Raw genomic sequence first — 56,195 nt, forward strand, 5'->3', positions numbered from 1 at the left:
CAGTGGCTGCTCTTCCTGGGCGCTGTCGGCGGGGGTCTGTGGTGGGCATGGCTCGCCTCCCAGGGCACGCTCGAAGGCGCGCCGGAGGTGGCCGGCTTCGTGCTGCCGCCGGTCGTGCTGGTCGGCGGGCTGGTGCTCGGACTGCTGCTGTGGCTATGCGTCCGCCCGCTCGTGGGCGGCACGGCGCGCTCCCGGAGGGAGGCCGCCGACCAGGGGTTGCGCGACGTCGTCGCCGACGTGCTGGCCGACCAGGTCGTCGCCCCCACCAACGAGGTGCTGGCGTCGTACTCCGCCTTCCGCTCAGGCATCCAACACGCCCAGCAGTAGAATTTGCCCGAGCGCGTCGCAGATCGTCCGGCTCGCCCGGGCCATCGCTCCGCTCGGCCCAGGGTCGCCGAACGATGCGGCTGCGCCGCCGTGCGCCGCGCTGCCGGGCCGCAGTTGACGCGGTCATGGGTTGCGGCAGCTTGGCGGCTCGCTGCCGCCGGTCAGGCTGCCCGAGCGCGTCGCACGATCGTCCGGCTCGCCGCACCTGAGCCACCAACCGTCCACAGGCCGCTCGCCACGGCGTCTCTCTCCACAGCCGTGGTGCCGGCGCCGGTCGTCCGTCGGCGGCCCCGCGTGGACTCCGTCGTGGCCGGTCGCGAGTGCGGCCGGGGATATCGGAGGCATGACATGACGAACGACACGATGGTCACGGTCCAGGGCTGGCTGGGCAACGAGCCCCAGCTGCGCCAGGTCGCCGGCACGAGCGTGGCCAACTTCCGCCTGGGCTGCACGCCACGCCGTTTCCATCGCGGCCGTCAGGAGTGGGTCGACGGTCCGACCCAGTGGTACAGCGTCAGTGCCTGGCGGCTGCTCGGCGAGCACAGCAAGCGGTCCCTCCACGTCGGCGACCCGGTGATCGTGCACGGGCGGCTCAACCAGCGCAGCTACACGCGCGACGGCGTCGAGGTGACTGCGCTCGAGATCGAGGCGATCACCGTCGGGCACGACCTCACCCGCGGGGTGAGCTCGTTCAGCAAGACGGTCGGCTCTCCGCGGCGCGACGACCGGCCCCAGGAGCCGGCGGTCGCGTCCCCGGAGCAGGACCCGTGGGCGGTTCCCACGGCTCAGTCGCCCGAGGTCGCAGAGGTGGCGGCCGGCGCCGCGTGATGCCCGCCGGCGGTGGCCGGGGCCGGCTCGGCCACCCCGCGCCGGTCCCGGTCACGGCCCGCACGTAGGCTCAGGCAACGTGGCTGAGTACGTCTTCACCCTGCGCAACGTCCGTAAGGCTCACGGCGACAAGGTCGTCCTGGACAACGTGACCCTGTCGTTCCTCCACGGAGCCAAGATCGGCGTCGTCGGCCCCAACGGAGCCGGCAAGTCGTCGTTGCTCAAGATCATGGCGGGGCTCGACCGTCCCAACAACGGTGACGCGATCCTCGACCCCGACGCGACTGTCGGCATGCTCCAGCAGGAGCCGCCGCTGACGGAGGGCAAGACCGTCCTCGACAACGTCGAGGAGGCGGTGGGCGAGATCAAGCAGAAGCTCGACCGCTTCAACCAGATCTCCGAGGAGCTCGGCAACCCCGATGCCGACTACGACTCCCTCCTGGCCGAGATGGGCGACCTGCAGACCGACCTCGACCACGCCAGCGCCTGGGACCTCGACAGCCGACTCGACCAGGCGATGGACGCCCTGCGCTGCCCTCCGCCGGACGCGATCGTCGACAACCTCTCCGGTGGTGAGCGACGCCGGGTCGCGCTGTGCAAGCTGCTCCTGCAGCAGCCCGACCTGCTGCTCCTCGACGAGCCCACCAACCACCTGGACGCGGAATCGGTCCAGTGGCTGGAGGGCCACCTGAAGTCCTACCCCGGCGCCGTCCTCGCCGTCACCCACGACCGCTACTTCCTCGACAACGTCGCGGAGTGGATCGCCGAGGTCGACCGCGGCCGGATCCACGGCTACGAGGGCAACTACTCGACCTACCTGGAGACCAAGAAGGACCGTCTCAAGATCGAGGGCGCCAAGGACGCCAAGCGCGCGAAGATGCTCGAGAAGGAGCTGGAGTGGGTCCGGTCCAACGCCAAGGCGCGGCAGACCAAGAGCCGGGCCCGGCTCGCCCGGTACGAGGAGATGGCGGCCGAGGCCGAGCGCGACCGCAAGATCGACACCTCCGAGATCAACATCCCGGCCGGCCCTCGCCTCGGTGACATCGTGCTCGAGACCAAGGGGCTCACCAAGGGCTTCGAGGGTCGCGTCCTCATCGACGACCTGTCGTTCACGCTGCCCCGCGCGGGCATCGTCGGCGTGATCGGGCCCAACGGCGTCGGCAAGACCACGCTGTTCCGGATGATCACCGGCAGCGAGCAGCCGGACGCGGGCGACCTGACGGTCGGGCAGACGGTGAAGATCTCCTACGTCGACCAGAGCCGCGGCGGCATCGACCCGAACAAGAACGTCTGGGAGGTCGTCTCCGACGGCCTCGACTTCATCAAGGTCGCCAACTTCGAGATGAACTCGCGCGCCTACGTCGCCTCATTCGGGTTCAAGGGTCCCGACCAGCAGAAGAAGGCCGGCGTGCTGTCCGGTGGCGAGCGCAACCGCCTCAACCTCGCGCTCACGCTGAAGATGGGCGGCAACCTGCTGCTGCTCGACGAGCCGACCAACGACCTCGACGTCGAGACCCTGTCGTCCCTCGAGGACGCGCTGCTCGACTTCCCGGGCTGCGCGGTGGTCACCTCGCACGACCGGTGGTTCCTCGACCGCGTCGTCACCCACATCCTGGCGTGGGAGGGCGACAACGACGACCCCGCCAAGTGGTTCTGGTTCGAGGGCAACTTCGCGTCCTACGAGGAGAACAAGGTCGAGCGGCTCGGTGTCGAAGCGGCACGCCCGCACCGGGTCACCCACCGCCGCCTGACCAGAGATTAAGCGCGCGCAGTTGACGCGGTCAGTGGTCGCCGTTGCTTGGCGGCTGCGAGGCCCTACCTGTCGTCGCGCATCTCCCGCTCGGGGTGGTCGGCGATCAGCCGGTCGGCAACGGCGTCCATGACCCTTCCCAGCGCGGCGAAGTCGTCGTCGTCGACGAGGTCGACGAGGTAGTCCCGCACGCCGGTCACGTGGGTCGGCGCGACGTTGCGGAGCAGGAGGTCACCGCGCTCGGTCATCTTGCAGACGACGCCGCGACCGTCGACGGTCGAGCCGCACCGCTCGACGAGGCCTTCCGCCTCCATCCGCTTGACCGTGTGCGTCACCCGGCTGCGGCTGTGGGCGAGCGAGTCGGCCAGCCGTGCCATCCGGAGCGCGCGGCCCTCGGCCTCGGAGAGACGGACGAGGATCTCGTACTCCACCAGGGACACGCCGTGCTGCTTCCGAAGGTCGTCGTCCAGTCGGTCGAAGAGCAACGTGGTGCCGAGCACCAACGCGCGCCACGACCGCTGCTGACGGTCGTCGAGCCACCGGGGCTCACGCCGGAGCCACGCCTCGCGGGTAGCCTCCAGGTCGGGCTCGGTCACCTTCGCAGTCTAAGTCCGCACGGGCCCGCTGTGTGTCGGCTCACCGAAGGTCGCGACGCACCAGGACCCGCGGAAATCCGGCCAGCACCGACGTGGTCTCGGCCGCGACCCGGAACCCGGCCGCCTCGAAGTTCTTCAGCAGACCCGGGTAGGCCATCGTCAGGTCGACCTTCGCGCCCCCGTTGTCGAGCGGGTACGCCTCGACCACCGGCGCCTGGCGGCTGCGGGCGAACTCCACTGCGCCCTCGATCAGCGCGTGCGAGATGCCCTGGCCGCGGTGACCGGGCCGGACCCGGACGCACCACAGCGACCACACCGGCAGGTCGTCGACGTGGGGGATCTTGCGGTTGCGGGCGAACGCCGTGTCCGCGCGCGGCGCGACCGCTGCCCAGCCGACCGGTTCGTCGCCGTCGTACGCCAGCACACCGGGCGGCGGATCGGCGCGGACCAGATCCGCGACGTACTCGCCCCGGGCCGGACCGCGGAGCTCGTTGTTGAGCTTGGACGGGATCCGGTAGCTCAGGCACCAGCACACGTTGGCGTCGGGTCGTTTCGGTCCGAGGACGGCGCGGACGTCGTCGAAGACCGTGGCCGGGCGGACGTCGATGCTCATGCCATCGAGGTGCCGGGGGTTCAGCTGAGCCGCTCGACGATCATCGCCATGCCCTGGCCGCCGCCGACGCACATCGTGATGAGGCCGGTGGTCTTGTCGTGCCAGTCGAGCGAGTTCAGCATCGTGTTCTGCAGCCGGGCACCGGTCATGCCGAACGGGTGCCCGACCGCGATCGCGCCGCCGTTGACGTTGAGCCGGTCGAGGTCGATGCCGAGGTCCTGGTACGACGGCACCACCTGCGCCGCGAACGCCTCGTTGATCTCGACCAGGTCGATGTCGCCGATGGTCATGTTCGCATTGGCGAGCGCCTTCTTCGTGGCCTCGACCGGGCCGAGGCCCATGATCTCGGGGGAGAGGCCGCTGACGCCGGTGGAGACGATCCGGGCCAGCGGGGTCACGCCGAGCTCCTTGGCCTTCGTGTCCGACATGATGACGACGGCGGCGGCGCCGTCGTTGAGCGGGCAGCAGTTGCCGGCGGTGACCACCCCGTCCGGGCGGAAGACCGGTTCCAGCTGCGAGATCGCCTCATAGGTGACGCCCGCCCGGGGGCCGTCGTCCTTGGAGACGACAGTCCCGTCGGAGAGCGTCACCGGCGTGATCTCCCGCTCCCAGAAACCGTCGGCGATCGCCTTCTCGGCCAGGTTCTGCGACCGGACCCCGAACTCGTCGAGCTCCTTGCGGTCCAGGCCCCGCATCCGGGCGACGTTCTCAGCCGTCTGTCCCATCGCGATGTAGACGTCGGGGAGCTGCCCGTCCTCGCGCGGGTCGTGCCAGTCGCCAGAATCAGCGGAGCCGCCCTGGGCCATTCTTTCCGTGCGCTGCTGGGCATCGGCGAAGAGCGGGTTCCTGGTGTTGGGGATGTGGTCCGACGTACCGAACTGGAACCGCGAGACGGTCTCGACACCGGCCGAGATGAAGACGTCACCCTCGCCGGCCTTGATCGCGTGGAACGCCATCCGCGAGGTCTGCACCGAGGAGGAGCAGTACCGGGTGATCGTGGCGCCGGGGATCTCGTAGCCGAGCAGCGTGGTCACGATCCGCGCCATGTTGTTCCCGGCCTCGCCGCCGGGCAGCCCGCAGCCGAGGTAGAGGTCCTCGACCTCGTTGGGGTCGAGTGCGGGGATCTTGTCGAGCGCCGCCTTGATGATGAGGGCGGAGAGGTCGTCAGGGCGGAAGTCCTTCAGCGAACCCTTGTTGGCCCGCCCGATCGGCGTACGGGCGGCAGAAACGATGACGGCCTCGGGCATGGGGCACTCCTCGATGAGCGTGGACGGAACCAGCCCAGACTAGTGGGGCCGGACTGGAACACGTTGCAGTGGTGTCGGACGCCACAGCAGCGACCGGCCGTCGGCACCCGGCCGGCCCGTACGGCGGGCGCGTGCAACGATGCTGAGCGTGCGGCACCGCTATGCCTGCCCGATCCGTTGGGCCGACCTCGACCTGCTCGGGCACGTCAACAACGTGCGCTACGTCGACTACCTGCAGGAGGCGCGGGTGGACCTGCTGCGCGCCCACCGGTGGTCGGGACCGGCCGAGGCGACCGAGTCGCTGGTCGACGCCATCATCGTCATCCGGCACGAGGTGACCTACCGGGCACCCCTGCTCTTCGGCGAGCGACCGGTCCTCATCGAGTGCTGGGTGACCCAGCTGCGGGCCGGATCCTTCACGCTCGCCTACGAGGTCTTCCACGAGGACGAGGACGGCGCTCGGGTCGTCTACCTCGAGGCCAGCACGGTGCTGGCGCCGTTCCGCTTCGACACGGAGAGCCCGCGCCGGCTGAGCGCGGAGGAGCGAGCGGCGCTCGAGCCCTACCTCGAGCCCGTGCAGCGCGAGCGTCCGGCACCGCTGGTCGTCGACCGGGTCCGCGCCCGTCGCTACCCGGTCCAGGTGCGCTTCAGCGACGTCGACGTCTATCGGCACGTGAACAACGTCGTGTACTTCGAGTACTTCCAGGAGGCGCGGATCCGGTTGTTCATGGAGCTGGGGCGCGGTGTGTCACGTGCGCGGACGCTCGAGGTCGTCGTCGCCCGAACCGATGTCGACTACCTCGCGCCGATCACGCTCCGTGCCGACGCTTACGACTGCTGGACGCAGGTCGCGCACGTCGGGCGGACGTCCCTGGTCATCGAGTCGGAGATCGCCGACGGCGACCGGGCGCTCGCCCGGGCCCGGGTCGTGCTGGTGTTCTTCGACCCCGAGACGCAGCGGCCGACCGAGCCGCCGGCCGACTACCAGGCGCGGTTGCGCTCCGCACTGGCCTGAGAAGGGGGAGGCAGCGCGCCGCGGAGCTTCTTGAGGCCCCGGTGCCGCGCCACTCGCACGGCGACCGCGCTGATGCCGAGCGCCTCGGCCGTCGCGGCGATGTCGAGACCGAGCACCTCGAGGCAGGTCACGACGTCCCGCTCGCGGTCGGGGAGGCCCTGAAGCGCCTCCCGCACCCATTCGGCTCCGGCGTACGCCGACTCCGGTCCCGGCACGCTGTGGTCGTCCGTGGGGATCGTCGCGTTCGCGGCGTGACGCCGGCCGGTGCGCCTCCGGGAGTTGGCCGCGTGGTTGCGGGCGATGCCGAACAGCCAGCCGGCGAACTCCGACGAGGTGCCGTGGAAGTCGGCGATCTTCTGGGCCGCGACCAGCCACGCCTCGGCGGCCAGGTCGTCCGCGCTCTCGTCGAGACCCGACGTGCGTGTCTCCAACCACAGGACCAAGCGCCCGGCGTGAGCTCGGTAGAGCTCACGCCAGGCTTCAGGGTCACCGCTTTTGGCCGCGGCGACCAGGTCGTCGTCGGACCTCACCGAGCGTGCTCAGCTCCCATATCCCCGCGCGCTTCGTGCTGGCCGCGGCGCGGCCAGACGTGCACGCACCCGTTCCATTGTGCAACAACCGGATGCGCTGTGCGCGTCCCGATCGCGCGCACTGCTGCCACCCGGTCGAGGGCAAGAGCTGTCGTCGCGCTCGGTCAGCGGCGACCCCTTCCGGGTGCCTGCTTGGCGTGGCCCTTGCCCTTGCCGTGGTGCTTGCCCTTGGCCTGGTGCTTGCCCTTGCCGTGGTGCTTGCCTACGGCATGGTGCTTGCTCTTGCCATGGTGCTCGCCTACGGCGTGGTGCTCGACCGCACCGTACTGCTCGACCTTGTCGTGACCGTTGCCGTGGCCCCGACCCCGACCCTTGTCCTTCGACTCCTCGCCGCTGTGCCGCGACTTGTCGTGACCCAAGGCATGTCCGTTGCCGTTGCCGTTGCCGTCGCTCGTGCCGGCGTGCTCGACGTGGTCCTTGTCCTTGGCCCTGCCCGGGCGGTCAGCGGACGACTTGCTCCCCTTCGGCTGCCGGGGCCGGATGTCCGGGGGCGGCGCCGCCGTGGTCAGCACGGAAGCCTCCGTGCCTGGCAGCCCTGGGGACCATGGGCTGCCAGGCGTGGAGGATCCGACGTCGGGTCGTGGGGCCTCGACGTCGTCTCCAGCACTCGGAACACCGGTCGTCACCTGGGTCGGTCGCTCCGCCGGTCCGGCCCTGAGGTCGGATCCGGGCGAGGCTCCCGCTACCCAGGTCGTCGCACCGATGACGGCGATGATCGCCGCACCGGCGCACGCACGAACGGCGGCGTACCGAGCGGTCCGAACGGCGGGTGACGAGGTGGCGCTGAGCTCCGCCAGCTGGTGGAGCAGCACAGGTCCCGGTTCCAGGGTCGGTGGGGCGACCCGGAGCCGTGGATGGGACCTTCGCGTCATCGTCGTCTCTTCCGCTCGAACTCGGCTTGCATCAAGTACCTGTCGCGAGCGGGGCAAAGTGTTACCACTTCCCGTAATTACCTGGAAGTGGTCTGGACCAGTCGGACGGTCGGCAGAGTCGCGGTCAGCCGGGGGTGTTGACCATGAACGTCGCCGCGTGCGTCACGTAGGCCCAGAACTGGGCGTCCTGCTCGGGAGTCAGCTCGACCGAATCGAGGGCTGCGCGGAAGTGGGTGAGCCAGCGGTCGCGAGCCTCCATGTCCACGGGGAACGGGGCATGCCGCATCCGCAACCGCGGATGGCCGCGGCGCTCCGAGTACGTCGTCGGCCCGCCCCAGTACTGCACCAGGAAGAGGAGGAAACGCTCCTCGGCCGGGCCGAGGTCCTCCTCGGGATAGAGTGGCCGGAGGACGTCGTCGCCGGCCACGCCCTCGTAGAACTTCGCGACGATCCGACGAAAGGTCTCGAACCCGCCGATCTCCTCGTAGAACGTCTGCGCTTCCGTCACGCGTCCATCATCCCGCGTCGGTGGCGGCGCCGTTGTCGGGGCCACCCTGCTCGCCCGCCGCGCGCCGGTCGTCGCGGTGCCAGACGACTCGTTGGGCGAACGGGATCTCGATCCCCTCGTGGTCGAACCGGGCCTTGATCCGCTGGCGGAGCGTGCGGGCGACGCCCCACTGCTGCAGCGGAGCGGTCTTCACCAGGACCCGGATGGTGACCGAGTCGGCGGCCAGCATCTCGACGCCGGTCACCTCGGGCTCCTCGATGATGACGCCCTTGTAGTCCTCGTCCTCCCACATGTCGTGCGCGACCTCGCGGAGCACCCGCTGGACCCGGGCCAGGTCCTCGCCGTACCCGACGCCGACGTCGACCACGGCGCGCGACCAGTTCTTGCTCTGGTTGCCGACCCGCAGGATCTGGCCGTTGGGCACGAACCACACCGTGCCGTTGACGTCGCGGAGCCGGGTCATCCGCAGGGTCACCGCCTCGACGGAGCCGATCGCCTCGCCGAGGTCGACGACGTCTCCGACGCCGTACTGGTCCTCGATGAAGATGAACAGGCCCGAGAGGAAGTCGCGGACCAGCGACTGAGCGCCGAAGCCGAGCGCGATGCCGATGATGCCGGCGCTGGCGATGATCGGGGCGATGTTGACCCCGACCTCGCTCAGGATCATCGTGGTGACCACCGCGATCACGATGATCGTGATCACGCTCTGGAAGATGCCGGCCACCGTCTCTGCGCGTTGCGCCCGGCGCGCGACCGCGGCGGCGTCGAGCCGCTCGGGCAGCACGCCCTTCTCGGCCCGGCGGGCGATCCGCTGGACGATCCGGTGCAGCACCCACCGCAGGACCAGCCCGAGCAGGATCAGGCCGAGGATCGCCAACGGGGTCCCGATCAGCACGTCGGCCCAGTCAGCGAAGCGCTCGCTTCCGCTCCAGTCGTAGACGAGGTCGCAGACCTGCTCGCCATCGGCGCAGGGCTCGGCGGCCAAGGGGGCAGCTGGGGAGAGGGTCGGCATCCCCTGAGTGTGGCAAAGACGCCGCGCGGGTCCGAACTGGCACCACTGTCGGGGCCGGGACCGGAGCCGATATCCTCACGACCGTGACCAGCACCGCCGTACGACGACTTCTCGCCGCCGCCGCTCCCGCGGGGCTCGCCGTGGCCACGATCCTCGCCACTGCTGCTCCTGCGTCGGCCGACACCCCGGAGGGCTGGCCGGAAGAACCGTCCATCGACTTCGTCCAGATGCTGCTGATCCTGGGCGGGATCCCGCTGCTGGTCTTCCTCGCCGTCGTGGCGCTGATCTACGGCCCGCCGCTCGCGCGCGGCGAGTCGGTCAGGCCGGGTGGGGAGCAGCTGGAGAGCCAGTGGCTCGGAGGGCCGCGCAAGTCGGCAGGCGAGCTCGCCGCGCCCGACACCGAGGACTCCAAAGCCGGCGGCGCCGGCGGTCGCTGGTAACCCACGGTGGCTGTCGGGTCCCTCTCCAGCGCTCAGCAGGCCGCGCTCGACGCGACCATCCGGGCGGCCGAGCAGCAGTGCCGCGCCGAGATCTCGGTCTTCGTCGGTCCGATCGAGGGTGACGACCCGCACCGGTTCGCGACCAGCCTGCACAACACGCTCGTGCTGCCGTCGCGCAGCATCCTGGTGATGGTCGACCCCACGCGGCGTGCGGTCGAGGTCATCACCGGCGGGGAAGTCCGCCGCAAGCTCACCGACGCGGAGGCCGCGCTCGCGATCGAGGAGATGACCCGCTCGTTCGCCGACGGCGACCTCGCGGGCGGTCTGACGCGTGGCATCCGGCTGCTCGCCGAACACGCACGGTCGTGACGGTCGTCGAGTAGGAGCGAGCGCAGCGAGCGACGTATCGAGACGCGGTGAGTCGACCGCACCACGGTGAGTGGGCATGGGTGCGACGTCTCGATACGCCCTCGCCTAGCGGCTCGGGCTACTCGACGACCGAGGCGGCGTCCTTCTTCTGGGCGGCGAGGGCGCGAGCCATGTCGGACCGGCCCTCCCGGACGAACCGGATCGCACCCGGGTTGACGCCGTCGGCCTCGGACGCCAGCCAGGCGTCGACCTTGGCGAGGGCCTCCTCGGACGCCAGCACCCGCGGGAAGATGTACTCGAGCGAGATCGCCGCCCGGTGGGCGCCGAGCCGCTCCCAGGCGAGCGGGGCGTCGGCGAGGTAGCGGTCGACGTACGGCGCGAGCAGGTCCTGCTGGCCGTCGCGCATGAAGGAGAGCACGACCTGCTTCGCGGTCTCGTTGGGGACCGAGCCGTCGACCATGGCCAGCTCCCAGGCACGCTCCTTGGCCTCGGCCGTCGGCACCGCGGCCCGGGCAGCGGCGGCGTGCTCCTTGCCGGAGATGGTGTTGTCGTCGGCCAGCTCCGCGTCGATCCGCGCGTCGTCTGCGCGGCCGAGCCGGGCCAGGTTGTTGAGCAGGGTCCACCGCAGGTCCTGGTCGACGGTGAGCCCGTCGAACGTCAGCGATCCGTCGAGGAGGCCCTCGAGGTCGGCAACGGCCTGGTCGCTGTGGGCGGCGCCGGCGTAGGAGCGGGCGAAGGTCAGCTGGTGGTCGGTGCCGGGCTTCGCGTTCTCGAGCAGCTCGCGCAGGCCGCGCTCCCAGCGGTCGCGCAGGGCGGCCTTGTGGGCGGGGGCGGCGTACTGGACGACGGCCTGGGCGGCGAACCCCGGGAACGCAGTGAGACCCCACGAGTCGGTCTCGGCGCCGATGTTGCGCAGGACCAGCTCCACGAAGTCGGTCGCGGACAGCTCGGCGTCGCGGGTCATGTCCCACGCCGCGCTCCAGATCAGGGCGCGGGTGAGGGAGTCGTCGCAGGCGCCGAGGCTCGCGACGGCCGTGGCCAGCGAGCGCTCGTCGAGGCGCACCTTCGCGAAGGTCAGGTCGCCGTCGTTGAGCAGCAGCAGGTCGGGCTGGGCCTTGCCGACGAGCTCGGGGATCTCGGTGACCTCACCCACGACGTCGACCTCGACGTACTCGTCACGAACGAGCCTGCCGTCGGCAGCGTTGTTGTAGATGCCGACGCCGATCCGGTGGCGGCGCAGCGTGGGCTGCTCGTCGGTCGCGGTCTGTTTCACAGCAAACGAGGAATAGGTGGCGGTCCCTGAGCCTGTCGAAGGGTCGGCGAGCTCGAAGACCGGGCTGATCGTGTTGACGCCCGCGGTCTGCAGCCATTCCTGGGCCCAGCCTGAGAGCTCGCGACCCGAAGCCTTCTCGAGCGCGGTCAGCAGGTCGATGAACTCGGTGTTGTCGTAGGCGTGGTCGCGGAAGTACTCCCGCAGGCCCTCCAGGAAGGGCTCCAGACCGACCCACGCGACCAGCTGCTTGAGCACCGCCGCGCCCTTGGCGTAGGTGATCATGTCGAAGTTCACCTCGACCGCGTGCAGGTCGACCATGTCGGTGGCGATCGGGTGCGTGGTCGGGAGCTGGTCGGCGCGGTAGCCGCGCTGCTTGCGCATGTTGGCGAAGCCGGTCCAGGCGTCGGTGTACGACGTCGCCTCGGCCTCGGCGTGGTAGCACGCCCACTCGGCGAAGGACTCGTTGAGCCAGAGGTCGTCCCACCAGCGCATCGTCACCAGGTTGCCGAACCACATGTGCGCCATCTCGTGAAGGATGACCGAGGCGCGGAACTCGTAGAACGAGCGGGACTGCCGCGAGCGCGGGATGTACTCGTCGCGCAGGGTCACGCAGCCGGCGTTCTCCATCGCGCCCATGTTGTACTCCGGCACGTAGAGCTGGTCGTACTTCTCGAACGGGTACTGCGAGCCGAACGCCTCTTCGAAGAACTCGAAGCCCTGCTTGGTGAGGAGCACGATCTCCTCGCGGTCGCGTTCGAGCTCGGCCTTGAGCGACTGGCGCGAGTAGTGACCGAGGGGGATGACGCCGTACTTGCCCTCGTAGGTGTCCTGGAGCTCGTAGTACTCGCCGGCGACGACAGCGGTGATGTAGGTGGACATCCGCTTGGTGGTCGGGAAGCTCCAGAGCGCCACGTCGGTGGTCGAGCCGGCCGAGACCTCGGCCGGGACCGGCTCCGGCGTCGGGGCGTTGGAGACGACCTTCCAGTGCGCCGGAGCGGTCACGTTGAAGTTGAAGACCGACTTGAGGTCGGGCTGCTCGAAGCAGGCGAACACGCGGCGGGCGTCCGGCACCTCGAACTGGGAGTAGAGGTAGACCTTGCCGTCGGCGGGGTCGACGAAGTGGTGGAGGCCCTCGCCGGTGTGCGAGTAGGCGCAGTCGGCGCGCACCACCAGGGTGTTGTTCGCCTGCAGACCGGTCAGCGGGATCCGGCTGTCGACGTAGGACGCGCGGTCGATCGGACTGCCGTTGAGGACGATCTCGTGGACGGTGGCGTCCACCAGGTCGACCCAGGTCTCCGCTCCAGGCTCGCGACACGTGAACGCGATCGTGGAGGTCGACCCGAAGGTCTGGATGCCGCTCTCCTCTGCCTTGGTGAGGTCGAGGTCGACGGTGTACGACGTGACGTCGATCAGCGCGGCACGGGCGGTGGCCTCGTCGCGCGTGAGGTTGCTACCGGGCATGCGCGACATCCTCGCACCGGTACCCGGATTGTCAGACATCGGGGATGCGACCCGCGTCACAATGGAGGAGCCGAAGAAACGCGAACCACAACGGTGTAACTCCCGAATGTCAAGCGCGACACGCCTGTGACGGGTGGGTTTTTCGGGTGTTTTGTTGCTTTCTGGGGCGGAAGTGACCCAGAGTGTCCTCTATGCGCCTCGGACGAACGCTCTGGCGCGGGGGAACCGCGCTGCTCACGAGCACGCTCGTGGCGACCCTCCTCGTGGTCGCGGGGGTGCAGCAGCAGGGCGGTCGCTCGGCACCGGCCGAGAGCCCCGAGACCACCCGGGCTTCCGGGTCGACGTACCTCTGCACCGGCTACGCGGGCTGTCGCAACGCCGGCTACTCCGACGCCGGCTACGGCGCGGTCAACAGCCGGATGTACTGGCGGATGTACAGCGGCCACAACTGCACCAACTACGCGGCCTACCGGATGATCAAGGCCGGGATGTCGACCGAGCGGCCGTGGGACGGCTCGGGCATGGCCTACAACTGGGGCCACGCGATGTCCCACATCACCGACAACCGGCCGAGCGTCGGCGCGGTGGCGTGGTGGGACCGCTACGACAACGGCATCGGTTCGAGCGGCCACGTGGCATACGTCGAGCGGGTGGTCTCCGCCGACGAGATCGTCATCAGCGAGGACTCCTGGAGCGGCGACTTCCACTGGCGCACGATCACCCGCGACAGCGGCCGGTGGCCGACCGGCTTCATCCACTTCGTCGACAAGGCCGTCCAGAACGTCGCGGCGCCCGCGATCACCGGCACTCCGCAGGTCGGCTCTGAGCTGCGCGTGTCCCGCGGTGGCTGGTCGCCGAAGCGCGACCTCACCATCTCCTGGCAGTGGTACGCCGACGGCGTGGCCGTCGCCGGCGCGACCGACCAGACGTTCACGCCGACCGCCGCGGAGAGGGGCAAGCGGATCACCGCCGCCGTGACCGCCCGGCGATCCGGCTACTCGCCCGCGACCGCCACCGCCGCCCCGACGGCGCCGGTCGCGCGCGGAGTGTTCACCGTCCTCGCGCCACCCACCATCACCGGCGACCCGACCGTTGACGAGGTGCTGACGGCGAACCCGGCGACCTGGTCGCCGCCCTCGCGGGACACTCTCTACCGGTGGAAGGCCGACGGCGTCCTCATCGCCGGCGCGACCGGTCGCACCCTCACGCTCACCCGCGACCTGCTCGGCAAGACCATCGTGGTGGCCACCCACGGCCGCCGCGAGGGCTACAGGAATTCCCCGGTCCGCTCGGCTCCTGTCGGGCCGGTCGTCATCGGGGAGATCGTCGCGAGCACACCGTCCACCGTCTCCGGGCGAGCCCGGATCGGCCAGGTGCTGACCGCTCAGCCCGGCGCAGTCCAGCCGACAGATGCGACCGTTGCCTACCAGTGGTTGCGCGACGGGGTGCCGGTCGCCGGCGCGACCGCGGCGACGTACACCCTCTCGAGCGTGGACCTCGGCACGACGATGGCGGCGCAGATCACCCGCTCGCGCCGCAACTACGCCGACCTGGTCGAGACCGTCGCGGTCGCGCGCGCGGTGAGTGCCAAGCCGACGATGACCCTGAGCGCCGTCGGCCGGTCGCGGAAGGCGGTGGTGACGGTGCAGCTCACCGTCCCCGACGTCACCGTCCCCGGACAGGTCACGGTGAAGGTCGGCGGGCAGGTGGCGACGGCCACCCTCGTGGACGGTCGGGCGAGGCTGGTCGTCGGCGGCGTCGAGCCGGGTGACCGGTTGGTCCGGGCGTGGTACGCCGGCAGCGGACCGATCCGTCCCGCGAAGTCGTCGACCACGGTGCGCGTCCTGCGCTGACTCCGCCGGGAATGCGGACTACGGTCCGCTTTGTTGGACCCGGTATGAGCCTCTCGGAGAAGGTCCGCCATCGCGCGGACGTCTGGTTCGACCCGATGTGCCCGTTCGCATGGATCACGTCCCGCTGGATGCTCGAGGTGGAGCAGGTGCGCGACGTCGACGTCGACTGGCACGTGATGAGCCTGGCTTACCTCAACGAGGGCAAGGACATCCCCGACAGCTATCGCGAGCTGCTCGCGCCGGGCTGGGGCCCGGTCCGGGTCCTCGTCGCCGCCGAGGAGCGGCATGGCAGCGAAGCACTGCTTCCCCTCTACACCGCGCTGGGCAACCGGATCCACCGGGAGGGCCGCAGTCTCCACGAGGAGCCCGACCAGGGTCGTGGCCTGGTGGCCGAGGCGCTCGCAGATGCCGGCCTCGACACCGACCTCGCCCAGGCGTTCGACGACGCGTCGTACGACCACGCGGTGAGGAAGTCGCACCACGAGGGGATGGACCAGGTCGGCGACGACGTCGGCACGCCCACGATCGCCGTCAACGGGTCGGCATTCTTCGGTCCGGTCCTGTCGAGGATCCCGCGCGGCGAGGATGCCGGTCGCCTCTGGGACGGGTGCGTCGCCGTCGCGTCGTTCCCCTACTTCTACGAGCTCAAGCGCAGCCGGACCGGCGACCTGGACTTCACCTGAGCTAGGTGTAGTTCGCGGGGAGCTCGTGAACGCGGTCGGCGGGGACGAGGTCTCCGATGCCGGTGTGGGGTCGGTGGTGATTGTAGAAGTGGAGCCAGTCCGGGTAGGTCGCTGAGCGGCGGTATCGGCCAGCACTTGTCGACGATCAACATGGCGAGCCGCTCACGACCGAGTGGTGTCAAAGGCGCGTTAGCGTGAGTCACGAGGACCTCCAGTAGGCGGGTTGGTGTGGTAACCCCTCCGTACTGGAGGTCCTCGCTATTCGTCTACGCCTACCTGCCCACAACCTGTCGAGGAACTACAACTAGCTCACGCCGCGGGTGGACTCGAGGTCGTACTCGAAGCTCTTCGAGAAGCTCAGGTCAACGGTCTCGCCGCGGTACTCGAAGGTGGCCTGGACGAGAAGCGGCGTGTGCGTGCCGGTGGTCGTGTTCAGTTCCCCGTCGGGGGCCGACTCGGTGGCCGGCCTCGGGTCGCCGCTCTCGGTGACACTGCCCTTGACGACCGCCAGGTCGCCGTCCACCTCGAGCCCGACGTTGAGGACGCCGTCGATGACGTACGGGTCGCGGCCCTCACCGGCGCCGATCGCGTGCTTGCCGTCGGGATCGCCGATCACCATCTGCAGCGAGTTTCCGTACTTCCGATTCTCGTAGACGAAGACCGCCACGGGCTGGCCGCGCCACGTCCCTGTGCCCTCGAGGACGATCCCCCGCTCACTGACGGTCGAGGCTTTCGACTGGTCCTTGTCTACTGCAGCCTGCGCGGAGCTCGAGCTCGAGCTGGCCTTCTGCTCGGCGCCCGGGCCGTCGTCTCCGGAGGCCTGCACGGCGCCGAGTGCAAGTGCGCCGGCGAGGACGCCGCCCAGGATGAGGGAGCGCGTCGCGGTGGTGGATCGCATGATGATTTCTGCCTTTCAGGAATTGGTACTCGTAGGACGCCACCCGTGCCGCGATAGTTGGAATCTCACGGATGGCCTACGTCACACCGCCCGGCGTCTGAGGCATCGCCCGTTCAAGCCGCGACGACACGAGGAGCGTCACTGCCGCTCTCGGCAACAGCCGTCACAGGCCGAATGCCGATCGACCGGACTCGCTGGCCGGCGACGATGCCGCCCAGCACCCGTGCTCACACCCGCCGCGGACGGCACCAGCGTGGTGCGAACGATGACCTACCGGGCCACCAACGTGGGGGCTCGACTGCTGGACTGGGTCTATCTGAGACGACACAACATCACCCAGTCCGACCACGCCATCCAGGGTCTCAAGCGGCTGCTGCGAGAAAGACCGTCAGGAGTCGGGCGGGCGAGCAGGCTGAACCTCGTTCTGCCGCCTGAGCCAGTGACGGATGGTCAGCCTGGCTGGGAGATGATCATCGTCCAGCACGAAGGTGCGATCGAGAGGGCCCCACCGAGCGGGCGACGGCGAGTACCCCGCGGCGATCGGCCTCGCCGAAGCAATCATCGCCGGCCAGCAGGCCGAGATCGACGAGATTGACGAGATTGACGAGATGTTGGCTCCCGAGCTCGCCGCCGCTCCAGTTCACACTCCTCCCGCGTAGTCCCGACGTCGTGCGGCCTACTCGGCCGTCGGACGCTGCTAGCTCCTACGGGCTGTCTGCCGCGGACAGCGGTCGGACAGTCCGGAGCAAGCCCGATGGCTGAAGGTCGTGACATCCCAAGACACCACGACCCGGAGGCGGTGAGACCGATGCACTCGATCACCACGAACACAACCAGCACCACCCACAGGCGGGCGCGCCGAGACGACGCGCCGCCGGTCTGCTGGTGCGGACAGACGCTCGAGTCCGCCAGGCCCGGCCACTGCCGCCGCTGCGGCGCGGCGAGCGTGTCTCACTCCCGCCTGGTCCCCCTCTCCCACGCCGGCTAGGCCCACCCATCAACGGGTGCCGCGACCGGCGGCCCGCACCCTGTACCCACCTGGAGTCACCATGAGCAGCACGCAGTTGAACGAGTACCTGGTCTCGGCAGGCGCCTACCAACCCCGCCACCGACCACCGGGCCCGCGCGGAAAGGGCAGGCGCGACCGGCGCTGGTTCCAGCGCAACACCATCCGTACGCAGGACTGACGCGGTCAGGTCAGGAACTCGCGTCGCTCATGGGGCGGCGCCGGTCGGTGGTAACGGCTCCTGATCTCTCTCGCCTCGTGCAACAACCGGTCGGCCTCCTGGACATCTTGGCGGTCGCGTGCCAGCCGCGACAGGCCTTCGATGGCTGCGGCGGTCACGCTCGGTTCGCCGAGCCGGCGCCCCAAGGCAAGGGCGTCCTGGTAGTGCGCCGCAGCCGAGTCGACCTCGCCCTGTGCTTCATCGCACCGTCCCAGCCCGGCCAGCGCGACGCCGACCATCACCAGGGTGCCCAGCCGTTCGAATCGAGTCACCGCTTCCTCGTAGTAGCGGCGGGCTGAGGCCCAGTCGTCGGCCGCCTCCGCGAGCAGGCCGTAGCCGTACCCGGCAAGTACCTCTCCCGCACCGTCGCCGATCTCCTGAGAGGCGGCCGCAGCGCGGTCGAGCAGGTCCCGCGCCGCCTGGAGTTCGCCGATGTGCACCTTCTCGACCGCAAGGTCGGCCAGTGCCCACTGCACGGTGTTCCACAGGCCAGCCGATGCGCCGACGTCGATCGCCTCCTCCAGGACACGCGCGCCCTCCTCGAACCGGCCGAACTGCCGCAGTCCCCAACCGAGGTGGTAAAGCGTCGCGGAGAGGCCCCACGGGTCGTCGAGCTGGCGGAACGACGCCGCGGTCGCCCTGCCGGTGTGCACCGCGGCGTCCACATCGCCGGCCTTCATCGCTGTCTCAAGACGAACGAAGCCGACCACTGCGGGACCCCACGGGTCGCCATCGCGCGCGAACTGCTCCTCAGCTTCGCGCAGAAGAGTCTCTGAACGCTCCCGATGGGCGCCGGTGACGCCCTCGACTGCGAGCAGAACCTTCGACAGCGCCGCGTGCCAGGAGTCACCGAGATCTTCGAAGATCGCGAGGCTCTCCTCCGCGGCTTCGGCGCAGCGTGGATGCGGGTGCACCAGGCAGCCTCTAGGGCGTTCCACGATGGAGACGGCCTGTAGCGCTCGGGCGCGCGCGGCGGGCGAACCCGCGCCGTCTGTGACGAGCCGTCCGAGGACCTCGCGCCCCTCCAGGTGTCGACCCAGGTGCCAGAACATGCCGAGCGACCCAGCTGTCACGAGGGCAGAGTCGATGTCCCCTCCGGGTCGCGACAGCCACGAGATCGCTGCCCGTATGTTGGGTTGCTCCTCGCGAAGCAGCCGGAGGGTCTCACGTTGTCCGTGACCGCGAAGGTCGATCTCTGCCTGTTCGGCGACTCCTCGGAAGTAACGCGCATGGCGCTCGGCCAGCTCCTCGACCTCCCCGGATGCAGCCAGCTGCTCGGTCGCGTAGTGGCGCAGCGTCTCCAGCATTCGGTACCTGGTGGTGGGTCCCGGTTCGGCCGCAATCATCGAGCGTTCGACCAGCCGGCCGATGGTGTCGAGGACCTCCCCGGCCGGCAACGCCGCATCACCGACCACGGCTTCTGCAGACGTGAGCGTCCAACCGCCCTGGAAGACCGAAAGCCGGTTGAACACCGTCCGCTCGACGTCGCTGAGGAGCAGATAGCTCCAGTCGACGGTCGCGCGCAACGTCTGCTGGCGTGCCTCTGCGGTGCGAGTCCCTGAGGTGAGCAGGGTGAACCGGTCTGCGAGCCGAGTAGCGATTTCGGTCGGCGACATCGATCCGACTCGTGCGGCGGCGAGCTCCAACGCGAGCGGAATGCCGTCCAGGGCGCGGCTGATCCGGCCGAGGGCCTGCAGGTCGCCGCTGTCGAAGACCAGCCCTGGCCGCACGGCGCGGGCGCGTTCGGCGAACAACTGGGCGGCCGGGTAGTCCAGCACGCGGCTGGGCGCGACGCTCTCCGGAGGGGTCTCGAGCGGGCCGACGGTCACCTGCACCTCGTCGGGAACGGCGAGAGCTTCGCGGCTGGTGGCGATGACGGTGATGTGCGGGGAGCGACTGAGGATGTTGTCGATCAAAGCAGCAGCTGTGTCAACGACATGCTCACAGTTGTCGACCAGCAACAACATGCGCCGCTTCGACAAGTAGGAGACGAGCCGCTCGCGCACGTCCCCGACTGCCGCGGACCCGTCGAGCGGGACGCCGAGCGCATCGGCGACTGCGAGCGGCACCTGGTCGCCGCTGTCGACGCTAGCGAGCCGCACACCGAACGCCCCGTCGGGGTAGTCGCGTGAGGTGGCGGCGACGACGGCGAGGGCGAGCGATGTCTTGCCTGCTCCGCCGGGGCCGATGAGCGAGAGCAGTCGAACCTCGCTGAGCAGGCCGGTGAGCGATTCGAGCTGGGTGTCGCGGCCGATGAGCGGGCGGACGACGGTGGGCAGGTTCGTCGGCGCCGTGGGCTGCCCGTCCCCGGTGCTGCGGATCGACGGGGACGGCATCGTCGCCGGCATCGCGGGCTGGGCACCGAGGGACTCGTCCTGGCGCAGGACCCGCTCGTGTAGCGACCGCAGGGAGACCGAGGGTTCCAATCCGAGGGTCTCGTCGAGCTCGTCGCGGGTCCGGGTGTAGACCGCGAGCGCATCGGCCTGTCGTCCGCTGCGGTACAGCGCCACCATCAGCAGTCCGGCGAGCGACTCCATCGTCGGTTCTCGTGCGACCTGCGTCTCCAGGTCGGCAACGACCTCCAGGTGCCGGCCGAGCGCCAGGGCGACCTGGGCGCGTTCGGTGATCGCAGCGAACCGGAGCTCAGTGAGCCGCGACGCCTCCACGGTGGCCCACTGTTCGGTGACGAAGTCGCTGAGCGGATCTCCGCGCCAAAGGGCCAAGGCGTCGTCGTAGGCCTGCAGATGGCCCTGGTGATAGCCGTCTCCCGCGGCGGCTTCCGCGGCCACGGCGCGCGCGGTTCGGATCTGGTATTCGAAGTCGAGCGCGTCGACCTGCGAGGGGTCCACGTCGGCTCGGTAGCCGACCCCGTCACGGGTGACAAGGTCCTCGATCCCCATCGCTTTCAACGCGCGCCGCAGTTTGGAGACCCGGATCTGCAGAGCGTTCATCGGGTCGACCGGGAGCGCGGACTCCGACCACAGCCGGTCGACCAGCATGGTGGCGGGAATCGTCCGACCCGGCGCCAGCAGCAGCTGCACCAGAAGAGCACGTTCGGCGGCACCGGGAAGCTTCGACGGAACCTGGTGGACCAGGATCTCCATCGGCCCCAGTAACCGGAACCGCACCTCGGGCATGGCCGGCCCTCCGTCCTTGATCCCGTCCATCCTCCCCCAACGCGGGTCGACGATTCAGGCGATCCGAAGAGCGCTTACCGCACCAACACGGGGTTCGGCAAGGGGGCCGGCGTGCTACGCCGCGCGGGCCACGCGCCTCACCGAATTTACGAAGCGGTCCGCACAGCTCGGACCGTGAGGATCGTCGCTGCCGCGGTCACCGGCCAACCGAGGCCCACCTTGGCCAGCGCGAGGAGCTCGGGCTCGTCGTTGCGGTAGAACAGCCACTGGACCGAGAACCGCAGGCCGTAGACCAGCGCCCAGCCCAGGGTCGCGGTTGCGAAGACTCTCTGGAGATGCCGGTCGTGACGCCACGCCCGGGCACCGAACAGAGCCGCGTAGGCGCAGCCGACCGCAGGCCGCCCGAGGAGCACCGAGACCGTCAGGACGGCGGCGTAGATGCCGTCGACCACCATGCCGGGGAGGAAGAAGTCGCGGGCGCGGCCGGTCCACAGGGCTAAACCGACGGCGAGGAGTAGCCCGACGAGTCCGCGGAGCACGCCGGCGAGCGGCTGTCCCAATGCGAGCCGTGCGACGCCGAGCGCGAGCGCGGAGGTTCCGGCTGTTGCCGCGGCACTCAGCAAGGCCTGCTCGTCGTAGCCGAGGAGCCCAGCCAGGGCATTCGCGGCTACGAAAACCAGTGGCGGGACGGCACCGTCGACGATCCCCTGCCAGCCGCCGAGCCGGTCGAGCAGGGCCGTCGTATCAAGCGCGGTCGACGTCGCTTCGACCTCGCTCATGGCGCCTGGGGTCGGCCTGAGGCAACCAGTGTCGCGACGGGCTCAGGCACGGGTCCGACAGCAGCTCGGGTCGCGAGGTGTTGGCAGAGGTGGCGCACGACTCGCCGCGCGTCTGGGCCCACTCCTCGCAGGGTCGCGGAGGCGAGCCCGGTCTGGCCCGGGACGCCGACGAACCCCAGGCCCGGGCTGGTTGTGCTGACACCCCGGCGATGTGCCGGCCATCCGTCGCCGGCGAAGGCTTCGGGTGGCAGGTATCCGAGGTCGGGCTGGTAGCCGGTGGCGAAGATCACGGCGTCCACGTCCTCGGTCGGGCCGTCGGTCCACTGCACGCCCGCACCGGTGAACGCCCGGAACATCTCGCGACGGTCGGGGCGCCCGGCAGCGATCGCTGCGGCGTAACGGCCTTGGTCGAGCACGCCGACCGCGCCTCCGGCACGGCGGCCGAGCGGCAGGCGATCAACACCGGACCAGGCGACCCAGTAGTGCAAGTCGACCCCGAGAGGCTGCTGACGACGCAAGCTGACAGGGTTCCTCGTCGCGAGCGTCACGTCTGCGACGTGAGCGAGCTCGTAGGCCACCTGAACCGCGGAGTTGCCTGCGCCTACGACGACGACCCGCTGGCCGGCGAACCCGTCGGGGCGTCGGTATGCCGCGACGTGCATGGCTCGGCCGCCGTACTGCTCGAGCCCGGGCACTCGCGGCACGTACGGGTTGCCGAACCCCCCTGTGGCTGCGACCACGCTCCGGGCTCGAAGAGTCTGGCCATCAAGGAGGTCGACTTCGAAGTGGCTGCCAGGAGCAGTGCGGACCGAGGCAACTCGTGAAGCGGAGCGGATCGGGATGGCGAAGTGCTCGGCGTACGAGCGCAGGTAGGCGGCCACTTCGGATCCGGCCGGGTACCGGCCGGAGTCACCCTCGAAGGGCAGGCCGGGGAGGCTGCTGAAGCGCGCCGGGCTGAACAGGGTCAGCGAGTCGTAGTAGTGCGGCCACGAACCGCCCGCGTCGTCAGCCGCGTCCAACAGCAGGTGCCGCAGGCCGGTGCCGCGCAGCGCGTGACCGGTGGCCAACCCGGCCTGACCGGCGCCTACCACCAGCACGTCGAAATCGGTCATCTCGTCTCCTCGGGCTTGAGAACGACGGCCGCCGGTCCGCGGGGTACGGACCGGCGGCCGCCAGGGGGTGGGGGGTCGGTCAGGATGCTTCGACGGTGAACGGCACGGTGAGGACGTCGCCGTCGGCGAGGCGGAACTGCCCCCACATCTGGTAGACGCCCGGGGCGTCGAACTCGGTGTGCACGTCGAGCTCGGGTCCGAAGTCCTGGCCCGGCGTGGCGAAGACCGGTCTGCCGTCCTCGTCCTCGACTTCCGCGTGTTCGTGGGCGAAGGTGGCGCCGTCGGCGCGCATCACCACGACGTGCCCGGCCGCTGCGAGGAACGGCTGCAGGTCGTCGATCGGTTCGCCCGTGCCGGCGTCGGTGAACGCGAAGTGGAGGTCGCTGCGCTCACCGACGACCGCCTCTCCTTCCAGCTGGACCTCGACGCCGTCGACGACCGTCGTGCGGGGTCCGGCGGCGAGCTTGACCGGCTCCGGCGCGGTGCCGGTGACGGTGACCAGCTGGCGTTGGTGCACGTCGTTCATCTCACCGCGCTGCCGGAACTCTGTGTTGACGATGTAGGCGCCGCCGGTGGGGAAGGTGATGTCGACTGCCAGCTCACCGGGATCTCCCGTCGGCTCCGGGTGCACGTGGGCGAAGGTGCCCAGGTCCTCCCGGGTGGCGATCAGGTGCATCCAGGCCTCGTGGCTGCGGTTCAGGTCGGAGACCGGCTCACCGGACTCTGCGTCCACAACCGTGGCAGTGACCCGGGTCGGTACGCCGGCACGGGTGGTGTCGGGGACGTCGAGCTGCACGTCGAGTCCGACGTCGTGCGCCTCGGTCGCCGGAATCTCGGCGGTCATCATCTCGCTCATCGCCGGTCGCATCGGCATGCCGGTGCTCTGCATCCACGCGAGCTGGCCGTTCATCCCGCGCTCGGCGAAGTCCATCCGGCTGACCGCAGTGAGCGTGCCGCCTATCGCGAGCGCGACGACCGCGACCCCGGTGAGGTAGGCGTATTGCGCGGCCCTGGTCCGGACCGGCGGGTGCAGGATCTCCTCCACCGACGCGGGTCGCTTGAACCGCCGCAGCCGCAGCGCGTTGGACAGCACGCTCACCGAGCTCATCGCCATTGCAGCCGACGCCAGCACCGGGTCGAGCAGCAGCCCGTCCCACGCGTAGAGCGCGCCGGCCGCGACCGGAACGAGCAGGACGTTGTAGCCGAACGCCCACGCCAGTCCTTGCTTCATGGTGGTGACCGTCCGCCGGGAGAGCGCGATGGCAGAGACGATGCCGCGCAGGTCGCCGCCGACGAGGGTGATGTCGGAGGCGGCGATGGCGACGTCGGCGCCGGTCCCGATCGCGATCCCGAGGTCGGCCTGGGCGAGCGCCCCGGCGTCGTTGACGCCGTCGCCGGCCATGGCGACCACGTGACCCTGCTCCTGGAGCCTCACGACGGCAGCGGCCTTGTCGGCGGGCAGCACGTCAGCCATGACGTGGGTAATCCCGACCTGGGCTGCGACGGCTTGAGCGGTGGCGGCGTTGTCGCCGGTGATCATCCAAACCTCGAGCCCGAGCGCCTCGAGTTGGGCGATCGCCTCGGCGGACTCGGCCTTCACGATGTCGGCGACCGCCACCACGGCAGCGAGATCGCCGCCGATGGCGACGTACATCGGGGTCTCACCGCGCGAGGCCGCCTCCTGAGCGACCGTCTCCAGCGGAGTCACGTCAGCGCCGGCACGCAGCATCATCGCTGCGTTGCCGACCTGGACATGCCGGCCGGCGACGCGGGCGTCGATCCCGTGCCCGGGGATGGCCTCGAACGCGTCGAGAACCGGGAGGGTGAGCCCGCCGTCCTGGGCGTGAGTGACGATCGCCTGGGCGACCGGGTGCTCGCTGCCCGACTCGGCTGCGGCGACGAGAGGCAGAACCTCGGCCTCGGTCCAGCCATCCGCGGTGATGACCGCCGTCAGGGCCGGCTTGCCCTGGGTGATGGTGCCGGTCTTGTCGAGCACGATCGCGGTGAGTCGCCGTGCCTGCTCGAGGGCCTCACCGTTGGAGATCAGGATCCCGAGCTCGGCCGCCCGTCCGGTACCGACCATGACCGCGGTCGGCGTGGCCAGCCCGAGGGCGCAGGGGCAGGCGATGATCAGCACCGCGATGGTCGTGGTGATCGCCATCGTGAGGTTCTCGGTGTTCGGCCCGAACAGGGCCCAGAGCAGGAACGTCGCGAACGCGCCGAGGATGACGGCGGGCACGAACACCGAAGAGACCTTGTCGGCCAGACGCTGCATGGGGACCTTGGAGCCCTGGGCGTCCTCGACGAGGCGGATGATCTGGGCCAGCGCGGTGTCGTCACCGACCGCGGTCGTCCGGATCTGGACCGACCCGGTGGTGTTGATGGTGGCGCCGATGACGGCGTCGCCGGCGGTCTTGTCGACCGGGAGACTTTCGCCGGTGAGCATGCTCTCGTCGATCGCGGTGTTGCCGGCGACGACCACCCCGTCGACGGGGATCTTCTCGCCGGGACGGATCCGGACGATGTCGCCGACGGCGACCTCGTCGACCGGGATGTCGACCTCGACGTCGTCGCGGATGACGCGGGCAGTCTTTGGTGCGAGCCCGACCAGGGCGGTGACGGCGACGGCGGTCTGCTTCTTGGCGCGACCCTCCATCCACTTCCCGGCAAGGACGAGGGCGACGATGATCAGCGACGTCTCGTAGTACAGGTGCAGTGGCATGCCCCACCCTTCGGCGAGGCCGGGCCACAGGGTGACGAAGGTGCTGTAACCCCACGCGACTCCGGTGCCGAGTGCGACCAGCGTCGTCATGTTGGTGCTGCGATGCTTGGCTGCGGTCCAGGCCGAGGCGTAGATGTCCTTGCCGGCCCAGACCTGGACGACGGTCGCGACCACGAAGATCGCCGGCATCAGCAGGTCCATGGTGTCGATGTAGAGCGGGACGTACATCAGCGCCATCAGTCCGAGCCCGGTGGCCAGGGCGACCTGCCACTTGGTCTTCATGCGGGCCAGGTCCCGGTCCCGGGAATCCTCGTCGGTGCTCGCTGGCGCGGAGGTGATCTCTCCGTCCTCCGGGCCGTGCGGGGCACCGCGTTGGTGGGGGGTCGCGGAGTAGCCGGCCTTCGTGACGGCCTTGGTGAGATCCTCGAGCTTGATCAGCTCCGGGGAGAAGGTGATGGAGGCGACCTCGGTGGCGAGGTTCACGCGGGCCTCGGTCACTCCGTCGAGCTTGTCAAGTGCCTTCTCGACCCGGCGCACGCAGGAAGCGCACGTCATGCCACCGATGTCGAGCGTGCAAGTCTCGGTGGCCTGGAGTGGGGCGGTGGTGGTCATGCCGGCTCCTCGGGTCGGTAGGAGGTGATGTCGCGAACGATCCGCGGGTCGGCTGTCTGGCCACTGTCCAAACGGTGTGCTGTCGAGCTCACTGGCCCTCCAGCGGCGTGCCGGTGCGTACCGAGGCGATGACCTCTTCTATGGCCCGCACGGACTCCGCTGCGGGTCCGGCGTCTTCGAGCAGACCGGCGTGGGTGGAGTCCACGGTGCGGTGGACGTGATTGACGGACAGGGCGGCGAGCTGTTCCTGGGCGCCGACCCAACCGTCGGTCCCGACGTTCTCGGAGGCGGTGAGAACGGTCAGGGGCCGTTCGTCGAACGTGGTGAGGGCTTGGGCCTGGGTGAAGACGTCGCGGATGACCGATAGCTCGTCGCGCTGGTTGCTGGCCGCCTTTGTAGTGGAGGTCAGAGCGATGACCTTCTCGGCGTCGGTCGCCGGCAGGTGGGAGGTCCAGGGGATCAGCTCGGCCAGGCCGACGCGGCGGAATGTGGGCATCAGCGCCAGGCCGCGTCGCATCAGCTGGTACTGGCCGGGGTAGGCGGGCATCCGGGTGAACTGCTCTGGGCTGGAGCTGTCCAGCAGGACCATGCCGGCGACCTGGTCGGGGTAACGGGCGGCGTAGGTCAGGGCGTAGGTGCCTCCGGTGGAGTGGCCGACCAGGACGTAGGGGCCGCGCTCGCCGGCCTCCGCGAGGAGGGTGTGGAGGTCCTCGGCGGACTCGATGCCGTCGAGGGGGTCGGCGGCGTTGCCGCTCCAGCCCTGTCCGGCGCGGTCGTAGGCGCAGACACGGGTCGTCTCTGCGACGGGGCCGGTGATCCTGGCCCAGGAAGCGGAGATCTCGCCGAGGCCGTTGGAGAGCACGACGGTCGGTGACCCGTGGCCGCGGCAGTCGATGTGGAGGCGGTGACCGCCAACGTCGTAGAGGTGGCCAGGGGCGGCGTAATCGACCTCGCGGGTGAGCGCGACGTTGGCGTAGGTGGCGCCGATCGAGGTCAGGACCAGCGCTGCGAAGACCGGAGTGAGCACCCAGCGTGCCTTGCCGGCTACCGTGCGGCGCGCCTGGAGGTAGGTCCAGGCTGCGAGGGCCAACAGGAGCGGCGGCCAGATCCAAGTCAGAACGGCGAGGGTCTCATCGCCCGGGTTGAGGATCACCAGCGCGGCGCCTGTGCCGGTCATGGCTGCTGCGGGGACCGCAGCCCAACGCTGCGGCTGTGCGGTGCGGCGCACGCTCCAGACGGCCATCAGAGCCCAGCCGAAACCGAACCCGAGCAGCAGGGCGCCGGTGATGGTGGCCTCGGTGCCGCCGGCGAACACGACGAGGGCGAGGACCAGCGCTCCGGCTGCGCCGGCGGCGAGGGAGGCGACGATCGCGCCGCCGGCACCGTGGCGAGGTTTCGCCTCACCGGCGGCCGGCTCGGGGGCGGGGTGCCGGCGGGTGGGATGGTGGACGCTCATGGTCGTCTCGCTCTCGGGCTGGTGCGGTGCGGGCTGCTGTGACGTGGGTCGGCATGGTGCGGCGCGGTGATGGACGGGCGGGATGCCCTGCAAAGTGGTGCCGCGCTCCGGCGAGGGTGTGGGGTAGCGCTTCGCCGGAGCGCGGGTCGGGGGTCAGGCCAGCGTGTACCCGGCCTCTTCGACCGCCTGTCGCACGTCGGTGGTGGGGAGTGCGCGGTCGGCGGTGACCTGCACCTTGCCGGTCGTCACGTCGACGTGGACGTCGGAGACCCCTTCGAGGGCGCTGACCTCGGCGGTCACCGCGTGGGCGCAGTGGGCACAGGTCATTCCGATGACGTCGTAGGTATCGGTCGTGGTCATGGTCGTTCTCCGTTCTGGTTTGGTTCCCTCTCGGCGGGCGCCGGTGGGGTTGTTCTGCGGCGGGGTCTATGCGACTGCGGGCTCGTCCTGCGGGATCTCTTCTGCTGCGACTGACGGTGTCCGCAGCCAGGCGGCTGCGACCACGGCGCCGAGGGCGGCGATGCCGGCTGCGCCTAGGAGGCCGGCGGAGAACCCGTCGGTGAGCTCGACGACGTCTCCGACGCGGTCCGCACCGAACGCGGTCGCGACCGCGGTCATGGCTGCCAGGCCGAGGGCCGAGCCGACCTGGTAGTTGGTGTTGACGATCCCTGCGGCGAGACCGCCTTCCTCCGGCGCGGCCGAGGACAGGGCCGTGCCGAGGGAGGGGATGAAGGCCATCGCCATCCCGGCCGCAGTGACCAGGGTTGCGGGCAGCACGTCGACGGCGAAGCTGCCGTCGGGGTCGATGAAGGACAGCCAGACCAGGCCGACGGCCAGGGTGGCCAGACCGGTCACGGTCATCGTCTTCGGCCCGAACCGTGCGATGAGACGGGGGGCGACCGCGATCATCCCGACCATGATCGTGACGGTCAGCGGCAGCAGAGCTGCGCCGCTGGCGAACGCTCCGAGGCCGAGGACCTGCTGCAGGTAGAGGTTCACGAAGAAGAACATCGGGATCCAGGCGGCGCCCAGGAAGAACTGGGCTGCGTTGGATGCGGCCAGGTTGGTCGCCTTGAAGATCCCCAGCCGCATCAGCGGCTGCCGCAGACGCGCCTGCAGCGCCACGAACACCGCGATCAGAGCCAGGCCGCCGATGCCGGCAAGCAGCGTGGTTCCCGACGTCCAGCCCTCCTCCGGGGCGCGGACGACGGCGAACACGACGGCGGCGAGGCCGGCGGTAACGGTGATCGCACCGGCCACATCGAGGGATCCGCGCTGGGTCATGCCGGCAGGCATCACGGACGGGGTCAGCAGCAGTACGACGACGGCGAGCGGGACGTTGATGAAGAACACCCACGGCCAGGAGGCGTACTCCGTCAGGACACCGCCGAGGAAGACACCTGCGGTGCCGCCGGCGGGAGCGGCCGCGCCGTAGAGGGCGAGCGCCTTGGTCAGCTCCTTGGGGTTGGCGCCGAAGATCGTGAAGAGCAACGTAAGTGCTGCGGGGGCGATGAGCGCCGAACCGGCGCCCTGAACGGCCCGGCCGACCAGCTCGACGGTGACGTTGCTGGCGAACCCTGCGACCAGCGAACCGGCGGCGAGGACGGCCCATCCGGTGGCGAAGATGCGCCGCGCACCGAACAGGTCAGAGAGCCGGCCGCCGAGGAGCAACAGGCCGCCGAACGCGACGACGTAGGCGTTGAAGACCCAGCTGAGGTCCTGGGGGGTGAAGCCGAGATCGTCCTGCATCTCGGGCAGTGCGACCCCGATGATCGAGGTGTCCATGATGACCATGAACTGGGCGGCGGCGATGAGCCCGAGCGCAAGCCATCGGCGGCTGCTCTGGGTCTCCGCGGCAGGTGTCTTGGCAGACATGATGAGCCTTTCTGGTGACGAACCAGCCGGGATCGGCTGTCTGTCGCAGAGCGTCACGGGCCGGACTTTCCGGTTGCTGTCCCGTCGCTGTTCGCCACAACCTCTGCTTGGTAGGTCGTACCAACGAAGGCGCGGAGCACGTCCGCGGTGACCATCACGCCGCCGAGCCGGACTGTCGACGTGCCAATATCGGCAGCGACCGTCTCCACCCCGGCGACGTCCCGCAAACGTGCGGTGACCTCTCGGATGCAGCGCCGGCAGGTCATGCCGCCGACGAAAAGCGTCATCTGGGCCATTGCTGCTCGCTCTCTCGTGTGTGCGGACCCATGAGCGCATCAACTGTCGGACGTCGTCCTGTCCGGCGGCTGTCCCCCCGACGAGAGGACGGAACAGGCTTCAGACAGCCGCTCCGGGCAACTTCTGCCGAACGCGATATCGAGCCTCAGGAGCACCGATGAACCCCACTCAAGGTGGCGATCAGACCCCCTCCACCCCCAACCCCGCGCTGGTCGCGGCGCTGACGACCGAGCACTACACACTCCAGTCAGCGCGTTCGGCGACTGTGCTTGAGGCCAACGGCCGCAGCCAGCTGTTCCTCGCCGCGCTCACCGGCGCCGTAGTAGCCCTGGCGTTGGTGGCCGAGCTCGGGGGTCTCGGACGGACCTTCACCGTGTTCGCACTGTCGCTGCTTCCGGCGGTTCTCGCCCTCGGTCTCACCACATATGTGCGACTTGCGGACCTCGCGGTCCAGGACGGGCTCTACGCACGGGCCATCGGCCGGATCCGGGCGTTCTACTTCACCATCGAACCGACGGCGGTGTCGTACTGGATGCTGCCGGCCGGCGACGATCCGCACGCCGTCATGCGTCAGGCCGGCCAGCATCACTCCCGCTGGCACCACATGTCGCACGCAGCAACCGCTGTTGCGGCACTGACAGCAGTCGTCGCGGGAGTCCTGTACGCACTGGTCGCACACGTCGGCCGCACCGCGGAACCGCCATTGCTCGGTGGTGGCGCCACGATCGTAGCCATAGGAGTCTTCGCGCTTCTGATGTTCGACCAGGGCCGCCGTTGGCGGAAGGTCGAGGCGGCCCACCCCACGCTGTTCCACGACGACGGGACTCTCGTTGCGCAACCCGCTGTGACCAGCGCGGACCGCGCATTGCGTGCCGTGACGGTGGCGATTGCGTCGTCTGAAGGGCGCATCCGTTAGCGCTCATGAGTCCAGAAATGAATCACCGCTGGACGATCGGGGCGAACAGCCGCCAGACAGCCTTCGGACAGGACGCCGGCGCAGCGTGACGCCTGGGCACCAGACGTCCAGAAGAGAGGCCGAGCCTGTGGAAGCGATCTTCATCTACAGGCGCCTCGCGGCCCCGGTCGCGGCGGTCTGGCGAGCGCTGACCGAGATGTCGTTGAACGACACGGGCTTGACCACGGCGGTAACCGAGGTGCTGGGAGGACAGGCGCCGACGTTCCTCACCTTCCGGCTACTCAGTGGCGCCCCAGTCCGCAGGAACGTCGTCTCAGTCCAGCTGTACCCGGTTCGGCTGGACTCGACCGAAGTGTTCGTGGAAGGCGCCTTCCAGGCTTCGTTGGCGGGAACTGGGGGAAGGGGCCGGCGACGGGTGCGCTGCGTTCTCATCGAGTTGGCAGATCGACTCGACGCCGCGGTTCGGACCGTCGACCATCCCAGGTCGCTAACCGGGCTGGGGGTCGAAGCGGCTGCGCTCTGACACCGCGGCGGCCGGTTGTCTGGCAGCCGGGCAACCAACCCGAAGGGTTCGCTGACCGTCCAAGTCGAGCAGGCCCGGGGGAACGTCGCGGATCGTCCCGACATCAGAACTAGCAACGCCCCAGACCCCGCCCCAGCGTCAGGTTGCGCCGGGACAGGTCCTGGACAGTCATCCGACAGCCGACGAGGCCATGGTGGGCCCCATCCGAAAGGGGAAGCCATGAACGAGGTATCCGCCATCTGCCCCCTCTGTGACACGACCGCCGTCCTACCAGCCGACGCGATGGTCTTGATCGCCGACGACTTCGAGGACGATGACTCGCTTGCGGGCTGGGCAATGTGGACGTGCGACACCTGCGGCGACTGGTCCGCGGTCGCCGTGGGTAGGCGCGAGTTCGTGGCGCTAGAGGTGCTGGGTGGTCGCTTGGACGGCATCGGACATGCCGCCTGGCCGCCAGCTCACTTGGAGCAGCGCCCTGCCGATCGCGAGCTGTGCCTCGACGACCTGATCGAGTTCCACCGGCTGCTCGAGCAGCCTGACTGGTTCGAGCAGCTGCTGCGGTTGGCCGACTCCGCACGTGAGGCGGAGTGACCCAGACTGTTCGAAAAGGAACAGAGAATCGCTTTCTCATTGCATTCTCGTCTGCTTGTGGCCGTGCGCGAGCGGGGTGCGGCGCGCAACCGTCAGCCCTCCTCCCCGTTCCAAGGCTTCGGTGGGCGAGCCGGCCGCGGACCGCGACCGCCGACCACCTCGTCCCTCCTCCAAAGCCCTTTCGGCCGCAACCAGCGCGGCGCGCAACGAACGCTCCGAGGTTCGAGGAGGGTTGCGGCGGCCACCAGACGACCTCGACCGACGGAAACAGCCGGAGTAACGTCGAAACATGGCCACGTCGCTGCAGACCGAAGCCCTGCGCGTGCTCGTCCATGCGCTCGACCAAGCGGGAGACGTGCTCGATCACGTCCACGCCGACAACGTCGGCAACCCGACCCCCTGTGCCGAGTGGGACGTCGGCGCGCTGGCCGACCACCTCGTCCAGGCGCCCCGGAACTTCCTGGCGATGATGCGCGGGGACCAGCTGGACTGGTCGGCGCCGACACCGCACCTCACCGAGGGCTGGGGTGCGACCTACCGCGTGTCCGCCGACGACCTGCTGCACGCGTGGCACGAGCTCGACGGCGACCCGCCGGTGCCTGCGTCGTGGCAGGTCGCCGAGCTCGCGGTCCACACGTGGGACCTGGCGGTGGCGATCGGTTTCCCGCTCGAGCGGCTCGACCCCGAGGTCGCCGAGGCGGGGTTGGCCTTCATGCGGGAGAACATGACGCCGGAGCGTCGTGGTGACGCGTTCGGCCCGGAGGTCGAGCCGCCGGCTGACGCGGGCCCTTACGACCTGCTCGCCGCCTTCGCCGGCCGCCGAGGGTGACCCGCCGGCCCGCCGGATGTAGATCTGACACGCGAGGGATCCGCAGGTACGCCGGTTCTGCCGTGGGATGTCGCATGCTCGATGTCCATGGATTTCTCGGATCTGGCGCTGGGGCGCCGTGACCTGACCAGGCTCGCGACGGCAGCCGCCGCCGCGGTAGGAGCTGCGGCCACAATCGGCGCGCGCGCCACCGCCGCGCCCGCATCGGCCGGCCGGCGGCGGCTGCACCGCCACCCGGACGGCGTCGACGCACTGGACCTCCCGCTGGCGACGCTGCCCGGCCTCGCGCGGCCTGCCGACGGTTTCCGGACCGCGGTCATCGAGACCGAACGGTTCACCGCGCTGGGCGTGACCTGGCGGCGCGGGGACGGCCCGGTGCGCGCCCGCTGGCGCAGGGAGAGCGGCGGCTGGACGGAGTGGCGCCGGCTACCGCGGCTCACGCACGGACCCGACCCCGACTCGCCCGAGGCCGCCGGCGCGCGACGGGCGACCGACCTGGTGTGGACGGGTCCCAGCGACGCGGTCCAGCTCGAGCTCACCGGCGACCACCGCGATTCGATGCTCGCCCTGCTCCGGCCGCGCCGTCGTGCCTCGGACCGCACCGCCGGTCGGCAGGGCTCGGCCGGGTCCAGGGCCTCCGCGCCCGTCGAGGGCGCCGTACCCATGCCCGGCCTGCTGTACCGCAAGGCCTGGGGCGCCGACCCGCGCCTGCGCAACGGTCGACCGGTCTACAACGACCGGATCCGGCAGGTGCACGTCCACCACACGGTCAACAGCAACGACTACCGGCGCGCCGACGTCCCCGGGATGATCCGGGCGATGTATCGCTACCACACGCAGAGCCTGGGCTGGTCCGACATCGGCTACAACTTCCTCGTCGACCGGTTCGGTCAGCTCTGGGAGGGCCGGGCGGGCGGGCCGCGGCGGGCCGTACGAGGAGCGCACACGCTCGGCTTCAACCACGCCTCGGTCGGTGTCGCGGCCATCGGCAACTACGAGACCGGCGCGGTCGGCAAGCCCACCATCCGGGCCCTGGTGCGGGTGGCAGCCTGGAAGCTCGACCCGTACGACGGCCACCCCCGTCGTACCGTGTGGATCCGGTCGGAGGGCAGCGACCGCTACCGCGACGGCCAGCTGGTCGAGCTCCCGACGATCGACGGTCACCGTGACACGAACGAGACCGCGTGCCCGGGCCGCGCGCTCTATCGCGCGCTCCCGGCCGTCCGGCGCCGCACCGCCCGTCGGATGCGGGAATTCCGCGCTGGTTAGGACCCCTAGGATCACGGCATGAGTCGTGTCCTCTCCGCCGTGGCCTGGCCGTACGCCAACGGTCCGCGCCACATCGGCCATGTGGCCGGTTTCGGCGTGCCCTCCGACGTCTTCTCGCGCTACATGCGGATGGCCGGCCACGACGTCCTGATGGTCTCCGGCTCCGACGAGCACGGCACGCCGATCCTGATCGCCGCGGACGAGGCGGGAGTGACGCCCCAGGAGCTCGCCGACGAGAACCACCGGCTGATCGTCGAGGACTTCGTCGCGCTCGGACTGACCTACGACCTCTACACCCGCACGACGACGCGCAACCACCACGCGGTGGTGCAGCAGCTCTTCATCGGGGTCTACGAGAACGGCTACTTCCTCGAGGAGACCACCTTCGGGGCGATCTCGCCGTCGACCGGTCGCACGCTGCCGGACCGCTACATCGAGGGCACCTGCCCGATCTGCGGCTACGAGGGGGCCCGGGGCGACCAGTGCGACAACTGTGGCAACCAGCTCGACCCGCAGGACCTCAAGAACCCCCGCAGCCGGATCAACGGGGAGACGCCGGAGTTCGTCGAGACCCAGCACTTCTTCCTCGACCTGCCAGCACTGGCCGACGCTCTCGGCGCGTGGCTCGACGGGCGTGAGGCGACCGGCCTGTGGCGGCCCAACGTGATCCGGTTCTCCAAGAACATCCTCGAGGAGATCCGGCCGCGCGCGATGACCCGCGACATCGACTGGGGCATCGCCGTCCCGCTCGACGGCTGGCGCGACAACCCGACCAAGAAGCTCTACGTCTGGTTCGACGCCGTGATCGGCTACCTGTCGGCGTCGATCGAGTGGGCGCGCCGGCTCGGTGAGCCGGAGCGGTGGCGTGAGTGGTGGGGCGACCCGGAGGCGCTGTCCTACTACTTCATGGGCAAGGACAACATCACCTTCCACAGCCAGATCTGGCCCGCCGAGCTGCTGGCCTACAGCGGCAAGGGCAGCAAGGGCGGCAGCCCGGGCAAGTACGGCGAGCTCAACCTGCCGACCGAGGTGGTCAGCTCGGAGTTCCTCACCATGGAGGGCAAGAAGTTCTCGTCCTCCAAGAAGGTCGTGATCTACGTCCGCGATCTGCTCAGCCGCTACCAGCCCGACGCGTTCCGCTACTTCGTCGCCGCTGCCGGCCCGGAGAACCAGGACAGCGACTTCACCTGGGCGGAGTTCGTGCGTCGTACCAACGACGAGCTGGTCGCCGGCTGGGGCAACCTCGTCAACCGCACCGCCAACCTGATCCACAAGAACTTCGGTGAGATCCCGGCCGCCGGCGAGCTGACCAGCGCCGACCACGCGGCGCTCGACGCGACCGAGCAGGCGTTCTCGGTGGTGGGCGACCTGATCGGCCGCAACCGGATGCGACAGGCGATCGGCGAGGCGATGCGCGCCGTCGGCGACGTCAACAAGTACGTCTCCGACCACGAGCCGTGGAAGCTCAAGGGGGAGGACGAGCGCGATCGGCTCGCGACGATCCTGCACGTCGCCGCACAGTGCGTCGCCGACCTCAACCTGGTGCTGTCGCCGTTCCTCCCGTTCTCCGCGAACGAGGTCGACAGGGCGCTCGGTGGGCAGGGAAGCGTCGCCCCGATGCCGCGGGTCGAGGAGGCCGAGGACCTCGACGGAGGTGCGCCGTACCCGATCATCACGGGGGAGTACTCCGGGATCCCGCGGTGGCGTCGCCACCCGGTCGAGCCGGGCACTCCCGTCGGCAGGCCGACGCCGATCTTCACCAAGCTGGATCCCTCGGTCGTCGACGAGGAGCTCGCTCGGCTCGAGGGCTCGTAGATGTTGCCGACCGATGAGTCCGGCGTGATCGTCCGGTCTGTGCGGCCATGACCCTCGCGTTCCTGCTCACGTCTCTGGTGATCGTCGCCACCCCCGGCACCGGCGCGCTCTACGCGATCGCGGCGGGCCTGACCCGCGGCGCTCGAGCGGGTGTGCTGGCGGCCTTCGCCGGCACCCTCGGCACGGTGCCGCACCTGGTGGCGGCCGTGACCGGGCTTGCGGCCCTGCTGCACGCCAGCGGGATCGCGTTCGCCGTCCTCAAGTACGCCGGCGTCGCCTACCTGCTCTACCTGGCGTGGACGACGTGGCGCGATCGGGGCGTGCTGTCGGTCGACGACGCCGAGGAGGAGCAGGCGAGCCGTTCGGTGTGGTCGGTCCTCGGCGCCGGCATCACCCTCAACCTGCTCAACCCCAAGCTGACCATCTTCTTCTTCGCCTTCCTGCCCCAGTTCGTCCCGCCGGGCGAGGGTGCGGTGCTCACGATGCTCGGGCTCAGCGCGGTCTTCATGGCGATGACCTTCGCCGTCTTCGCGGTGTACGGCGTCTTCGCCGCCGCTGTCCGGGACCAGGTGCTGCGCCGCCCGAGGGTCCTCGACGTCATGCGGAAGGTGTTCGCGGCGACCTTCGCCGCCCTGGCCGGCCGGCTCGCCCTCGAGTCGCGCTGACCTCGCCCGAATCAGCCGACGATGGCCTGGTAGGCCGTCGGCTCGACCTCGAGCTCGGCCATCCGGGCGGCGTACACGCGCTGGGCGCGCCTCGCCTCACCGTGCCGACGGGCGTGGGCGAGCACCCGGATCAGCTCGTGATGGGTCGGCTCGTCGTACGGGTCGTCGGCGATGACCGCCATCAACCAGCCGACCGCCTGCTCGGTCTCTCCGCCGGCGACCAGGCGTCCGGCGAGGGCGCGCTTGACCTCGACCGCGAGCCGCAGCAGCTCGTCGCGGGTGTCGTCGGCCCAGTCGTCGGCTCCCTCGTCGGCGAGGAACGGCGCGGGGTGGAGTGAGGCGGCCGCCTGCAGCAGCGGTACGGCGTCGGCCGATCCTGTCCGTGCCGCATCGAGCGCGGCCCGGGCGATTCGCTCGAACTCGACGACGTCGACGCTGACCGTCGTCGGGTCCAGGCGGACGTGGCTCCGGTCCGAGACCAGGTAGCGGTCGGCGTCGTGGCGCCGCCCCGGGTCGAGCACGGCCCGCGCCGTCGACAGCGCGACCGAGAGGCGACCGGAGGTGTCGCGCACTCCTGGCCACAGCAGCTCGGCCAGTGCGGCCCGGCTCATCGCACGGCCGCGTCGGGCGGCCAACACCTGCACCAGCTGCCGGCTCTTCCGCGACGGCCACTCCGACGTCACGACGGGCGCGCCCGCGACCGACACGGCGAAGGTCCCGAAGGTGCGGATCGCGACCTCAGGGGCGGCCGCCGCCCCCAGCACGTGGAGCGGCCCGGCGATCCGGTCGGCGTCGGCCCGCACGCCGATCGCACGCAGCGCCTGTCGCCCGGCCTCCTCGGCGCCGCGGTCGCCGGACAGGCGAGCGGTGACGATCCGGTTGACCGCGCTGCGGATCGTGCTGCCGACCTCCTGCCAGGCGTCCGCCGCCTCCGCGAGCCGACCGAGCGCGTCGTGCACGTCGCCGGTGGTCGACCAGCGGGTCAGCGCCCGCAGCTCAAGGGCGTCGGCAAGCTCGTAGAGCTGGTCGCGACGGCCGGCTTCGGCCAGCGCGCGGTCTGCCCACATCCCGGCGCCGTCGAAGTCACCCTGTCCGAGTGCGATCCAACCGGCCGCGCGCAGGGCGATCACGTCGCCGACCGTGTGCGGTTGGTCGACGGCGCGCTTGGCGTAGGCGCGAGCCGCGGCGGGGTCGTCGGAGATGACCGTCTGGGCGAGCCCGGCGAACGCGGACCCGAGCACCTGGGCGTTGCCCGACGTCTCGGCACGCTCGACCGCCTCCCGGTACTTCGCGTGGGCACGGGTCGCGTTGCCGCGCACCCGGTGCGCGTCTGCCTCGAGCAGCAGCGCGAAGGCGAGCATGTGCTCGGCCTCGGCGCTGCGGAACTGCTCGGTCGCGATCGCGATCTCGCCGACGGTCTCCTCGAGCCTGCCCAGTCCGAGCAGGGCCTCGGCGCGGTTGATGCTGACCATCGCGCTGGCCAGGCCCACCGGGTGGTCCTCGCTGACCGCGACCGCGAGGTCGAGCTCGTCGAGCGCCTGACGGAACCGGCCGGCCTCGACATGGCGGGAGCCCAGGTTGTTGCGCACCCTCACCACGGTGATCGCGTCACCGGCTCGCTCGGCATGCTCGAGGGCCTTCTCGTAGGCCCGCAGGTTCGCGGTGCGGTCGCCGGCGTGCGCCTCGACCAACCCGGTGGCCACCCACGCGGCACCGAGGGCGTGGTCGTCGCCGCAGGCTCGGGCGGCGGCCATCGCCTCGTCGGCGACCCGGCGGCCGGCATCGGAGTTGCCCTGCGCCCACAGGACCGCCGCGTGACCGGCCAGGAACCGCGCGCGGTCGACCGGATCGGGATCGGGATCGTCGAGCGCGGCCTCGAAGTAGGCGAGGGCGGTCGGGTACTCCCCGCGGCGGTGGTGAGCCGTTCCGAGCCGCCAGGCCGCCGCCATCGGCAGCCCGTGGCCGGCGGTCTGGATCTCGCTCAGCAGCACGGCCGCACGGTCGAGTAGGTCGCGCCGGGTGCCGCCGATCAGCTCGTCGCGGTGGGCAAGCGCCAGCACAGCAGCGTTCGCCGCTGTCGCGGCGGTGCCAGGGGAGCCGGCTTCGGACACGACAACCGTCCGTCCTCGAGAGTGAACGCCTAGGAGACTAGACCGGTCGCTCGCGCTGCGTGGGCGAATTCGTTTGCTTTGCCTGGGAGTCCGATGTGACGCTCGCGCCCATGGAGCACGCGTTCGAGGTCGATTTCTTCGACGACCCTGCCCACTTCCTCGACCGGGCCGGCGACCGGCTCGCCGCCGAACCGGTCGTCTCGACGGTGGTCGCGACCATTGCCGACCGGATGGCTCGGGGCGGCCCGGTCACTTCGACGGCGCCGTACTCCTGGTTCGCGGTGGTCGCGGACGCTGCCGGCGAGATCGCGGGAGTTGCGATGCGGACGGCACCCTTCCCGCCGTACCCGCCCTACCTGCTGGCGATGCAGGACGCCGCAGCGATCGCCCTCGCCGACGCTCTGGTCGACCGCGGCGAGGAGGTCGGCGGCGTCAACGGCGCGTTCCCGGCGACCCGGGTTGCGGCCGACCGCATCGCCGAGCGCGTCGGCGGCGAGGTCGCGGTGAGCATGCACGTGCGACTGTTCGAGCTCGGCACGCTCGTCGACCCGGCGCCGACGCCCGGCCGGCTCCGGCCGGCGTACGACGACGAGGCGCCCTTCGCGCTCGAGTGGTTCCGCCAGTTCCACGTCGACGCCGACGAGCAGGCCGGTCACGAGGGACTCGCGGACCGCGCCGAGAGCACCACACTCGACGACCTCCGCGAGCGGATCAGCTCGGGCCGGGTCTGGATGTGGGTGGACGACGCTGACATCCCGCTCCACCTGACCGCCGCCAACCCGCCGGCGTACGGCGTCGCGCGGATCGGTCCCGTGTTCACACCGAGGGAGCACCGCGGCCGGGGCTATGCCAGTGCCGCGGTCGCCGAGGTCTCCCGGCGGCTGCGGGCCGAGGGCAGCCGGGTCAGCCTGTTCACCGACCAGGCGAACCCCACGTCCAACGGGATCTACGTGGCGCTCGGCTTCGAGCCGGTCGTGGACATGGTCGAGCTGACGATCCGTTAGGTCGCAGGTGCGCACCCTAGACTCGGCGCTTGCCATGACCGATACCCCTGAGGGCGCTCCGCGCCCGGCCGAGACCTTCGCCGAGGCCGAGGACGCCCTCCTCAGCCGCTGGCCCGAAACCCGACTCGAACCGTCGCTCGACCGGATCCGGGCGTTCACCGAGCTGCTGGGCGACCCGCAGCACGGCTATCGCTCGATCCACCTCACCGGGACCAACGGCAAGACGTCGACGGCCCGGATGATCGACTCGCTGCTCCGCGCCTTCGAGCTGCGCACGGGGCGCTTCACCAGCCCGCACGTGGAGAAGATGAGCGAGCGGATCAGCATCGACGGTGAGCCGCTCGACGACGAGGGTTTCGTCCGGGCGTTCAACGACGTGGCGCCCTACACGCACCTCGTCGACGCGGCGGAGCCGTTCCCGCTGTCGTTCTTCGAGACCATCGTCGGGATGGCGTACGCGGCCTTCGCCGACGCGCCGGTGGACGTGGCGGTGGTCGAGGTGGGCATGGGCGGCTCCTGGGACGCCACCAACGTGATCGACGCCGACGTCGCGGTGGTCACGCCGATCGCGATCGACCACGCCAACTACCTCGGGACGACGTCGGCGGCGATCGCGCTGGAGAAGGCAGGGATCATCAAGCCCGGGGCGACCGCCGTGCTCGCGCAGCAGAGCGACGAGGTCGTCGAGGTGCTGCTGCGCCGGGCGGCCGAGGTCGGGGCGACGGTCGTCCGCGAGGGCACCGACTTCGGGGTGATCGACCGGGTGCCGGCGGTCGGCGGCCAGGCGGTCAGCCTCCGCGGCCTGCGGGGGCAGTACGACGAGCTCTTCCTCCCTCTCTACGGCGCACACCAAGCACAGAACGCAGCGGCGGCACTGGCCGCGGTCGAGGCGCTCATCGGCGGTGACGACGCGCTGTCGGACGAGGTCGTCCGCGAGGCGTTCGCGGCGACGACCTCTCCGGGGCGCCTCGAGGTCGTGCGCCGCAGTCCGACCATCGTTCTCGACGCGGCGCACAACCCGGCCGGCGCCGAGGCGACGGCCGCCGCGCTGGAGGACTCCTTCCGGTTCGACCCGCTCATCGGTGTCTTCGGGGTGATGGGCGACAAGGACGCCGAGGGCCTGCTCGCAGCCTTCGAGCCGCTCCTCGCACACGTCGTGATCACCCAGAACTCCACCGCCCGCGCGATGCCGGCCGACCAGCTGGCCGCGACCGCCGTCGAGGTGTTCGGGGAGGACCGGGTGACGGTGTTCCCGCGGCTCGCCGACGCGATCGACCAGGCGGCCGCGCTGGCCGAGGCCGATACCGGCGACGCCCTCTCGTCGGGTGCGGTGCTGGTCACCGGGTCGGTGGTCACGGTGGGGGAGGCACGGTTGCTGCTCGGCGGCCGGAAGTGACGTCGGCCCGGCGGTCGCTGTGCGCGACGGTGCTCTCGGTCGAGGCGATCACGCTCGGCCTGACCACGCCGGTGATGATCACCCTCGCCGACGTGCCCACGGGCACCGCCCTGGTGATCGGTCTCGGCCTCGCCGTCGGGTGCCTCGTGATCGCCGGGCTGCTCCGCCTGGAGTGGGCGTACTGGCTGGGCCACGCGGTCCAGGTCGCGGCGATCGGGCTCGGGTTCGTCGTCCCGCTCATGTTCGTGCTGGGCCCGATCTTCGCCCTCCTCTGGGGCACCGCCTACGGTGTCGGCCGCAAGATCGAGCGCGAGCGGGCCGCGGCTTACGAGGAGTACGGCGCCGAGCAGCCGCCCGCTGACTGACCGCTCAGGCGTCGGCCGGCTGACGAGTCAACGCCTCGAGCCGGGTCGCGCCCGACGACTGTCCGTCGGCCTCGCGGATCAGCTGGCAGAGCCGCGCCGCGGCAGCGCGGTGGGGGCCGTCGGTGAGCAGCTCCTCGAGAGAGGTCCGGATCTCGCCCGGGCTCGCGTCCCGCGCGAGCAACCGGCCGGCCCCGGCCGCCGCCACCGCGTGCCCGACCATCGTCTGGTCGAGCATCGGATGCATCGGCATCACCGCGAGCGGCAGGCCGTGCGCGAGGGCGCGCATCGCCGTGGCATGACCGCCGTGGCTCATCACAGCGGTCACCTGCGGCATGAGTGCGTCGTGGTCGACGTAGTCGTGCACCTCCACCCCGTCGGGAACCCGCAGGTCCGCGCGCCGGATCACCGGGCCGGTCGTCACGATGACCCGCGCCGGCAACCCGGACGCCGCGTCGAGCAGCGTCTGCATCGCTTCCGTCTGTCCGGGGAAGTTGTAGGTGCTCAGGCTGATGAGAAGCGCGGGCGGGGCCGTGGTCAGGTCTCTGGGCTCGGGGCAGGAGACCACCGGGCCGCAATGGACGGCGTTGCCGGGAAGGGGGCCTCCTCCCGCCGGATCGAGTTCGGCCAGCGACGCGACCAGCGTCAGCGGTGCGTTGTCGAGAGCGTCGTACGGCGCGTAGCCGCGCTGCTCGGCGACCTGCCCGAACGGCGCGCGGAGCCAGCCTTCGCGGAGATAGGCGTAGAAGAGGTGCACGAGAGGCACGTAGGCGATTCCCGAGTCTCGAGCTGCTCCGAGCGCAGCGAGCATCATCGGATCGATGACGACCACGTCGGTCGACTTGCGGTCCATCTCGACGAGGAGATCCTGGGCGACACGGGCGTCGTTGAAGATCTCGACCATCCGTTCCGGCGGGTTCAGGTCCTGGGACGTGAAGGGCAGTGCGCGGTCGAACGCCCGGAAGGGCATCGCGGCCGACGCCGTCGCGGCCCGGTTGCCTTCGTGGCCGAGGAACCGCACCGAGTGGCCGCGGGCCCGCAGCTCGGTGGCGATCCCGATGGCAGGCGGTACGTTGCCGCCGCCGTCCCAGGTGAGGAACAGGAAGTGGGACATGGACTTTCCTTGTCGGTCAGGGGCGCCCGGTCGCGAGCACCGCTTCGACGAGCGCGGTCATGCGCTCCTGGGTCTTGGGCCGGGACAGGCCCCGGTCGTGGCGCAGCAGCTTCCACGTGTAGACGTCCGTTGCGACGACGAGGAGATCGATCGTCTGCTCGTCACGACCGATCAGCGGCTCGAACACCGCGCCCACCCAGTCGCGATGCATCCGTCGGCCCCGCTCGGTGAGGCGGCCGACCTGCGGGTCGGACTTTTCCTGCGCGAGCATCAGCATGGCGATGTCACCGCGCTGCTCGTAGTGGTCCACGAGCACAGCCATCGCGGCGTCCACCTCGCCGACCGGCGCCGGCCGTTCGTCGGCGATCCGGTCGATCGCGTAGTCGATGGCCGCCTCGATCAGGTCCGCCCGACTGCCGAAGTGCCGCAGCACCGTCTGCACGCTCACCCCGGCCGCCCGGGCGACGTCGTCGAGCGATATGTCGGGGAACAGGCGCTGCGTCCCCAGCTCGAAGAGCGCTCCCTGGATACGGGCTCGTGTGTCCTCGACGGCGGCTGCTCGCGCTCGCATGGTGTAGGTCCGCGTAGTTTTCATGTTGGTGACAGGTAATGCCAATCTGTCTTTGATGTCAATCGTCACTGTCATGAATATTCGTGGCGGCCGATCGCGAATCGGCCTCCTCACCCGTGCTAGGTAGAGTTGCCGCCGTGCCAGTGATCATCGACAAGCTCCTCCGCATCGGAGAGGGCAAGATCCTCCGCCAGCTCGAGTCGATCGCGAAGGCCGTCAACGCCATCGAGGACGACTTCGTGGCGATGTCCGACGACGAGCTCCGCGGTATGACCGACGAGTTCAAGAAGCGGCTCGCCGACGGGGAGACGCTCGACGACATCATGCCCGAGGCGTTCGCGACCGTTCGCGAGGCGGCGAAGCGGGTCATCGGCCAGCGGCACTTCGACGTGCAGATCATGGGCGGCGCCGCGCTCCACATGGGCAACATCGCCGAGATGAAGACCGGTGAGGGCAAGACCCTGGTCGCCACGCTGCCGTCGTACCTCAACGCCCTCGAGGGCAACGGCGTCCACGTCGTCACCGTCAACGACTACCTGGCCAAGTACCACGCCGAGTGGATGGGCCGGATCCACCACTTCCTCGGCCTGACGACCGGCGTGATCCTGCCGCAGATGCGGCCGGCGGCGCGGCGCGAGGCCTACTCCTGCGACATCACCTACGGCACCAACAACGAGCTCGGCTTCGACTACCTGCGCGACAACATGGCGGGTTCGATCGAGGAGTGCGTGCAGCGCGGCCACAACTTCGCCGTCGTCGACGAGGTCGACTCGATCCTCATCGACGAGGCACGGACCCCGCTCATCATCAGCGGTCCGACCCAGGACGAGGTCAAGTGGTACGGCGAGTTCGCCAAGATCGCGCAGCAGCTCACGCGTGACGTCGACTACGAGGTCGACGAGAAGAAGCGCACCATCTCCGTGCTCGAGCCCGGCATCACCCGGGTCGAGGACCACCTCGGCATCGACAACCTCTACGAGGCCGCGAACACCCCGCTGATCTCCTTCCTGCACAACTCCATCAAGGCCAAGGAGCTGTTCCGCAACGACAAGGAGTACGTCGTCATGAACGGCGAGGTGCTCATCGTCGACGAGCACACCGGCCGGATGCTGGCCGGTCGCCGCTACAACGACGGTCTCCACCAGGCGATCGAGGCCAAGGAGGGCGTGAAGGTCCGCGAGGAGTACCAGACCCTCGCCACCGTCACCCTCCAGAACTACTTCCGCCTCTACACCAAGCTCTCCGGCATGACCGGCACCGCGCTCACCGAGGCCTCGGAGTTCGACAAGATCTACGGCCTCGGCGTGGTCCCGATCCCGACCAACAAGCCGATGATCCGCCAGGACATGCCGGACCTCGTCTACCGCACCGAGGAGGCGAAGTACAACGCCGTTGTCGACGACATCGTCGAGCGCAACGAGAAGGGCCAGCCGGTGCTGGTCGGCACCGTGTCGGTCGAGAAGTCGGAGTACCTCTCCCAGGCGCTGAAGAAGCGTGGGGTCCCGCACTCGGTCCTCAACGCGAAGGTGCACGCCGACGAGGCCAAGATCGTCGCCCTCGCCGGCCACAAGGGCGCGGTCACCGTCGCGACCAACATGGCCGGCCGCGGCACCGACATCATGCTCGGCGGCTCGATCGAGTTCCTCGCCGACCAGGAGCTGCGCAAGCAGGGCCTCGAGCCGACCGGGGAGACCACCGACGAGTACGACGCAGCGTGGCCCGCGATGGTCGAGCGGATCAAGGACGAGGTCGCGGCGGAGCACGACGACGTCCGCGAGCTCGGCGGCCTCTACGTCGTCGGCACCGAGCGCCACGAGTCCCGCCGGATCGACAACCAGCTGCGGGGACGATCGGGCCGTCAGGGCGACCCGGGCGAGTCCCGCTTCTACCTGTCGCTCCAGGACGAGCTGATGCGGCTGTTCAAGTCCGACTGGGTCGACCGCGTCCTGGTGATGCTGAAGATCCCGGACGACGTCCCGATCGAGAACAAGCGGGTCACCAACGCGATCGCCAGCGCCCAGGGCCAGGTGGAGTCGCAGAACTTCGAGTCCCGCAAGAACGTCCTCAAGTACGACGACGTGATGGACCGGCAGCGCAAGGTCATCTACGGCGAGCGCCGCGAGGTGCTCGAGGGAGTCAACCTCGAGGAGCAGATCCGCACCTTCATCGACGACGTCGTCACCGGCTTCGTCCAGGGCTCGCTCGACCAGTACTCCGAGGAGTGGGACCTCGCGCAGCTGTGGATCGACCTCAAGCAGGTCTGGCCGGTCTCCCTCGACGTCGAGGCCGTCCAGGAGGAGGTCGGCAACCACGCCGTGCTCCACAAGGACGACCTGATCGACAAGCTCAAGGCCGACGCGCACGCCGCCTACGACCGCCGCGAGGAGGAGGTCGGCGAGGAGGTGATGCGCGAGCTCGAGCGCCGCGTCCTGCTGTCGGTGCTCGACCGCAAGTGGCGAGAGCACCTCTACGAGATGGACTACCTCCGCGAGGGCATCTACCTCCGCGCCTACTCGCAGCGCGACCCGCTGGTCGAGTACCAGCGCGAGGGCTACGACATGTTCGCCGCGATGATGGACGGCATCAAGGAGGAGACGGTCGGCTTCCTCTTCAACCTCGAGGTCCAGGTCGAGGACGACGAGCCGGAGTTCCACTACCACGCCGACGGCACCCGCCACGAGGGTCCGATGCACGAGGGCGCGCTCGCCGAGCCGCCGGTCGGCGCTCGGGTGGAGGGGCCCGACCTCGGGCAGATCTCCGCCGCGCTCCAGGCCGCGTCGCAGGAGGAGGAGGAGCCGATGCGGCGCGCGCTGCCGACGCAGGGCGGCCCGCAGATCAAGGCCAAGGGCCTCGAGACTCCGAAGACGCCGCAGTTCCTGTCCTACTCCGCGCCGAGCGACGTGACCGGCGAGCCCGAGGTCCGCGGCAGCGCCGCGTCCAACGCCGACGACGAGTTCGCCGACGTCGGCCGCAACCAGCTGTGCCCCTGCGGCTCGGGCAAGAAGTACAAGCGCTGCCACGGCGCGCCGGGCGGCCCCAGCGGGCTGACGGCGCGGGTCTCCTGACACGTTGAATCGACAGAAATGGTCGGTTGTCATTTCAACCGACCATTTCTGTCGATTCAACGCTATGAGAAGTCGAGGGCGGAGCAGATCCAGCGCTGCTCGATCCGCTCGAACCGGGCCGCGAGGGCACGGGAGCGCTGGCCGTAGCGCACGTGGACGGCCGCCTCGACGGCGTCGGTCCGCACGAAGCAGGTGTGGACGCTCAGCACCCGCGGCTGCACCGGCTGCACCCTGGCCAGGCCCGGCTGGTGGCCACCGGCCCGGGCGACCAGCATGGCGCGCCGACGAAGGTCCTCGTAGACCTCGGGAAGCGTCCACCGCAGGAGCTGCGACACCGGCCGGTCGCCGCCGACGATCTCGACCGCCGCCTGGATGAACCGACGCGTCCACTCCTCGACGACCGCTCGCTGGCGGCGGTCGATCGTCACCACGGCGGCACCGGCGTGGGCCTCGCCGGCGGGGACGGGTGGCTCGCTGCGGGGGAGCAGTGCGAGCGCGAGCGTGCCCTGGGTGGCGGCGACCGGCACTGGCAGCCGGACGTCCATGAGCGGGTGCAACGTGGTGGTCATCTCGGTCCTCCTCGAGCGGACTCTGCTGACGGGTTGGGGGGTTCAACCGGTGGGTGGCAGCTCCAGGAGCTGGCCGGGCAGGATCAGGTCGGGATCGGGGCCGATCACGGCCACGTTGCGGTCGTAGATCCGGTACCAGTAGTCGACGAGGTCGACGACGGTCGCGCTGGGTCCCAGCTGCTCCTCGGCGATCGCCCAGAGCGAGCCGCCCGGCCGGACCCGGACCACGGAGCGGGGCGTGGTGTCCGCGTGGTCCGACGGGCGTCCGTCGCCGGTCGCGCGGTCCGGGAGCGGCAGGCCGGCGAGGGAGTGCGGTGCGACCGGGCGGCGGTCGTCGGCGGACGCCGGGACCGCCGGCGCACCCAGGGCCACCGCCCCGCAGGCGGCCAGCAGGAGCAGCCGCACCGGCCCGGGGCGTCGTACGGCGACCGGGCCGCCGACCGTGAGCACGCGGACCACCACGTCGGTGGTGATCGCCCAGAGCCACCCGGCGGCGACCGTTGACGCCGCGGCGCACCCGGCGACCAGGAGGTCGGCGAAGACGGGGTCCGAATCCAGGAGCCGCGGGCTGGCGGCCACCGTCGGGAGGGAGATCATCCCGATGCCCGCTGCGGCGGTGGTGGCGAGGCACCAGAGCAGCGCGCCTCGCAGTCGCACCAGGTTACGTGCCGTGCCATCCATCCCGAGATCCTTGCGTTTGCTTCTGTTTGACCCAGTGTGGATTCGTTCACGGTGCGCGTCAACGTGCTCTCCACAGCCGAGGTGTGATGGGGTGGAACCCATGGGCTGGGAGGACGAGCTGTTCGCTCTCTTCGATGATCTCGAAGGGCAGGCCGGCGCACTCGCGGCTGCCGAGCGGGGCGCCGAGCACGCCGATCGTAGCCGCGCCGAGTACCAGACCGTCACGCTCGCGAGCCGGCTGATGGCGTCGGCCGGCACCGAGGTCACCCTCGGGATCGCCGGCGTCGGCGCGGTCTCCGGAACTGTCGACCGGGTCGCCGCCGACTGGCTGCTCCTCTCGGCCGGACGGCACGACTGGGTCATCAACGCCGACGCCGTCACGACGGTCGAGCGCGCCTCGGTGCGGTCGATCCCGGAGGTCGCCTGGTCGCCGCTCACGCGGCTCGGCCTGGGCTCCGCGCTGCGCCGGATCGCCGAAGCCGGCGAGCGATGCCTGCTGCACCTGCGCGACGGCTCCCGCCACGAGGGGAACCTGCGTCGGGTCGGTGCCGACTTCTGTGAGCTGGTCGAGGGCGACGACCGGCGGATGCTCCTCGTGCCGTTCAGCGCCCTCGCGGCGGCTCAGTCGCGCGCCGAGGGCTAGGTCGCCTCGAGGTCGTACGGCGGCCGCTCGCCGTCCTCGAGGGTGCGCCGGGGCCGCTTCTCGCCGACGACGGGGTCGTCGTCCTCGTCGGCCATCGCCTCGGCGATGTGCCGGCGGACGATCTCGCGCGGGTCGAGGTCCTTCAGCTCGAGGTCGGCGAAATCCGGGCCGAGCTCGGAGCGCAGCTCGTCACGCGCGTTGTTGGCGAAGTTGCGGAGCTTCCGCACGAACTGGCCGGCCTGCTTGGCCAGGTCGGGCAGCTTGTCGGGTCCGAAGACGAGGACCGCGAGGAACGCGATGACGACGAGCTCTCCGAACCCGATCCCGAACATTGGCCCCCGCCGGTCCTGTGTCCGTCGTCCCGGTCAGAACTTGTTGCTCGGGGTGAGGCCGAGCTGCATGCCGGCCAGCCCGCGACCGCGGCCGTCGAGGCGCTCGGCGATCTCCGTCAGGACGGCCGCCGAGAGCGAGGTCGGGTCTGCCTCGATGACGGGCTTGCCGTCGTCGCCACCCTCGCGGAGGGCGATGTCGAGCGGGATCCGGCCGAGCACGGGCACGTCGTAGCCGAACCGCTGCGAGAGCGTGGCCGCGACCCGGTCGCCGCCGCCGGTGCCGAACACGTCGAGCCGGTGCTCCTTGCCCTCGGGCGTGCAGTGCGGGCAGGGCAGGTAGCTCATGTTCTCGATGACCCCGACGACCCGCTGGTGCATCATCGACGCCATCGTGCCGGCGCGCTCGGCGACCTCAGTCGCGGCGTCCTGCGGCGTCGTCACCACGACCACCTCGGCGCCCGGGAGGTGCTGGCCCAGCGAGATCGCGATGTCACCGGTGCCGGGCGGCAGGTCGAGGAGCAGCACGTCGAGGTCGCCCCAGTAGACGTCGGAGAGCATCTGCACGAGCGCCCGGTCGAGCATCGGACCGCGCCACGCGACGACCTGGTCACGTCGGGGCTTCATCATGCCGATCGAGATCACCGAGACGCCGCTGGCGGTCGGCACGGGCATGATCAGGTCGTCGACCTGGGTGGGACGGGAGTCCGCCACGCCGAGCATCGCTGGCACGGAGTGTCCGTAGATGTCGGCGTCGACGATGCCGACCCTGCGTCCCGCCTTGGCCAGCGCGAGAGCGAGGTTGACGGTCACCGAAGACTTGCCGACGCCGCCCTTGCCGCTGGCGATCGCGTAGACCTTGGTGAGGGAGCCGGCCTGGGCGAACGGGATCTCCCGCTGGGCCTGGCCGCCGCGGAGCTGCTCGTGGAGCGAGCCGCGCTGCTCGGAGGTCATCACGCCGAGGTCGAGGTCGACCCGGCTCACGCCGGCGAGCCCACTGACGGCCGCGGTCACGTCACGGTTGATGGTGTCCTTGAGCGGACACCCGGCGACGGTCAGGAGCACGCGCACCTTCACCACGCCGTCGTCCTCGATGGCGACGGTGTCGACCATGCCGAGATCGGTGATCGGGCGCTTGATCTCGGGGTCGTTGACCGTAGCCAGGGCGGCGTGCACCTGGTCGAGCGTGGGGAGGGCCTGCGTCGTACTCATCGCCACGAGTCTACGGAGCGGCGGCTGGTCGTCGTTACTCGCGGCCTGCGTGAGACGTCCCACCCTCGGCGCTCAGTCCTCGCGCTCGCCCTCGGAGTCGCGGTCCTCGAGGTCGGACAGCAGCGCCCGCAGCTCGGACCGCAGGTAGTCGCGGGTCGCGACCTCACCCAGCGCCAGCCGCAGCGACGCGACCTCGCGGGTGAGGAACTCCATGTCCGCGTGCGCCCGGGTCGCCGCGTCGCGGTCCTGGGCGGCGATCACCCGGTCGCGGTCCTCCTGGCGGTTCTGGGCGAGCAGGATCAGCGGAGCGGCGTACGACGCCTGCAGGCTGAGCGCCAGCGTGAGGAAGATGAAGGGGAACTCGTCGAATCGGAGGTCGCCCGGAGCGAGCGCGTTCCACGTGACCCAGACGATGACGACGATCGTCATCCAGATGAGGAACTTCGCGGTGCCCATGAACCGCGCGAACCGCTCGGCGAAGACGCCGAACGCGTCGGTGTCGTACGAGGGGCGCCGCACCAGCTGGCGACGGAGGGCCTTCGGGGTGTCGAGCCGGTCGACGGGCCGGCGCTTCTCAGCCATGACGTCCCGCCGCTCGCTCGCGCCAGTTGGCGGGGAGCATGTGGTCGAGCAGGTCGTCGACCGTGACCGCGCCGAGCAGGCGGCGGTTCTCGTCGACGACCGGCGCCGCGACCAGGTTGTAGGTCGCCAGGTGCGCCGCGACCTCGTCGATCGTCGCCTCCGGGCGCAGCACCTCCAGCTCGTCGTCGAGCGCGCCGGCGACCAGCGTCGACGGCGGTTCGCGCAGCAGCCGCTGGATGTGCGCGATGCCGATGAGCTTGCCGGTCGGACACTCGAGCGGCTGGCGGCACACGTAGACCAGGGCAGCCAGGGCGGGGGTGAGCTCCGGGTTGCGGACGTGCGCGAGCGCATCGGCAACGGTGGCGTCGGGGCCGAGGATCACCGGCTCGGGCGTCATCATCGCGCCGGCGGTGTTCTCGACGTACTTCATCAGCCGCCGGACGTCCTCGGCCTCCTCCGGCTCCATCAGCTGGAGCAGGATCTCGGCGGTCTCGGGCGGCAGGTCGGCGATCAGGTCGGCGGCGTCGTCGGCCGACATCTCCTCGAGCACGTCGGCGGCGCGCTCGGAGTCGAGCCGCTCGAGGATGCCGACCTGGTCCTCCTCGGGCAGCTCCTCGAGCACGTCGGCGAGCCGCTCGTCGTCGAGCGCCAGGGCGACGGCGGTACGGCGCTCGACCGGAAGGTCGTGGAGCATGCTGGCGGCGTCGGCCGGCCGCATCTCGTTGATGGCCGCGACCAGGTGGGTGGCGCCCTGGCGGTCGTCGGTCCGGGAGAGGCCGACGACGTCGTTCCACTCGACGACGTGGGTCTGTCCACGGCGACGCAGTCCCTTGGACGGCTCCTGGATGGCGACCCGGCTCAGCACCCAGTCGCGGGTGCGGGCGCGCTCCATCGCCACGTCGTAGACCGTGCCGCTCACGCCGGTGCTCTTGATCGTCACCGTGCGGTCGAGCATCTGACCCATCACCAGGGTCTCCGTCGAGCGCTGCTCGAACCGGCGCATGTTGAGCAGACCGGTCGTGTAGACCTGTCCGCTGTCGATCGTCGTCACGCGCGTCATCGGCAGGAACACGCTGCGGCGCCCGAAGACCTCGGCGACCATGCCGAGCACCCGGGGCTGTGCGCCCTCCAGCCGCATGGTGACCACGAGGTCGCGAACCTTGCCGACCTGGTCACCCTGGGGGTCGAAGATCGGCAGGCCCACCAGCCGGGCGGCATAGACACGGGAGGGCGCGACGCTCACGGGTCGAGGCTATCGGCTGGGAAGGCCTGGATCCGGGAGGGCTGCCCCCTCAGCCCTCAGCTCTCAGCCCTTGAGCTTGTATTCCTTCAGGATGGCGCGACCGATGATCATCTTCTGGATGTCGGAGGTGCCCTCGCCGATGAGCATGAACGCGGCCTCGCGGTAGAGGCGCTCGATCTCGTACTCCTTGGAGTAGCCGTAGCCGCCGTGGATCCGGAAGGACGCGTCGACGACCTCGCTGCAGAACTCCGAGGCGAGCATCTTGGCCATGCCGGCCTCGACGTCGACGCGCTCGCCGCGGTCCTTCATGCGGGCGGCGCGGACCATCATCGCGTGCGCGGTCTCGACCTTGGTCGCCATCTCGGCGATGCGGAAGAGGATGGCCTGGTGGTCGGCGATCTGCTTGCCGAAGGCGTGCCGCTGCTGGGCGTAGGCGGTGCCGAGCTCGAAGGCGCGCAGCGCGATGCCGCAGGCGCGGGCGGCGACGTTGACGCGGCCGACCTCGACGCCGTCCATCATCTGGTAGAAGCCCTTGCCGGTCTCGCCGCCGAGGATCTGGTCGGCGCGGACGACGTGGCCCTCGAGGATCATCTCCGTGGTCTCGACGCCCTTGTAGCCCATCTTCTCGATCTTGCCCGGGATGCTCAGGCCGGGAGCGGTCTCGCCGAAGCCGGCCTCCTTCTCGATCAGGAAGGTGGTCATGTTCCTGTAGACCGAGTCGGCGCCCTCGTCGGTCTTGCAGAGGGTCGCGACCAGCCGCGACTCGGCGCCGTTGGTCAGCCACATCTTCTGGCCGGTGATCGAGTAGCTGCCGTCGTCCTGCTTGGTGGCCTTGGTGGCGACCGCGGACACGTCGGAGCCGAGGCCGGGCTCGGACATCGAGAACGCTCCACGCATCTCGCCGGTGGCCATCTGGGGCAGGTACTTCTGCTTCTGCTCCTCGGTGCCGTGCTGCATCACCATGTAGGCCACGATGAAGTGGGTGTTGATGACGCCGGAGACGCTCATCCAGCCACGGGCGATCTCCTCCACGCACAGGGCGTAGGTGAGGAGGGACTCGCCGAGTCCGCCGTACTCCTCGGGGATCATCAGGCCGAAGACGCCGAGCTCCTTGAGGCCCTCGACGATCTCGGTGGGGTACTCGTCGGCGTGCTCGAGCTCCTGGGCGACCGGGATGATCTGCTCGTCGACGAACACCCGGACGGCCTTGAGGATCTCGGTCTGGTCCTCGGTCAGGCCATCGGTCTCACACAGGCGGGGCATCGGTTCCTCTTTCGCTCCGGCACGGATGTCAATCAGGGGCGATCGGACTGTACCCGCGAGTAGCTCGTTCGACCGCCTCCAGGCTCGCGGGCGAGACGTCAGGAGCGCTTGCGCCGCGCTGTGCCCGCGGCGTAGTTGGCCAGGGCTGTGATCGACGCCTCAGCGACGGCGGCCTCGTCGTACGCCGGAAGGGGGCGGGCGCTGGTCTCGTCCGGGACCAGGGCGTCGAGGTCGCCGTGCACCCGGTAGCCCCGCTCGCGGACCGTGGCGACGCCGCGGCGGGCGACCTCCTGCACCCAGTCGAGGTGCTCCGGCGGGAGGGTCAGCCTCGGGCTCGCGCTGCGGGCGAGGACGCCGTTGGCGAACGGCCATCGCACGGCATCGATGTAGTCACGCTTGTAGTCGGGCAGCCGGTCGCCCAGCGCGGCGTTGACCCGGCGGAACACCTCGGACTCAACGACCCCGAAGGAGGCATTGACCGATCCCTTCGGCCGGTTGACCACTGCGCTGGGGAAGCCCACCACCTCTCCCATCAGGTTGAAGACCCCGTCGGGGTCCTGGGAGTACGACGGGACGACGATCACGTGCGTCCGCGACGCGTCCGCGGCCCGTCCCCAGCGGTCGAGGATGTCGACCGGGTCCTGTCGGCGCCAGAACTGGTCCGCCCAGGGTCCCCGCCGCTCCCGGACGTCATCGAGGAACTCCGGGTAGCTGTCGGCGAGCCGGTGCTTGAGGAACTGCTGGTAGTCCGACGGCAACTGCTGGGCCCAGTCGCGCACGGTCAGGACCAGGTGGAGGTCGACCTCGGCCTCGGCGCAGAGCGTCGCGATCGCGTCGACGTCCTCGGATCGGGCCTCGGCCAGGTCCTCGTTGCTCACCAGCAGCACGTCGCCCCCGGTGTCCCGGATGGTCGCCGGGACCTGGCCCAGCGCCTTGGGCCGGTGGTCATCGGCGAAACCGTCGACCGGCCGCCAGCCCAGCGGCCGCAGCAGCCCCGCGATGTGGGCGGGCCGGCCGACGAACGGCAGTCCGACACCCTCGGCGGCGAGCGCCTCCACCGACATCCACAGCCCCGCCTGCAACGACGAGGTGCCGGTCTTGCTGCAGCCGACATGCATCCACAGCCGACGGCGTCCCGGGTGATCTGTCACGCCCGTTAGCGTGCCAGACTCCGCGACGCAGCCGAACGTCGCGAGGGCCGCGCGACCGCCCAGCCGAAGGCGGCGGTGGTCGCCATGCGCGCTGTGCGAGGATCCCGGGGTGGATTACGTCTTCGTCGTGACCTACGGCCGGTCCGGGTCGACGCTGGTGCAGGGCATCCTCAACGCGATGCCGAGGACACTCGTCCGCGGAGAGAACGGTCTCTACGTCCAGCATCTCTTCCGCGCGTGGCAGGCCGCCGACGGGATCCGGGAGAAGCGCAAGGGAAGGTCGGCGCACCGTGCCTCCAACGCCTTCTTCGGCATCAACGCGCTCACCCGTGGTCGGTTCGTCCGCAGCGCCCAGCGGCTGGTCGTCGGCGGGATCCTCGGCAAGCACGACCAGAAGGACTACGACCGGATCGGGTTCAAGGAGGTGCTCTGGCACCAGGTCGCTCCCGACGAGACGGAGCCGTTCTTCGCCTGGCTCGACGAGGTCTGCCCGGGCGCGAAGTACGTCCTGAACTCCCGCGACATCGAGCAGGTCGTCGGCTCCGGGTTCTGGCAGCGGCAGGACGCCGACGCGGCGATGGCCGCGATCCGCCGGGTGATCGAGATCCAGGACCACCTGCGCGCCACGCGCCCTGACCGGGTGCACGAGACGCGCTACGAGGTCATCACCGGCGACGACCGGGCCGCGTCCGACGCCGCGCTGCGGGGGCTGGCGGAGTTCGTGGTCGGCAGCTGCGACGACGCGCTGCTCGAGACGCTCCGCGGCACGCTGGAGGTCGGGCACGGTCCCAACCCCTTCGGCAAGAGCCGTCGGGACAAGAAGGGCGCTTAGGGCGCGCCCCTAGGCCCCATATTCGCTTTCCCGCCCTTGGCCCGCATGTCAGGGTGGACAGACCACTCCGAACGCACGCGAGGAGAGCACCATGGCTGAGCAGGACCCCAACGAAGACCTCAAGGCGAAGATGCGGGCCGCGCTCGACCGCAAGAACCACCAGGAGAAGGGCGTCCACGCCGACGGCCCCGCGCCCGAGAAGGCGCACGGTTCCGAGGTCGTCGGTGGCGCCCCCAAGATGCACCGCCGCAAGGCCGGCGGCGGGGGCTCCTGATCGCGGCTGCCGCAATACCGGCAGAATGACCGCCCGTGAGCAAGACGAACGCGGGCAACTTCTTCGAGGACTTCGCCGTCGGTCAGGTGATCGAGCACTCGACGCCGCGCACGGTGACCGAGGGCGACCGCGCGCTGTACGGCGCCCTGTACCCGACCCGGTTCGCGGTCCCGAGCTCGCAGATGTTCGCAGCGTCCGTCGGCCTGTGCTCGGCTGAAGGGCCGCACCCGGTCGAGGACCTGATCGCCTTCCACATCGCCTTCGGCAAGACGGTCCCGGACATCTCGCTCAACGCGGTGGCCAACCTCGGCTACGCCGAGCTCCGCTTCCACCAGCCGGTGCACCCGGGCGACACCTTGTCCACGAAGTCCGAGGTGATCGGCCTCAAGCAGAACTCCAACGGCCGCTCCGGCGTCGTCTACGTCCGCTCCACCGCCACCAACCAGCGGGGCGAGGTGGCGCTCGACTGGTGCCGCTGGGTGATGGTCCACAAGCGGGACACCGGGCTCGAGGCGCCGGAGACCGTGCTGCCCGATCTCAAGAAGCCGCTGGCCCCCGAGGACCTGGTGATCCCGGCCGGTCTCGACTTCTCGTCCTACGACTTCGTCGCCGCAGGTGAGCCCCACCGCTTCGACGACTACGCGGTGGGCGAGACGATCGACCACGTCGACGGCGTCACGCTGACGGACCCCGAGCACATGCTCGCCACGCGGCTGTGGCAGAACACCGCCAAGGTGCACTTCAACACCGAGGCCCGGCCCGACGGCAACCGGCTGATCTACGGAGGCCACGTGATCTCGATGGCGCGGGCGCTCTCGTTCAACGGCCTCGCCAACGCTCAGCTCATCGCCGCCGTCAACGGCGGCTCGCACGTGGCGCCGGCGTTCGCGGGCGACACCGTCTACGCCTGGTCGGAGGTCCTCGACAGCGCCGAGGTCAGCGACAGCGTCGGCGCCCTCCGGCTCCGGCTGGTCGCGACCAAGGGCAGGGACGAGTCGATGACCCTGCGGAAGGAAGAGGGCGAGTACGCCGACGGCGTCCTTCTCGACCTGGACTACTGGGCCCTCATGCCCCGCTGACTAGCCGGTCGAGGAGGTCGCGCTGGCGACCGTCACGAGACCTGGACGTCCCTGATGGTGTAGGTGACCTCGTCGTCCACGGCGTTCGCGACCTGGTCGACGGCCACGGTGCGCGGCCAGTCCTGGCCGTCCGGCCAGTCGACGTCGACCTGCGCGGCCTCCGTGTCGTTGGCGCGGGCGATCACGTCGTTGATCGTCAGCCAGAGGTACTCCGGAGCGTCGCTGCCCTTCTTCATCCCCTGGCCGCCCTTGGTGATCACCGCGGACGTGACCTCACCGTCCTCGACGGTGACCCGGACCGGCCCGGAGATCGGGCAGTAGCACAGCTGCTCGAGCACGAAGGAGTAGTCGGCGGCGTCGAACTCGGGGTAGCTGCCGGTCGTCGGCTCGCCGGTCGGCTCGGTCGACTCGGTCGTCGTCCCGGAGGTTGCGGTGTCGGTCGCGGTCTCGCGGTCGTCGTCGCCGCTGCAGCCGGACAGGACGGCGAGCGTGACGGCCGTGGCGGCCGCGCTGAGCAGGATCTTCATGGTGGTACGACGGTAACGGCGGGTCGGT

Annotated in this window: 53 protein-coding genes and 1 pseudogene (1 of these 54 only partly in view); 24 read left to right on the forward strand and 30 right to left on the reverse strand. The window is 70.2% G+C overall.

Annotated features, from left to right (window positions below; all coding sequences use genetic code 11):
- The 3 genes from SHK19_RS05875 to ettA form a co-directional block, all read left to right on the forward strand.
- Positions 1 to 327: the final stretch of a GTPase gene (locus SHK19_RS05875; RefSeq protein WP_322938098.1), read on the forward strand. 1,296 nt of this gene lie to the left of the window's left edge; the window shows 327 of its 1,623 coding nt (coding positions 1,297-1,623); the start codon falls outside the window, past its left edge; its stop codon occupies positions 325 to 327.
- Between the two features lie 348 nt (positions 328 to 675).
- Positions 676 to 1,155: a single-stranded DNA-binding protein gene (locus SHK19_RS05880; protein WP_322458445.1), complete on the forward strand. Its 480-nt coding sequence runs from the start codon at positions 676 to 678 to the stop codon at positions 1,153 to 1,155.
- A 79-nt stretch (positions 1,156 to 1,234) separates the two neighbouring features.
- Positions 1,235 to 2,917 (forward strand): energy-dependent translational throttle protein EttA, encoded by a 1,683-nt coding sequence (gene ettA, locus SHK19_RS05885; protein ID WP_322938099.1) that lies wholly within the window; start codon positions 1,235 to 1,237, stop codon positions 2,915 to 2,917.
- A 53-nt stretch (positions 2,918 to 2,970) separates the two neighbouring features.
- Here ettA and SHK19_RS05890 read toward each other — a convergent pair whose 3' ends face one another.
- From SHK19_RS05890 to SHK19_RS05900, 3 genes are read right to left on the reverse strand one after another with little or no spacing between them, the layout of a single operon-like run.
- Positions 2,971 to 3,501, reverse strand: coding sequence for a MarR family winged helix-turn-helix transcriptional regulator (locus SHK19_RS05890; RefSeq protein WP_322458443.1), 531 nt, complete (start codon positions 3,499 to 3,501; stop codon positions 2,971 to 2,973).
- Between the two features lie 40 nt (positions 3,502 to 3,541).
- Positions 3,542 to 4,114, reverse strand: a complete 573-nt coding sequence (locus tag SHK19_RS05895) for a GNAT family N-acetyltransferase (protein WP_322938100.1) — start codon at positions 4,112 to 4,114, stop codon at positions 3,542 to 3,544.
- Positions 4,115 to 4,134: 20 nt separating this feature from the next.
- Positions 4,135 to 5,361, reverse strand: a complete 1,227-nt coding sequence (locus tag SHK19_RS05900; protein ID WP_322458441.1) for an acetyl-CoA C-acetyltransferase — start codon at positions 5,359 to 5,361, stop codon at positions 4,135 to 4,137.
- A gap of 148 nt (positions 5,362 to 5,509) precedes the next feature.
- On the opposite strand from SHK19_RS05900, the gene SHK19_RS05905 reads away from it, so the two are divergent.
- A complete protein-coding gene (locus SHK19_RS05905) occupies positions 5,510 to 6,376 on the forward strand; it encodes an acyl-CoA thioesterase (RefSeq protein WP_322458440.1) in 867 nt (288 codons plus the stop codon).
- On the opposite strand, the gene SHK19_RS05910 is transcribed toward SHK19_RS05905, so the two are convergent.
- From SHK19_RS05910 to SHK19_RS05925, 4 genes are all read right to left on the reverse strand, one after another.
- Positions 6,343 to 6,906: an RNA polymerase sigma factor gene (locus SHK19_RS05910; protein WP_322458439.1), complete on the reverse strand. Its 564-nt coding sequence runs from the start codon at positions 6,904 to 6,906 to the stop codon at positions 6,343 to 6,345. The two genes, SHK19_RS05905 and SHK19_RS05910, sit on opposite strands and share 34 nt — an antisense overlap.
- A 164-nt stretch (positions 6,907 to 7,070) precedes the next feature.
- The gene (locus SHK19_RS05915) at positions 7,071 to 7,478 is read right to left on the reverse strand and encodes a hypothetical protein (protein WP_322938101.1); all 408 of its coding nucleotides are present in this window, start codon (positions 7,476 to 7,478) and stop codon (positions 7,071 to 7,073) included.
- Positions 7,479 to 7,962: 484 nt separating this feature from the next.
- Positions 7,963 to 8,346, reverse strand: coding sequence for a globin (locus SHK19_RS05920; protein ID WP_322458437.1), 384 nt, complete (start codon positions 8,344 to 8,346; stop codon positions 7,963 to 7,965).
- Between the two features lie 7 nt (positions 8,347 to 8,353).
- On the reverse strand, positions 8,354 to 9,358 hold the full coding sequence (locus tag SHK19_RS05925) for a mechanosensitive ion channel family protein (protein WP_322938102.1): 1,005 nt from the start codon (positions 9,356 to 9,358) through the stop codon (positions 8,354 to 8,356).
- 83 nt (positions 9,359 to 9,441) lie between these two features.
- On the opposite strand from SHK19_RS05925, the gene SHK19_RS05930 reads away from it, so the two are divergent.
- Together SHK19_RS05930 and SHK19_RS05935 are read left to right on the forward strand one after the other, a co-directional pair.
- On the forward strand, positions 9,442 to 9,798 hold the full coding sequence (locus SHK19_RS05930; protein WP_322458435.1) for a hypothetical protein: 357 nt from the start codon (positions 9,442 to 9,444) through the stop codon (positions 9,796 to 9,798).
- 6 nt (positions 9,799 to 9,804) lie between these two features.
- Positions 9,805 to 10,167: a DUF5130 family protein gene (locus tag SHK19_RS05935; protein ID WP_322458434.1), complete on the forward strand. Its 363-nt coding sequence runs from the start codon at positions 9,805 to 9,807 to the stop codon at positions 10,165 to 10,167.
- A 118-nt stretch (positions 10,168 to 10,285) separates the two neighbouring features.
- Here SHK19_RS05935 and pepN read toward each other — a convergent pair whose 3' ends face one another.
- Complete coding sequence (pepN, locus tag SHK19_RS05940; RefSeq protein WP_322938103.1) at positions 10,286 to 12,901, reverse strand: aminopeptidase N; 2,616 nt, start codon at positions 12,899 to 12,901, stop codon at positions 10,286 to 10,288.
- 191 nt (positions 12,902 to 13,092) lie between these two features.
- On the opposite strand from pepN, the gene SHK19_RS05945 reads away from it, so the two are divergent.
- Positions 13,093 to 14,754 (forward strand): CHAP domain-containing protein, encoded by a 1,662-nt coding sequence (locus SHK19_RS05945; protein ID WP_322938104.1) that lies wholly within the window; start codon positions 13,093 to 13,095, stop codon positions 14,752 to 14,754.
- Positions 14,755 to 14,798: 44 nt separating this feature from the next.
- Positions 14,799 to 15,437 carry a mycothiol-dependent nitroreductase Rv2466c family protein gene (locus SHK19_RS05950; RefSeq protein ID WP_322938105.1) on the forward strand — a complete coding sequence of 213 codons (639 nt, stop codon included), beginning with the start codon at positions 14,799 to 14,801 and terminating at the stop codon, positions 15,435 to 15,437.
- Between the two features lies 1 nt (position 15,438).
- On the opposite strand, the pseudogene SHK19_RS05955 reads toward SHK19_RS05950, so the two are convergent.
- A pseudogene (locus SHK19_RS05955) lies at positions 15,439 to 15,555 on the reverse strand (IS481 family transposase); the annotation flags it as partial.
- Between the two features lie 186 nt (positions 15,556 to 15,741).
- On the reverse strand, positions 15,742 to 16,335 hold the full coding sequence (locus tag SHK19_RS05960; RefSeq protein WP_322938106.1) for a hypothetical protein: 594 nt from the start codon (positions 16,333 to 16,335) through the stop codon (positions 15,742 to 15,744).
- 1,049 nt (positions 16,336 to 17,384) lie between these two features.
- Between SHK19_RS05960 and SHK19_RS05965 the strand changes: the two genes are divergently transcribed.
- A complete protein-coding gene (locus tag SHK19_RS05965) occupies positions 17,385 to 17,522 on the forward strand; it encodes a hypothetical protein (RefSeq protein WP_322938107.1) in 138 nt (45 codons plus the stop codon).
- Between the two features lie 5 nt (positions 17,523 to 17,527).
- Here the strand turns inward: SHK19_RS05965 and SHK19_RS05970 are convergent, their stop codons facing one another.
- The 8 genes from SHK19_RS05970 to SHK19_RS06005 form a co-directional block, all read right to left on the reverse strand.
- Positions 17,528 to 20,698 carry an AfsR/SARP family transcriptional regulator gene (locus SHK19_RS05970; RefSeq protein ID WP_322938108.1) on the reverse strand — a complete coding sequence of 1,057 codons (3,171 nt, stop codon included), beginning with the start codon at positions 20,696 to 20,698 and terminating at the stop codon, positions 17,528 to 17,530.
- Between the two features lie 146 nt (positions 20,699 to 20,844).
- Entirely contained in the window at positions 20,845 to 21,477 is a 633-nt protein-coding gene (locus tag SHK19_RS05975) for a DUF3159 domain-containing protein (protein ID WP_322938109.1), read from the reverse strand.
- Complete coding sequence (locus SHK19_RS05980; RefSeq protein WP_322938110.1) at positions 21,474 to 22,589, reverse strand: flavin-containing monooxygenase; 1,116 nt, start codon at positions 22,587 to 22,589, stop codon at positions 21,474 to 21,476. The genes SHK19_RS05975 and SHK19_RS05980 overlap by 4 nt, the downstream gene beginning before the upstream one ends.
- Before the next feature lie 79 nt (positions 22,590 to 22,668).
- Complete coding sequence (locus SHK19_RS05985) at positions 22,669 to 25,923, reverse strand: heavy metal translocating P-type ATPase (protein ID WP_322938111.1); 3,255 nt, start codon at positions 25,921 to 25,923, stop codon at positions 22,669 to 22,671.
- A gap of 88 nt (positions 25,924 to 26,011) precedes the next feature.
- Complete coding sequence (locus tag SHK19_RS05990) at positions 26,012 to 27,379, reverse strand: alpha/beta fold hydrolase (RefSeq protein WP_322938112.1); 1,368 nt, start codon at positions 27,377 to 27,379, stop codon at positions 26,012 to 26,014.
- Positions 27,380 to 27,532: 153 nt separating this feature from the next.
- Positions 27,533 to 27,739, reverse strand: coding sequence for a heavy-metal-associated domain-containing protein (locus SHK19_RS05995; RefSeq protein ID WP_322458425.1), 207 nt, complete (start codon positions 27,737 to 27,739; stop codon positions 27,533 to 27,535).
- A 66-nt stretch (positions 27,740 to 27,805) separates the two neighbouring features.
- Positions 27,806 to 29,254, reverse strand: coding sequence for an MFS transporter (locus tag SHK19_RS06000; protein WP_322458424.1), 1,449 nt, complete (start codon positions 29,252 to 29,254; stop codon positions 27,806 to 27,808).
- A gap of 53 nt (positions 29,255 to 29,307) precedes the next feature.
- On the reverse strand, positions 29,308 to 29,550 hold the full coding sequence (locus SHK19_RS06005; protein ID WP_322458423.1) for a heavy-metal-associated domain-containing protein: 243 nt from the start codon (positions 29,548 to 29,550) through the stop codon (positions 29,308 to 29,310).
- A 158-nt stretch (positions 29,551 to 29,708) separates the two neighbouring features.
- Between SHK19_RS06005 and SHK19_RS06010 the strand changes: the two genes are divergently transcribed.
- The 7 genes from SHK19_RS06010 (at position 29,709) to SHK19_RS06040 (ending at position 36,159) form a co-directional block, all read left to right on the forward strand.
- Positions 29,709 to 30,467, forward strand: coding sequence for a hypothetical protein (locus SHK19_RS06010; RefSeq protein WP_322458422.1), 759 nt, complete (start codon positions 29,709 to 29,711; stop codon positions 30,465 to 30,467).
- 127 nt (positions 30,468 to 30,594) lie between these two features.
- A complete protein-coding gene (locus tag SHK19_RS06015) occupies positions 30,595 to 30,990 on the forward strand; it encodes a hypothetical protein (RefSeq protein WP_322458421.1) in 396 nt (131 codons plus the stop codon).
- A 219-nt stretch (positions 30,991 to 31,209) separates the two neighbouring features.
- Positions 31,210 to 31,581, forward strand: a complete 372-nt coding sequence (locus SHK19_RS06020; RefSeq protein ID WP_322458420.1) for a hypothetical protein — start codon at positions 31,210 to 31,212, stop codon at positions 31,579 to 31,581.
- Positions 31,582 to 31,870: 289 nt separating this feature from the next.
- Complete coding sequence (locus SHK19_RS06025; RefSeq protein ID WP_322458419.1) at positions 31,871 to 32,410, forward strand: TIGR03086 family metal-binding protein; 540 nt, start codon at positions 31,871 to 31,873, stop codon at positions 32,408 to 32,410.
- Between the two features lie 87 nt (positions 32,411 to 32,497).
- The gene (locus tag SHK19_RS06030) at positions 32,498 to 33,679 is read left to right on the forward strand and encodes an N-acetylmuramoyl-L-alanine amidase (protein ID WP_322458418.1); all 1,182 of its coding nucleotides are present in this window, start codon (positions 32,498 to 32,500) and stop codon (positions 33,677 to 33,679) included.
- 18 nt (positions 33,680 to 33,697) lie between these two features.
- The gene (gene metG, locus SHK19_RS06035) at positions 33,698 to 35,494 is read left to right on the forward strand and encodes a methionine--tRNA ligase (protein WP_322458417.1); all 1,797 of its coding nucleotides are present in this window, start codon (positions 33,698 to 33,700) and stop codon (positions 35,492 to 35,494) included.
- A 47-nt stretch (positions 35,495 to 35,541) separates the two neighbouring features.
- Positions 35,542 to 36,159: a LysE family translocator gene (locus SHK19_RS06040; RefSeq protein WP_322458416.1), complete on the forward strand. Its 618-nt coding sequence runs from the start codon at positions 35,542 to 35,544 to the stop codon at positions 36,157 to 36,159.
- Positions 36,160 to 36,170: 11 nt separating this feature from the next.
- Here the strand turns inward: SHK19_RS06040 and SHK19_RS06045 are convergent, their stop codons facing one another.
- Positions 36,171 to 38,270: a BTAD domain-containing putative transcriptional regulator gene (locus tag SHK19_RS06045; RefSeq protein ID WP_322458415.1), complete on the reverse strand. Its 2,100-nt coding sequence runs from the start codon at positions 38,268 to 38,270 to the stop codon at positions 36,171 to 36,173.
- Between the two features lie 95 nt (positions 38,271 to 38,365).
- Between SHK19_RS06045 and SHK19_RS06050 the strand changes: the two genes are divergently transcribed.
- From SHK19_RS06050 to SHK19_RS06060, 3 genes are read left to right on the forward strand one after another with little or no spacing between them, the layout of a single operon-like run.
- Positions 38,366 to 39,274, forward strand: coding sequence for a GNAT family N-acetyltransferase (locus tag SHK19_RS06050; RefSeq protein ID WP_322938113.1), 909 nt, complete (start codon positions 38,366 to 38,368; stop codon positions 39,272 to 39,274).
- 34 nt (positions 39,275 to 39,308) lie between these two features.
- Positions 39,309 to 40,670 carry a bifunctional tetrahydrofolate synthase/dihydrofolate synthase gene (folC, locus tag SHK19_RS06055; protein ID WP_322938114.1) on the forward strand — a complete coding sequence of 454 codons (1,362 nt, stop codon included), beginning with the start codon at positions 39,309 to 39,311 and terminating at the stop codon, positions 40,668 to 40,670.
- Positions 40,667 to 41,035: a DUF4233 domain-containing protein gene (locus SHK19_RS06060; protein WP_322938115.1), complete on the forward strand. Its 369-nt coding sequence runs from the start codon at positions 40,667 to 40,669 to the stop codon at positions 41,033 to 41,035. The genes folC and SHK19_RS06060 overlap by 4 nt, the downstream gene beginning before the upstream one ends.
- A 4-nt stretch (positions 41,036 to 41,039) precedes the next feature.
- Here the strand turns inward: SHK19_RS06060 and SHK19_RS06065 are convergent, their stop codons facing one another.
- The gene (locus SHK19_RS06065) at positions 41,040 to 42,146 is read right to left on the reverse strand and encodes a glycosyltransferase (RefSeq protein ID WP_322938116.1); all 1,107 of its coding nucleotides are present in this window, start codon (positions 42,144 to 42,146) and stop codon (positions 41,040 to 41,042) included.
- Between the two features lie 16 nt (positions 42,147 to 42,162).
- The gene (locus tag SHK19_RS06070) at positions 42,163 to 42,792 is read right to left on the reverse strand and encodes a TetR/AcrR family transcriptional regulator (protein WP_322938117.1); all 630 of its coding nucleotides are present in this window, start codon (positions 42,790 to 42,792) and stop codon (positions 42,163 to 42,165) included.
- 62 nt (positions 42,793 to 42,854) lie between these two features.
- Between SHK19_RS06070 and secA the strand changes: the two genes are divergently transcribed.
- Positions 42,855 to 45,782 (forward strand): preprotein translocase subunit SecA, encoded by a 2,928-nt coding sequence (gene secA / locus SHK19_RS06075; RefSeq protein ID WP_322938118.1) that lies wholly within the window; start codon positions 42,855 to 42,857, stop codon positions 45,780 to 45,782.
- A gap of 62 nt (positions 45,783 to 45,844) precedes the next feature.
- On the opposite strand, the gene SHK19_RS06080 is transcribed toward secA, so the two are convergent.
- Positions 45,845 to 46,351: an Rv3235 family protein gene (locus SHK19_RS06080; RefSeq protein ID WP_322938119.1), complete on the reverse strand. Its 507-nt coding sequence runs from the start codon at positions 46,349 to 46,351 to the stop codon at positions 45,845 to 45,847.
- A gap of 42 nt (positions 46,352 to 46,393) precedes the next feature.
- Complete coding sequence (locus SHK19_RS06085) at positions 46,394 to 47,032, reverse strand: LysM peptidoglycan-binding domain-containing protein (protein WP_322938120.1); 639 nt, start codon at positions 47,030 to 47,032, stop codon at positions 46,394 to 46,396.
- Positions 47,033 to 47,132: 100 nt separating this feature from the next.
- Here SHK19_RS06085 and SHK19_RS06090 point away from each other — a divergent pair, with 100 nt between their 5' ends.
- Entirely contained in the window at positions 47,133 to 47,675 is a 543-nt protein-coding gene (locus tag SHK19_RS06090; RefSeq protein ID WP_322458384.1) for a hypothetical protein, read from the forward strand.
- On the opposite strand, the gene SHK19_RS06095 is transcribed toward SHK19_RS06090, so the two are convergent.
- The 6 genes from SHK19_RS06095 to SHK19_RS06120 all read right to left on the reverse strand — a co-directional run bounded on the left by SHK19_RS06095 (position 47,672) and on the right by SHK19_RS06120 (position 53,455).
- The gene (locus SHK19_RS06095) at positions 47,672 to 48,007 is read right to left on the reverse strand and encodes a sec-independent translocase (RefSeq protein ID WP_322458350.1); all 336 of its coding nucleotides are present in this window, start codon (positions 48,005 to 48,007) and stop codon (positions 47,672 to 47,674) included. The two genes, SHK19_RS06090 and SHK19_RS06095, sit on opposite strands and share 4 nt — an antisense overlap.
- A 33-nt stretch (positions 48,008 to 48,040) precedes the next feature.
- Positions 48,041 to 49,216 (reverse strand): Mrp/NBP35 family ATP-binding protein, encoded by a 1,176-nt coding sequence (locus SHK19_RS06100; RefSeq protein ID WP_322938121.1) that lies wholly within the window; start codon positions 49,214 to 49,216, stop codon positions 48,041 to 48,043.
- A 72-nt stretch (positions 49,217 to 49,288) separates the two neighbouring features.
- Positions 49,289 to 49,798, reverse strand: coding sequence for a DUF1003 domain-containing protein (locus SHK19_RS06105; protein ID WP_322458352.1), 510 nt, complete (start codon positions 49,796 to 49,798; stop codon positions 49,289 to 49,291).
- Positions 49,791 to 51,041, reverse strand: a complete 1,251-nt coding sequence (locus SHK19_RS06110; RefSeq protein ID WP_322458353.1) for a magnesium transporter MgtE N-terminal domain-containing protein — start codon at positions 51,039 to 51,041, stop codon at positions 49,791 to 49,793. The genes SHK19_RS06105 and SHK19_RS06110 overlap by 8 nt, the downstream gene beginning before the upstream one ends.
- 63 nt (positions 51,042 to 51,104) lie before the next feature.
- The gene (locus SHK19_RS06115) at positions 51,105 to 52,304 is read right to left on the reverse strand and encodes an acyl-CoA dehydrogenase family protein (protein WP_322458354.1); all 1,200 of its coding nucleotides are present in this window, start codon (positions 52,302 to 52,304) and stop codon (positions 51,105 to 51,107) included.
- A 98-nt stretch (positions 52,305 to 52,402) separates the two neighbouring features.
- Positions 52,403 to 53,455, reverse strand: coding sequence for a hypothetical protein (locus SHK19_RS06120; protein ID WP_322458355.1), 1,053 nt, complete (start codon positions 53,453 to 53,455; stop codon positions 52,403 to 52,405).
- 109 nt (positions 53,456 to 53,564) lie between these two features.
- Here SHK19_RS06120 and SHK19_RS06125 point away from each other — a divergent pair, with 109 nt between their 5' ends.
- The 3 genes from SHK19_RS06125 (at position 53,565) to SHK19_RS06135 (ending at position 55,640) form a co-directional block, all read left to right on the forward strand.
- Positions 53,565 to 54,287, forward strand: coding sequence for a sulfotransferase (locus SHK19_RS06125; protein ID WP_322458356.1), 723 nt, complete (start codon positions 53,565 to 53,567; stop codon positions 54,285 to 54,287).
- 91 nt (positions 54,288 to 54,378) lie between these two features.
- Positions 54,379 to 54,561 (forward strand): DUF5302 domain-containing protein, encoded by a 183-nt coding sequence (locus SHK19_RS06130; protein WP_322458357.1) that lies wholly within the window; start codon positions 54,379 to 54,381, stop codon positions 54,559 to 54,561.
- Between the two features lie 35 nt (positions 54,562 to 54,596).
- Positions 54,597 to 55,640, forward strand: a complete 1,044-nt coding sequence (locus SHK19_RS06135) for a MaoC family dehydratase (RefSeq protein ID WP_322458358.1) — start codon at positions 54,597 to 54,599, stop codon at positions 55,638 to 55,640.
- Between the two features lie 32 nt (positions 55,641 to 55,672).
- Here SHK19_RS06135 and SHK19_RS06140 read toward each other — a convergent pair whose 3' ends face one another.
- Entirely contained in the window at positions 55,673 to 56,167 is a 495-nt protein-coding gene (locus tag SHK19_RS06140; RefSeq protein ID WP_322458359.1) for a DUF6174 domain-containing protein, read from the reverse strand.
- Between the last annotated feature and the right edge of the window lie 28 nt (positions 56,168 to 56,195).

The organism is Nocardioides bizhenqiangii (assembly GCF_034661235.1).
Classification (GTDB): domain Bacteria; phylum Actinomycetota; class Actinomycetes; order Propionibacteriales; family Nocardioidaceae; genus Nocardioides; species Nocardioides bizhenqiangii.

Excerpts from the sequence above, each read along its gene's own strand:
- SHK19_RS06070 (WP_322938117.1), bottom strand. The coding sequence starts at position 42,792 with ATGACAGTGACGATTGACATCAAAGACAGATTGGCATTACCTGTCACC.
- SHK19_RS06020 (WP_322458420.1), top strand. The coding sequence starts at position 31,210 with ATGAACGAGGTATCCGCCATCTGCCCCCTCTGTGACACGACCGCCGTC.
- SHK19_RS06095 (WP_322458350.1), bottom strand. The coding sequence starts at position 48,007 with ATGTTCGGGATCGGGTTCGGAGAGCTCGTCGTCATCGCGTTCCTCGCG.
- SHK19_RS05880 (WP_322458445.1), top strand. The coding sequence starts at position 676 with ATGACGAACGACACGATGGTCACGGTCCAGGGCTGGCTGGGCAACGAG.
- folC (WP_322938114.1), top strand. The coding sequence starts at position 39,309 with ATGACCGATACCCCTGAGGGCGCTCCGCGCCCGGCCGAGACCTTCGCC.
- SHK19_RS06100 (WP_322938121.1), bottom strand. The coding sequence starts at position 49,216 with ATGAGTACGACGCAGGCCCTCCCCACGCTCGACCAGGTGCACGCCGCC.
- SHK19_RS06140 (WP_322458359.1), bottom strand. The coding sequence starts at position 56,167 with ATGAAGATCCTGCTCAGCGCGGCCGCCACGGCCGTCACGCTCGCCGTC.
- SHK19_RS05900 (WP_322458441.1), bottom strand. The coding sequence starts at position 5,361 with ATGCCCGAGGCCGTCATCGTTTCTGCCGCCCGTACGCCGATCGGGCGG.
- SHK19_RS05950 (WP_322938105.1), top strand. The coding sequence starts at position 14,799 with ATGAGCCTCTCGGAGAAGGTCCGCCATCGCGCGGACGTCTGGTTCGAC.
- SHK19_RS06000 (WP_322458424.1), bottom strand. The coding sequence starts at position 29,254 with ATGTCTGCCAAGACACCTGCCGCGGAGACCCAGAGCAGCCGCCGATGG.
- pepN (WP_322938103.1), bottom strand. The coding sequence starts at position 12,901 with ATGCCCGGTAGCAACCTCACGCGCGACGAGGCCACCGCCCGTGCCGCG.
- SHK19_RS05975 (WP_322938109.1), bottom strand. The coding sequence starts at position 21,477 with ATGAGCGAGGTCGAAGCGACGTCGACCGCGCTTGATACGACGGCCCTG.
- SHK19_RS05970 (WP_322938108.1), bottom strand. The coding sequence starts at position 20,698 with ATGCCCGAGGTGCGGTTCCGGTTACTGGGGCCGATGGAGATCCTGGTC.
- SHK19_RS05925 (WP_322938102.1), bottom strand. The coding sequence starts at position 9,358 with ATGCCGACCCTCTCCCCAGCTGCCCCCTTGGCCGCCGAGCCCTGCGCC.
- SHK19_RS05995 (WP_322458425.1), bottom strand. The coding sequence starts at position 27,739 with ATGACCACGACCGATACCTACGACGTCATCGGAATGACCTGTGCCCAC.
- SHK19_RS06115 (WP_322458354.1), bottom strand. The coding sequence starts at position 52,304 with ATGCCCCGCCTGTGTGAGACCGATGGCCTGACCGAGGACCAGACCGAG.
- SHK19_RS06105 (WP_322458352.1), bottom strand. The coding sequence starts at position 49,798 with ATGGCTGAGAAGCGCCGGCCCGTCGACCGGCTCGACACCCCGAAGGCC.
- SHK19_RS05990 (WP_322938112.1), bottom strand. The coding sequence starts at position 27,379 with ATGAGCGTCCACCATCCCACCCGCCGGCACCCCGCCCCCGAGCCGGCC.
- SHK19_RS05985 (WP_322938111.1), bottom strand. The coding sequence starts at position 25,923 with ATGACCACCACCGCCCCACTCCAGGCCACCGAGACTTGCACGCTCGAC.
- SHK19_RS06010 (WP_322458422.1), top strand. The coding sequence starts at position 29,709 with ATGAACCCCACTCAAGGTGGCGATCAGACCCCCTCCACCCCCAACCCC.
- SHK19_RS06005 (WP_322458423.1), bottom strand. The coding sequence starts at position 29,550 with ATGGCCCAGATGACGCTTTTCGTCGGCGGCATGACCTGCCGGCGCTGC.
- SHK19_RS06030 (WP_322458418.1), top strand. The coding sequence starts at position 32,498 with ATGGATTTCTCGGATCTGGCGCTGGGGCGCCGTGACCTGACCAGGCTC.
- SHK19_RS06040 (WP_322458416.1), top strand. The coding sequence starts at position 35,542 with ATGACCCTCGCGTTCCTGCTCACGTCTCTGGTGATCGTCGCCACCCCC.
- SHK19_RS06090 (WP_322458384.1), top strand. The coding sequence starts at position 47,133 with ATGGGCTGGGAGGACGAGCTGTTCGCTCTCTTCGATGATCTCGAAGGG.
- SHK19_RS06130 (WP_322458357.1), top strand. The coding sequence starts at position 54,379 with ATGGCTGAGCAGGACCCCAACGAAGACCTCAAGGCGAAGATGCGGGCC.
- SHK19_RS05945 (WP_322938104.1), top strand. The coding sequence starts at position 13,093 with ATGCGCCTCGGACGAACGCTCTGGCGCGGGGGAACCGCGCTGCTCACG.
- metG (WP_322458417.1), top strand. The coding sequence starts at position 33,698 with ATGAGTCGTGTCCTCTCCGCCGTGGCCTGGCCGTACGCCAACGGTCCG.
- SHK19_RS05980 (WP_322938110.1), bottom strand. The coding sequence starts at position 22,589 with ATGACCGATTTCGACGTGCTGGTGGTAGGCGCCGGTCAGGCCGGGTTG.
- SHK19_RS05895 (WP_322938100.1), bottom strand. The coding sequence starts at position 4,114 with ATGAGCATCGACGTCCGCCCGGCCACGGTCTTCGACGACGTCCGCGCC.
- SHK19_RS05960 (WP_322938106.1), bottom strand. The coding sequence starts at position 16,335 with ATGCGATCCACCACCGCGACGCGCTCCCTCATCCTGGGCGGCGTCCTC.
- SHK19_RS06065 (WP_322938116.1), bottom strand. The coding sequence starts at position 42,146 with ATGTCCCACTTCCTGTTCCTCACCTGGGACGGCGGCGGCAACGTACCG.
- SHK19_RS06080 (WP_322938119.1), bottom strand. The coding sequence starts at position 46,351 with ATGACCACCACGTTGCACCCGCTCATGGACGTCCGGCTGCCAGTGCCG.
- SHK19_RS05965 (WP_322938107.1), top strand. The coding sequence starts at position 17,385 with ATGAGCAGCACGCAGTTGAACGAGTACCTGGTCTCGGCAGGCGCCTAC.
- SHK19_RS06025 (WP_322458419.1), top strand. The coding sequence starts at position 31,871 with ATGGCCACGTCGCTGCAGACCGAAGCCCTGCGCGTGCTCGTCCATGCG.
- SHK19_RS06085 (WP_322938120.1), bottom strand. The coding sequence starts at position 47,032 with ATGGATGGCACGGCACGTAACCTGGTGCGACTGCGAGGCGCGCTGCTC.